The 57671-nt window shown below is 61.7% G+C and carries 45 protein-coding genes and 3 pseudogenes (1 of these 48 running past the window's edge); 14 read left to right on the forward strand and 34 right to left on the reverse strand.

All coding sequences use genetic code 11. From position 1 onward, the window contains the following. Positions 1–29 precede the first annotated feature (29 nt). The 21 genes from ACM6JM_RS04955 to ACM6JM_RS05055 are packed head-to-tail and all read right to left on the reverse strand — an operon-like array spanning position 30 to position 18480. Positions 30–470: a hypothetical protein gene (locus ACM6JM_RS04955; protein WP_011332090.1), complete on the reverse strand. Its 441-nt coding sequence runs from the start codon at positions 468–470 to the stop codon at positions 30–32. 20 nt (positions 471–490) lie between these two features. Continuing rightward, positions 491–1726, reverse strand: a complete 1236-nt coding sequence (locus tag ACM6JM_RS04960) for a beta-ketoacyl-ACP synthase (RefSeq protein WP_039766459.1) — start codon at positions 1724–1726, stop codon at positions 491–493. Next, the gene (fabG, locus tag ACM6JM_RS04965) at positions 1726–2454 is read right to left on the reverse strand and encodes a 3-oxoacyl-ACP reductase FabG (RefSeq protein ID WP_039766460.1); all 729 of its coding nucleotides are present in this window, start codon (positions 2452–2454) and stop codon (positions 1726–1728) included. Before fabG ends, ACM6JM_RS04960 begins: the two co-directional genes overlap by 1 nt. Then, positions 2447–2926, reverse strand: a complete 480-nt coding sequence (locus tag ACM6JM_RS04970; protein WP_039766461.1) for a hotdog family protein — start codon at positions 2924–2926, stop codon at positions 2447–2449. The genes fabG and ACM6JM_RS04970 overlap by 8 nt, the downstream gene beginning before the upstream one ends. Then, complete coding sequence (locus tag ACM6JM_RS04975) at positions 2923–4119, reverse strand: beta-ketoacyl-[acyl-carrier-protein] synthase family protein (RefSeq protein WP_085667693.1); 1197 nt, start codon at positions 4117–4119, stop codon at positions 2923–2925. Before ACM6JM_RS04975 ends, ACM6JM_RS04970 begins: the two co-directional genes overlap by 4 nt. Further along, entirely contained in the window at positions 4116–4598 is a 483-nt protein-coding gene (locus tag ACM6JM_RS04980) for a hypothetical protein (RefSeq protein WP_007952358.1), read from the reverse strand. The genes ACM6JM_RS04975 and ACM6JM_RS04980 overlap by 4 nt, the downstream gene beginning before the upstream one ends. Continuing rightward, the gene (locus ACM6JM_RS04985) at positions 4598–5323 is read right to left on the reverse strand and encodes a class I SAM-dependent methyltransferase (protein ID WP_074689582.1); all 726 of its coding nucleotides are present in this window, start codon (positions 5321–5323) and stop codon (positions 4598–4600) included. The genes ACM6JM_RS04980 and ACM6JM_RS04985 overlap by 1 nt, the downstream gene beginning before the upstream one ends. Next, positions 5320–6567, reverse strand: a complete 1248-nt coding sequence (locus ACM6JM_RS04990; protein WP_163973889.1) for an NAD(P)/FAD-dependent oxidoreductase — start codon at positions 6565–6567, stop codon at positions 5320–5322. The genes ACM6JM_RS04985 and ACM6JM_RS04990 overlap by 4 nt, the downstream gene beginning before the upstream one ends. Then, complete coding sequence (locus ACM6JM_RS04995; protein WP_085667696.1) at positions 6554–7714, reverse strand: sodium:proton antiporter; 1161 nt, start codon at positions 7712–7714, stop codon at positions 6554–6556. The genes ACM6JM_RS04990 and ACM6JM_RS04995 overlap by 14 nt, the downstream gene beginning before the upstream one ends. Next, a complete protein-coding gene (locus ACM6JM_RS05000; RefSeq protein WP_163973890.1) occupies positions 7711–10050 on the reverse strand; it encodes an MMPL family transporter in 2340 nt (779 codons plus the stop codon). Before ACM6JM_RS05000 ends, ACM6JM_RS04995 begins: the two co-directional genes overlap by 4 nt. Further along, positions 10034–10636 carry an outer membrane lipoprotein carrier protein LolA gene (locus ACM6JM_RS05005; protein WP_039766472.1) on the reverse strand — a complete coding sequence of 201 codons (603 nt, stop codon included), beginning with the start codon at positions 10634–10636 and terminating at the stop codon, positions 10034–10036. Before ACM6JM_RS05005 ends, ACM6JM_RS05000 begins: the two co-directional genes overlap by 17 nt. Next, positions 10633–11058, reverse strand: coding sequence for an acyl-CoA thioesterase (locus tag ACM6JM_RS05010; RefSeq protein ID WP_011332100.1), 426 nt, complete (start codon positions 11056–11058; stop codon positions 10633–10635). Before ACM6JM_RS05010 ends, ACM6JM_RS05005 begins: the two co-directional genes overlap by 4 nt. Next, positions 11051–12595, reverse strand: a complete 1545-nt coding sequence (locus tag ACM6JM_RS05015) for an HAL/PAL/TAL family ammonia-lyase (RefSeq protein WP_414881403.1) — start codon at positions 12593–12595, stop codon at positions 11051–11053. Before ACM6JM_RS05015 ends, ACM6JM_RS05010 begins: the two co-directional genes overlap by 8 nt. Beyond that, on the reverse strand, positions 12576–13523 hold the full coding sequence (locus tag ACM6JM_RS05020; RefSeq protein WP_085648033.1) for a glycosyl transferase: 948 nt from the start codon (positions 13521–13523) through the stop codon (positions 12576–12578). The genes ACM6JM_RS05015 and ACM6JM_RS05020 overlap by 20 nt, the downstream gene beginning before the upstream one ends. Beyond that, a complete protein-coding gene (locus tag ACM6JM_RS05025) occupies positions 13520–14254 on the reverse strand; it encodes a glycosyltransferase family 2 protein (RefSeq protein WP_039766475.1) in 735 nt (244 codons plus the stop codon). Before ACM6JM_RS05025 ends, ACM6JM_RS05020 begins: the two co-directional genes overlap by 4 nt. Next, positions 14247–15926: an AMP-binding protein gene (locus tag ACM6JM_RS05030; RefSeq protein WP_414881404.1), complete on the reverse strand. Its 1680-nt coding sequence runs from the start codon at positions 15924–15926 to the stop codon at positions 14247–14249. Before ACM6JM_RS05030 ends, ACM6JM_RS05025 begins: the two co-directional genes overlap by 8 nt. After that, positions 15923–16468 carry a membrane protein gene (locus ACM6JM_RS05035; RefSeq protein WP_011332105.1) on the reverse strand — a complete coding sequence of 182 codons (546 nt, stop codon included), beginning with the start codon at positions 16466–16468 and terminating at the stop codon, positions 15923–15925. Before ACM6JM_RS05035 ends, ACM6JM_RS05030 begins: the two co-directional genes overlap by 4 nt. Continuing rightward, complete coding sequence (locus tag ACM6JM_RS05040) at positions 16465–16719, reverse strand: acyl carrier protein (protein ID WP_007947135.1); 255 nt, start codon at positions 16717–16719, stop codon at positions 16465–16467. Before ACM6JM_RS05040 ends, ACM6JM_RS05035 begins: the two co-directional genes overlap by 4 nt. A gap of 9 nt (positions 16720–16728) precedes the next feature. Further along, positions 16729–16989, reverse strand: a complete 261-nt coding sequence (locus ACM6JM_RS05045; protein ID WP_064592948.1) for a phosphopantetheine-binding protein — start codon at positions 16987–16989, stop codon at positions 16729–16731. Further along, on the reverse strand, positions 16970–17779 hold the full coding sequence (locus ACM6JM_RS05050) for a lysophospholipid acyltransferase family protein (protein WP_414881405.1): 810 nt from the start codon (positions 17777–17779) through the stop codon (positions 16970–16972). Before ACM6JM_RS05050 ends, ACM6JM_RS05045 begins: the two co-directional genes overlap by 20 nt. After that, a complete protein-coding gene (locus ACM6JM_RS05055) occupies positions 17755–18480 on the reverse strand; it encodes a beta-ketoacyl synthase chain length factor (protein WP_039766485.1) in 726 nt (241 codons plus the stop codon). The genes ACM6JM_RS05050 and ACM6JM_RS05055 overlap by 25 nt, the downstream gene beginning before the upstream one ends. Positions 18481–18849: 369 nt before the next feature. Between ACM6JM_RS05055 and ACM6JM_RS05060 the strand changes: the two genes are divergently transcribed. After that, positions 18850–19620: a ParA family protein gene (locus ACM6JM_RS05060; RefSeq protein WP_007952339.1), complete on the forward strand. Its 771-nt coding sequence runs from the start codon at positions 18850–18852 to the stop codon at positions 19618–19620. Between the two features lie 7 nt (positions 19621–19627). Here ACM6JM_RS05060 and trxC read toward each other — a convergent pair whose 3' ends face one another. Further along, entirely contained in the window at positions 19628–20062 is a 435-nt protein-coding gene (gene trxC / locus ACM6JM_RS05065) for a thioredoxin TrxC (RefSeq protein ID WP_064592954.1), read from the reverse strand. 195 nt (positions 20063–20257) lie between these two features. Between trxC and ACM6JM_RS05070 the strand changes: the two are divergent. Beyond that, positions 20258–20554: pseudogene (locus ACM6JM_RS05070) on the forward strand (type II toxin-antitoxin system HigB family toxin). Then, complete coding sequence (locus ACM6JM_RS05075) at positions 20551–20952, forward strand: helix-turn-helix domain-containing protein (RefSeq protein ID WP_039766491.1); 402 nt, start codon at positions 20551–20553, stop codon at positions 20950–20952. Before ACM6JM_RS05070 ends, ACM6JM_RS05075 begins: the two are co-directional and overlap by 4 nt. Positions 20953–21084: 132 nt before the next feature. Here ACM6JM_RS05075 and selO read toward each other — a convergent pair whose 3' ends face one another. From selO to ACM6JM_RS05100, 5 genes and pseudogenes are all read right to left on the reverse strand, one after another. Next, a complete protein-coding gene (gene selO / locus ACM6JM_RS05080; protein ID WP_074689593.1) occupies positions 21085–22548 on the reverse strand; it encodes a protein adenylyltransferase SelO in 1464 nt (487 codons plus the stop codon). 48 nt (positions 22549–22596) lie between these two features. Continuing rightward, complete coding sequence (mscK, locus tag ACM6JM_RS05085; protein ID WP_039766495.1) at positions 22597–25950, reverse strand: mechanosensitive channel MscK; 3354 nt, start codon at positions 25948–25950, stop codon at positions 22597–22599. 34 nt (positions 25951–25984) lie between these two features. Next, the gene (locus tag ACM6JM_RS05090; protein ID WP_414881406.1) at positions 25985–27727 is read right to left on the reverse strand and encodes a potassium/proton antiporter; all 1743 of its coding nucleotides are present in this window, start codon (positions 27725–27727) and stop codon (positions 25985–25987) included. Between the two features lie 262 nt (positions 27728–27989). After that, positions 27990–28862, reverse strand: a complete 873-nt coding sequence (locus tag ACM6JM_RS05095; protein ID WP_371850982.1) for a methyl-accepting chemotaxis protein — start codon at positions 28860–28862, stop codon at positions 27990–27992. After that, positions 28845–29684, reverse strand: a pseudogene (locus ACM6JM_RS05100) (MCP four helix bundle domain-containing protein); the annotation flags it as partial. The pseudogene ACM6JM_RS05100 and the gene ACM6JM_RS05095, both read right to left, overlap by 18 nt. 210 nt (positions 29685–29894) lie before the next feature. Here ACM6JM_RS05100 and ACM6JM_RS05105 point away from each other — a divergent pair. The 3 genes from ACM6JM_RS05105 to ACM6JM_RS05115 all read left to right on the forward strand — a co-directional run bounded on the left by ACM6JM_RS05105 (position 29895) and on the right by ACM6JM_RS05115 (position 32461). Next, positions 29895–30125, forward strand: a complete 231-nt coding sequence (locus ACM6JM_RS05105; RefSeq protein ID WP_007952320.1) for a hypothetical protein — start codon at positions 29895–29897, stop codon at positions 30123–30125. Next, positions 30122–30424 (forward strand): cell division protein ZapA, encoded by a 303-nt coding sequence (locus tag ACM6JM_RS05110; protein ID WP_039766503.1) that lies wholly within the window; start codon positions 30122–30124, stop codon positions 30422–30424. Before ACM6JM_RS05105 ends, ACM6JM_RS05110 begins: the two co-directional genes overlap by 4 nt. 99 nt (positions 30425–30523) lie before the next feature. Next, positions 30524–32461 (forward strand): methyl-accepting chemotaxis protein, encoded by a 1938-nt coding sequence (locus ACM6JM_RS05115; RefSeq protein ID WP_414881407.1) that lies wholly within the window; start codon positions 30524–30526, stop codon positions 32459–32461. Positions 32462–32605: 144 nt separating this feature from the next. Here ACM6JM_RS05115 and ACM6JM_RS05120 read toward each other — a convergent pair whose 3' ends face one another. Both ACM6JM_RS05120 and putA read right to left on the reverse strand, forming a co-directional pair. Continuing rightward, positions 32606–34408 carry an acyl-CoA dehydrogenase gene (locus tag ACM6JM_RS05120; RefSeq protein WP_074689596.1) on the reverse strand — a complete coding sequence of 601 codons (1803 nt, stop codon included), beginning with the start codon at positions 34406–34408 and terminating at the stop codon, positions 32606–32608. A 284-nt stretch (positions 34409–34692) separates the two neighbouring features. Next, entirely contained in the window at positions 34693–38646 is a 3954-nt protein-coding gene (putA, locus tag ACM6JM_RS05125; RefSeq protein WP_039766511.1) for a trifunctional transcriptional regulator/proline dehydrogenase/L-glutamate gamma-semialdehyde dehydrogenase, read from the reverse strand. Positions 38647–39102: 456 nt separating this feature from the next. Between putA and putP the strand changes: the two genes are divergently transcribed. From putP to ACM6JM_RS05155, 6 genes and pseudogenes are all read left to right on the forward strand, one after another. Then, positions 39103–40587, forward strand: a complete 1485-nt coding sequence (gene putP, locus ACM6JM_RS05130) for a sodium/proline symporter PutP (protein ID WP_210709984.1) — start codon at positions 39103–39105, stop codon at positions 40585–40587. Between the two features lie 228 nt (positions 40588–40815). Continuing rightward, positions 40816–42822: pseudogene (locus ACM6JM_RS05135) on the forward strand (type VI secretion system tip protein VgrG); the annotation flags it as partial. A gap of 1052 nt (positions 42823–43874) precedes the next feature. After that, positions 43875–44264 carry a hypothetical protein gene (locus ACM6JM_RS05140; protein WP_074689598.1) on the forward strand — a complete coding sequence of 130 codons (390 nt, stop codon included), beginning with the start codon at positions 43875–43877 and terminating at the stop codon, positions 44262–44264. A 6-nt stretch (positions 44265–44270) separates the two neighbouring features. Further along, complete coding sequence (locus tag ACM6JM_RS05145) at positions 44271–45014, forward strand: DUF4123 domain-containing protein (RefSeq protein ID WP_371855304.1); 744 nt, start codon at positions 44271–44273, stop codon at positions 45012–45014. Between the two features lie 331 nt (positions 45015–45345). After that, positions 45346–45666 (forward strand): hypothetical protein, encoded by a 321-nt coding sequence (locus ACM6JM_RS05150; protein ID WP_074689599.1) that lies wholly within the window; start codon positions 45346–45348, stop codon positions 45664–45666. A gap of 239 nt (positions 45667–45905) precedes the next feature. Further along, positions 45906–46745 (forward strand): 23S rRNA (adenine(2030)-N(6))-methyltransferase RlmJ, encoded by an 840-nt coding sequence (locus ACM6JM_RS05155; RefSeq protein ID WP_074689600.1) that lies wholly within the window; start codon positions 45906–45908, stop codon positions 46743–46745. Between the two features lie 158 nt (positions 46746–46903). Here ACM6JM_RS05155 and msrA read toward each other — a convergent pair whose 3' ends face one another. The 5 genes from msrA to aceE all read right to left on the reverse strand — a co-directional run bounded on the left by msrA (position 46904) and on the right by aceE (position 56904). Further along, positions 46904–47569, reverse strand: a complete 666-nt coding sequence (gene msrA, locus ACM6JM_RS05160) for a peptide-methionine (S)-S-oxide reductase MsrA (RefSeq protein WP_414881408.1) — start codon at positions 47567–47569, stop codon at positions 46904–46906. Between the two features lie 105 nt (positions 47570–47674). Further along, the gene (locus ACM6JM_RS05165) at positions 47675–50371 is read right to left on the reverse strand and encodes a putative bifunctional diguanylate cyclase/phosphodiesterase (protein WP_039766525.1); all 2697 of its coding nucleotides are present in this window, start codon (positions 50369–50371) and stop codon (positions 47675–47677) included. Positions 50372–50609: 238 nt separating this feature from the next. After that, complete coding sequence (locus ACM6JM_RS05170) at positions 50610–52007, reverse strand: alkaline phosphatase D family protein (protein ID WP_074689602.1); 1398 nt, start codon at positions 52005–52007, stop codon at positions 50610–50612. A gap of 278 nt (positions 52008–52285) precedes the next feature. After that, positions 52286–54247, reverse strand: a complete 1962-nt coding sequence (aceF, locus tag ACM6JM_RS05175; protein WP_414881409.1) for a dihydrolipoyllysine-residue acetyltransferase — start codon at positions 54245–54247, stop codon at positions 52286–52288. Between the two features lie 11 nt (positions 54248–54258). Further along, positions 54259–56904 carry a pyruvate dehydrogenase (acetyl-transferring), homodimeric type gene (gene aceE, locus ACM6JM_RS05180; protein ID WP_103386568.1) on the reverse strand — a complete coding sequence of 882 codons (2646 nt, stop codon included), beginning with the start codon at positions 56902–56904 and terminating at the stop codon, positions 54259–54261. A gap of 262 nt (positions 56905–57166) precedes the next feature. On the opposite strand from aceE, the gene ACM6JM_RS05185 reads away from it, so the two are divergent. Both ACM6JM_RS05185 and glnE read left to right on the forward strand, forming a co-directional pair. Continuing rightward, positions 57167–57292: a hypothetical protein gene (locus ACM6JM_RS05185; protein WP_256574488.1), complete on the forward strand. Its 126-nt coding sequence runs from the start codon at positions 57167–57169 to the stop codon at positions 57290–57292. Next, positions 57289–57671, forward strand: the 5' end (the start) of a protein-coding gene (gene glnE / locus ACM6JM_RS05190) for a bifunctional [glutamate--ammonia ligase]-adenylyl-L-tyrosine phosphorylase/[glutamate--ammonia-ligase] adenylyltransferase (protein WP_414881410.1). 2557 nt of this gene lie beyond the right edge of the window; 383 of the gene's 2940 nt are visible here — the first part of the coding sequence; it begins with the start codon at positions 57289–57291; its stop codon lies beyond the right edge, outside the window. The genes ACM6JM_RS05185 and glnE overlap by 4 nt, the downstream gene beginning before the upstream one ends.

A 57671-nucleotide genomic window follows, 5' to 3' on the forward strand; every position in this document is an offset into this window, starting at 1 on the left:
GAAAGGCGCCCTTATGTCGTTTCCGGCCGTTACTGAACCGTCGCCAGATCGCCCTTCAACGCTACGCCGGCCATGATGGCGCCCGCGTGGCATTCGTAGGTTTTCGCATCCTTGCGCTCGTTGCTCTTGTAGAAGCTGACGATGTTGGTCACGGCGTTGGCGCCGGCGTTTTTTGCGGCCTGGTGCAGGCTGATGATCGCCGATTGCACGACCCACTCGCAGGCTTCCTGGTCGGTCTTGTTGAAGGCGTTGGTCTTCTTGTTGGTCACGGCGCCGGGGCTGACGACGGTGACTTTGCCGGCCGGGGCATTGCCCGCCAGATAGAACTTCACGCTGCCGTCGATCTTGCCGGTGCGGGTCGCTTCGGCGACGGCCTTGTCGAACGGCAGGTAGACCGCCGTGTCACGGGCCTGGCTGACGGCCGGCATGGCGCAGATGAGCAGGGTGGCAGCGAGTTTCTTGAAGTGCATGGAGGTCTCCTTGACCTGGATTAATTCGGTTGTGACCAGCGACGGAAAATCAGCGAGGTGTTGACCCCGCCGAAAGCGAAGTTGTTGTTCATCACGTATTCGTGGCTCATCTGGCGGAACTCGCCGCGCAGGTAGTCGAGCTTGCCGCAGTGCGGATCGACCTCGTCGAGGTTGAGCGTGTGCACATACAGGTCGCGGTTGAGCATCTCGATGCTGAACCACGACTCCAGCGCCCCGCAGGCGCCGAGGGTGTGGCCCAGGAAGCTCTTTTGCGAACTGATCGGCATGCGTTCACCGAACAAGCTGCTGGTGGCCAGGGTTTCGGCGACATCGCCCTGCTCGGTGGCGGTGCCGTGGCCGTTGACGTAGCCGATGACGTCCGGCGCAAGGCCTGCGTCTTCCAGCGCCAGTTCCATCGCCCGGCGCATGGTGACTTGTTCGGGGCGGGTGGTGTGCTGGCCGTCGGCGTTGCTGCCGAAACCGACGATCTCGGCGTGAATGTGCGCACCGCGAGCCAGGGCGTGTTCCAGCTCTTCGAGCACCAGCATGCCGCCGCCCTCGCCGATCACCAGACCGTCGCGGCCCTTGTCGTACGGGCGTGGCGAGGTGTGCGGTGCATCATTTTTCAGGCTGGTGGCGTACAGCGCGTCGAACACCATGGCTTCGGTCGGGCACAGCTCTTCGGCGCCGCCGGCGAGCATCAGCGGCAGGCGTCCGAACTTGATCGCCTCGTAGGCGTAACCGATGCCCTGGCTGCCGCTGGTGCAGGCGCTGGAGGTCGGGATCAAGCGGCCGGTGAGGCCGAAGAAGATGCTGATGTTCGCCGCCGTGGTGTGCGGCATCATCCGCACGTAGGAGTTGGCGTTGAGGCCTTCGGCCACCGAGTTGAGCAGCATGTTGCCGAACGCCTTGATCTCGTCGGTGCTGCCGGTGGACGAACCACAGGCCACGCCCATGCGCCCGTCCTTGATCGACTCGTCGCCGAGCAGGCCGGCATCGGCCAGCGCTTTTTCCGCCGCGCCGACAGCCAGGCGCGAGACCCGGCCCATGCTGCGCAATTGTTTGCGAGTCCAGTGCGCCGGCACCTGGAAATCATCGATGGGCCCGGCCAGACGGGTGTTGAGTTCGCTGAAGCGATCCCACTCGTCCATCCGGCGGATGCCGCTGCGGTTGGCGGCAAAATTGCCGGCGATGGTGTCCCAGTCGCTGCCCAGCGAGGTAATGCCGGCCATGCCGGTGACGACGACGCGCTTCATCAACACAAGCCTCCGTTGACCGCCAGCACCTGGCGGGTGATGTACGACGCTTCCGCCGACATCAGGAAATTCACCGCACCGGCCACCTCTTCAGGCGTGCCCATGCGTTGTGCGGGGATCATTTTCATCAGTTCTTCCACCGGCACGTTTTCATCCAGCATCGCCGTGTCGATCAGGCCCGGCGCGACGCAATTGACCGTGATCTTGCGCTTGGCCAGTTCGATCGCCAAGGCTTTCGCGGCGCCGATCACACCGGCCTTCGAGGCGCTGTAATTGACCTGGCCACGGTTGCCGATCAGCCCCGAAACCGAGGTAATGCAAACGATGCGACCCGCGGCGCGGCGGCGGATCATCGGCATCATCACCGGGTGCAGGACGTTGTAGAAACCGTCGAGGTTGGTACGCAGCACCACGTCCCAGTCGTCGTCGCTCAGAGCCGGAAAGGCGCCGTCGCGGGTCAGGCCGGCATTGAGCACCACGCCGTAGTAGGCGCCGTGGGCTTCGACATCGGCTTCGAGGATGGCTTTACAGGTTTCTCGGTCAGCCACGTCGAATTGCAGGATGCGCGCTTGGCGGCCCAGGGCCTGGATTTCAGCCTGCACCGCCTGCGCGTCGCTCAGACCACTGCGGCAATGCACGACGATGTCATGCCCGGCCTGAGCCAGACGCAGGGCGATGGCGCGGCCGATGCCACGGCTGGAGCCGGTGACCAGTATTGATTCAGTCATCGTTCGACTCCTTGTTGGTTTCGTCGCGGGTTTGTTCCAGATAGTCCGCCGCATGGGGCGGGCGGAACACGTTCAGCCGGGCGCTGGCCTCGATGCCGGGCGCGTTGATATGGCATTCGAATACGCCCATGCCGTTGTCGTCTTCCAGCGAGCGCAGGCCATGGATGGTCAGTTCGCTGCCAACCGGAAAGGCCGCGACATTGCATTCGAACTTGCGTGTGCCGAGCAGAAAGCCCAGCTCCACCGGGTTGCCTTTCTGCCGCGCATGGCAGCCGGCGAACGCGGCGACGCTTTGCGCCATCAGCTCGATGCCGACCCACGCCGGCAGGCTGCCGTCGGGCAGGCTGAACAGGCCGCCGGGGCGGACGGTGAGGGTGGTGTGGATCTGTTCGTCGTCAAAGCTCAGGATCCGGTCGATCAGGATCATGTCGCCAGCGTGGGGCAGCAGTTCGGCGAGCGGCCAGTGGCTCATGGGGCATCTCCGATAATCAGGCTGACGTTATTGCCACCGAAGGCAAACGAGTTGCTCATCAGGTAGCGGGGAGCAATGGACGCCAGGCGTTCGCTTGCGGTCACCCACTTCAGCGCTGGCAGGTCGGGATCTGGCTGGCCATCCCAGACGTGCGGCGGCAAGGCGTGGTCGGGGTTGTCGGCACTCAGGCTCAACCAGCAGAACGCCGCTTCCAGTGCGCCGGCGGCGCCGAGGGTGTGGCCGGTCATCGGTTTGGTCGAGGAACACGGTACGCCTTCGGGAAACAGCGCGGCGACGGCCAGACTTTCCATCGCGTCGTTGTGCTGGGTCGCGGTGCCGTGCAGGTTCAGGTAACTGATGTCGCCGGCTTGCAGATGGGCTTGGTCGAGCGCCTTCTGCATCGATTGCAGGGCGCCACGGCCGGTCGGTTCCGGTGCGGAAATGTGGTGCGCGTCGGAGCTGGCGCCGGCGCCGAGCAGGGCGATGCCCGGCCCAGCACCGCGCTGTTTGCTCATCACGAACAGCACCGCCGCTTCGCCGATGTTGATGCCGTTGCGGTTGGCGGAAAACGGATTGCAGCGCTCGTCCGACACCGCTTCCAGCGCACTGAAACCGTTGAGGGTCAGTTTGCACAGGCTGTCGACACCGCCGCACAGCACCGCGTCGCACAGGCCCAGATCGAGCAGGCGTCGGGCGCTCATCAGCGCGCGTGCGCTGGAGGTGCAGGCAGTGGAAATCACATAGGTCGGGCCGCTCAGTTGCAGCCAGTCGGCGAGGAAATTCGCCGGGGCGCCGAGTTCCTGTTGCCGGTAGTCGTAATCGGCCGGGAACTGTTGGTCGCGAATGTAGTGCGCAAGGCCTCGGCTGGCTTCGTCGATGCCCGAAGTGCTGGTGCCGAGCACCACGCCGATGCGCTCGCGGCCGTAAGTCTGGATGGAGTGCTCGATGTCGTCGCGAATCTGCAACGCGGCTTCCAGCAGCAGTTGGTTGTTGCGGCTGCGCTGGTCGGCCAATGCATCGGGAATCGGCGCCAGATCGCCGTGCACGGCGGCCACCGGCAGCTCGCGCTCCGGCACCCAGCCGGACTCGCGGCGCATGCCTGAACAGTCGCCGGCAAACAGGTTGCGTGCCACGGCTGGCTTGTCGCGCCCCAGGGCGCAGATCACGCCGAGGGCATTGAGGTAGGCGGTCATGACGTCGGTTCACCGAGTGGCGTTACGCGGTAGTGCGGGCCTTGTGGCAGGTTCAATTCGAAGCTCAAGGGTTGGGTGTAACGGATGTCCCAGCGCGCCGGCAGGGAACGTTGGCCGCCCTGTTGCTGCGCGTCGGGGTAGTTGCGCGACAGCTCGCCCGCCGGGGTCAGGGCGAACAGCAGCGCGGCGAACAGCTCCCGGGCTTCCGGGTTGGGCGGCAGCAGGCCGTCGGCCTGCCAGTGTCCGTCGATCAACTGCTGACGGGCCTGGGGAATGCCCAGCGGATCCATCATCGACCAGCGGATGCCGGGCCCTTCGCGCTGGATCACCAGCAACCAGTCTTGCTGTTGCCCGGCCAGGTGACGTTCGATATGCAATTGCATCGGCAGCGGCAGGCTCGGGTTGCCGGCCGGCAGCGGCGCCTGACTGGCGCAGGCACCGAGCAGCAAGACGCAGGCGAGCAGCAGAACACGCAACATCAGACAGCCTCGTTCAAGGGTTTGCGGGCCACCACGTTGACCAGGGTTTCTTCCCGCTGGCCGAATGGTTTTGGTTTGTGCAATCCAAAACGTTCGAGCAGACCGAAATCCTTCGACCGGCTCCACCACAGATACGGGTACGAAACGTTCTGTTCGCCGAACTCGAAACCCTGCTGGCGAATCATCTCCAGGTACTGCGCCGCGCTCTTTTGCACGTGCATCGGATGCCGGAACAGCCAGCGAATCACCCACGTATCAATGTAAGCCTCGGTGGACTCGGCGAACAGCAGATAACCACCGGGTTTGAGCACCCGATAGAACTCGGCGAGGGCTTTTTCCTGCTCCACCAGATGATGGAAGGTCTGGTGACAGAACAGCAGGTCGACGCTGGCGTCCGGCACATTGAGCGTCGCGCAGTCGCTGCCGATCAGCTCGACGTCGAAGCCCAGACGCGCCGCCTCGGCGGCGCTCAGTTCAAGGCTGTGCGGGTCGGCATCGACGCCGATCAGGCGCTGTGGCGCGAAGGTCTGGCGCAGGTGACCGAACGACTTGCCCTGACCACAGCCGGCATCCAGCAGCACCGGATTGGCCGGCAACGATTCGCTGAACAGTCCGCGCAGATCGTTGATTGCCACGCGCAGCACATGGTGCTGCCAGGTGTGGCTGCGCAGGAACCAGAAGCCGAAGCGGGTTTCCTCGACGTAGTTGTCGCTCAAGTAATTCAAGTGTCGTCCCTTGCACAGAGTTCGGAGATCGTCTTCAGCCGACGGCGCGCTTCACTGACGAACGGGTTGCGTTCGTCCCAGGCGTAACCGGCGAGGATCGAGCAGATCATGCGGCGGATTTCCGGGGAGCCTTGCTCGTGGAAAATCACGTCCTGAAAGGTGCCGGCGTACCAGCCTTCGACGTAGCAGCGGAACGTGTCGACCCCGCGTTTCAGCGGCTCGGCGAATTCCCGTTGCCAGTCCACCGTTTCGCCCTGCAACTGTCGATGCAGCACAGCGGCGGCCATGCTCGCCGAACGCATGGCGATGGTCACGCCCGAAGAGAAAACCGGGTCGAGAAATTCCGCCGCGTTACCCAGCAGCGCAAAACCCGGGCCGTGCAGGGTTTTGACGTTGGCCGCATAGCCGCCGAGAGTGCGCGCCGGGGTGTCCCACACGGCGTTGTTCAGCACCTTGGCCAGGCTCGGGGTTTCGGCGATGAAACCGCGCAGGCAGGCGTCGAGGTCGGCATCGCGACCTGCGAAATGTTCAGCGGCAGCCACCACGCCGACGGAGCAGCGACCGTTGCTGAACGGGATCGACCAGAACCAGATATCGCGGTGCTGCGGGTGGGTGGTGATGAGGATTTTTTCCCGGTCGAAACCGGGGTGATCGATGTGGTCTTCGACGTGGGTGAAGATGGCCTGGCGAACCGGGAAATTCGACGGCGCTTCGAGGTCGAGCAGGCGTGACAGCACGCGGCCGTAGCCACTGGCGTCGAGGACAAAATCGGCTTCGACGCGGTACTCGCTGCCGTCTTCGCGGCGCACATTCAGCTGTGGTCGCGGACGCTCGAAGTCGACGCTGACAATCGCGTCGCCGTAGCGGATTTCCGCGCCCTGCAACGCCGCCTGATCGGCCAGCAACTTGTCGAAGTCGGCGCGTTGCACCTGCAGAGTCGTGGGCTTGCCGGCGGTGAAGGTGTCGCCAAAATCGAAGGCGCTGTAGCGCTCGCCCCAGGCGAACGCCGCACCGTTCTTGCGTTGGAAACCGGCGGCATTCACCGCCTCGAGCATGCCGGCCTCTTCGACGAAATCCAGGCAATGGCAGAGCAGGCTTTCACCGATGGAGAACCTCGGGAAATGCTGACGCTCGATCACCAGCACGTCGTGCCCCTTGCGCTTGAGCAATGCGGCGGCGATGGCGCCGGAGGGGCCGGCGCCGATGATCACGACCTGACGGGATTCCATTTCAACGATTGGCACGTGAGCTCCTGGGTACGGCAATAGGGTTCAGTGACGCCCGGTGCAGGCCGATGAAGGCCGGCAACAGCGTCGCGATCAGACCCATCAGCATCAGCGCAAAGTACAGCGCCGGGCTGATGAGTTGTTGTTGCAACAGCAGGTTGAGAAAAACGATTTCGCTCAAGCCGCGAATATTCAGCAGCACGCTTTCGCGCCAGCGGCTGGCGCCTGCGAATGACGCGCCGGCCCAGCCGAGGCCGAGCCAGTTGCCCAGGATTTTGCTGGCGACCGGCAACAGCAGCAGCGCCGCCCATTGCACGGTACCGAGGCTGGCAAGGGCGCTGTGCACGTCGATCTGGACGATGCCGAAAGTCAGGATCAGCGGAATTGCGACCCACGTCTGCAAGCGGTTCATCCAGTGCGCCGGCAGCGGCAACACCAATGGCACCTTGAGCGCGGCCATGCACAGCAGATAACCGATGCCGAAAATCAGTGCGTTGAGTTTGTAGTGTTCGGCCAGCACCAACAGCGCAAAGAAGCCGAGGCTGTAGGTCAATGGACGGCGGATGCCGAACACCCGCAGCAGCACGGGTACGCAGGCCATCCCCAGCGGCAGCAACAGACTGCTCAGGTGCAGGCTGCCCTGAGCGAGGCCGAACAGGGTCCAGCAGGTCAGGTCGATCAGGATCGCGGTCTGCACCAGACGCCGAGTGGCGGCGGGCGGGTAGTCGATGTGACGCAGGTACAGATACAACACCGGGATCGCAGTGATGGCGAACACCAGACCGATCGCCAGCGAGTTGATCCACGGCTGCGTCGGCAACAGCCAGTACGCCGTCGCCAGACCGCAGGCGAACGGCACGGCGAAACTCGGCAGGGCGATCTTCACGCTCTGACGGTCCAGGCGCAGGTCGATCACGTCACTGAGGATGTGCCCCAGCAACAGGGCGAAGCTCAGGCTGTAGAGGTTTTTCAGCCAGCCCGGCGCGATCAGTTCGGCGCCGTTGAGTTGCCAGCCGGGTTCGATCCAGAAGTACATCAGCAGCGGCAGGCCGAAGCTGGCCAGCAGCAATTGACTGACGATCGGGATCAGCCCGAAATGCCGGCCGACCCGGGTGGCGACGAAGAACAGTGCCAGGGCCATCAGCCAGAAAATCATCACCATCATGCTGCAGGCTCCGTGACGGCAACCGCATGGGCCTGACGCCCGGCCCACGGCGCGAGCATGAAGCTGAACGCCAGACCGAGGCTCACCGACAGACCGAAGTTGCTCACCGCCGGGGTGCTCGACACCGCCAGCAGGCCGAACGACAGCCAGGTGGTGGCGGCCGCGAGCAAGGTGCCGAGCAGGCTGACGGCTGCGCCGCCGACCTGCTCGCGCATGAGGATCGCGTAGTCGACGCTGATCGCCGTCACCAGCAACAGGCCGAACAGGCTGAACAGGGTCAGCGGCTGACCGAGCCAGCCCAGGCTGGCGAGGCTGCACAGCGCAGCGAGCAGCGGCAGGGCGACGATCCGCAGCGCGCCGCCGAGACCGAACGGCAGCATCAGCACCAGCACGATCAATACGCAGGACGCGAGTTTCAGCTCAGCAGCGCTGATCTGGGTCTGGGCGAACACCTTGTTCAGATCGCCGAGCCGGTCCACCAGCATCACGCCGGGCAGATCCAGCGCCTGCACCCGCAACAGCGACGGATTGTTCAGGCCTTGCAGGCTGACCATCGCTGCCACGCCGTCCTCGGTCGGCCCGAGCCACAGCGTACGGTAGGGCTCGCCGAGCGGCCCGGCCAGTGCTGCATCGATGTCCTCGGCGGGCAGGGCCTGCAACTGTTGCAGCTCGGTTTGCAGCGCCGCCAGCGGCACGCCGACCTCCAGCAACGGCTGCCAGAACTGCGGCAACTTGCTCAGCGCCTCACGCACTTGTTGCTGCTGAGACGGCGGGCTGACCAGTTGATTGAGCGCCAGATAACCCTGCAACTTGTCGAGGTTGACCAGTTGATCCAGCCGCTCGCTCAGGGCTGCTTGCCGTTCCAGCAATTGCTGCTGATCGGCGGCGCGCACCAGGAAGAACTGGCTGGTCGGCTGATAGCCGGTAATCCGCGCGATGGTCTGCGCCTCATCGGTCAGACGTTGCGGCGCACCGACCCACTGGCGGATGTCGTTCCTGCTCTCCAGTTGCAGCAGGCCACCGACGCAGAAGGCGATCAGCAGGGCCAGCAATACCGGCGTTCTGACGTGTTCGAGCAGGTTTTCTCGCAACCGCACCAAGCGCTCGGCCAGTTGCAGGGGCCATTGCGCCGGGCGCAGTTCGACGTTTTTCAGCAGCGCCGGCAACAGGCACACCGCCGACAGGTAGGCGCCGAGCAAACCGGCGGCGGAGAACACGGCGATCTGGGTCAGGGCCGGGAAAGGTGTCCAGGCCAGTGCCAGGTAACCGATGGCGCTGGTGATCAGGCTCAGCGTCAGCCCGGACAGGGTCAGGCGCAACGCCGGCCAGCTGTGCCAGGGCTTGAGGCTCCAGCTCTTGGACAGGTAGTGCAGCGGGTAATCCACCGCCACGCCGATCAGACTGGAACCGAGCACCAGCGTCATCACGTGCATGTGCCCGAACAGCGCCACGCAGGCCACTGCACCGAACAGCATGCCCACCAGCACCGGAATGAACGCCAGCAGCACCCGCCAGCGGCGGAAGGCGAGCAGCAACAGCAACAGGATGCCGATGGTGGCGCCGCCGCCGACCCAGGTCATTTCCCGGGTCGCCTGCTGCTGGCCGTTGGCGGCGTACAGCAGGCCGCTGGCGGCCAGCAATTGCACGTCAGCGCGAGCCGCTTGCTCACGGCTGTGTTGCAGCAGGGCGGCGACTTGCAGCGGCTGATTCATGTCGAAGGCACTGCCGGTGGTGCGTGCGCGCAGCAGCACCCAGCTCTTGCCATCGGCGTCGGCGATCAAGGCGCCGCTGCCGATGTCCAGTTGCACCGCGCCATGTTGCGGCTGGCTGTTCTGGATGCGTCCGGTCAGGCCCAGCCAGTCGTCCTGGCTCGGCACCAGACTGAACCCGGTGAACGGGTCGAACAGCGCCTGTACCCGTTGCTGGATAAAGGCGTCGGGATGTTCGATCAGCAGTTGTCGGTCATCCGCCGAGAGCATCGCCAGCCGCCCTTGCAGCAGTTGCGTGCGCAGGGCCGGCAGATCGGCCTGCAGGTTCCACTGGACCTTTTCGAACAGCCCGCTGGCCTGCCATTGCTCGCCCAGGGTCTGGGCCATGGCGACGGCTTGCTGGCGATCGGCGTGGCCGACCAGCACCAGCATGTCGCGGTTGAGCGGTTCCTGCATGCGTTGTTCGGCGCGCAGTTCGAGGGCGTCCGGGTGGGTGCCGGGCACCAGTTCCATCAGGTTGGCCGACAGCGGCGCACCGTCGCGCCACTGCCAGGCGCCCAGTGCGACAACCGCCAGCAGCAGGATCAGGAACAGCCAGGGCAGCCTGCGTTCACTCGGCAAAGTCATGTTGCTCCGCGTCGCTCAGAGGTTGGCCGGCAGTGCTGTCCTGCATGCGCAGCACGGTGCTGTCACCCTGGGTTTCCAGCAGTTCGATGGTGTTCACCAACGCGCCGCCGCTGATGTTGATCTGATTGAACACCTGCTTGAGCAGCACCGAGCGCGGGGTCAGGGTCAGTTGCCATTGCTGCGCATCGCCGCTCAGGGCCAGTTCGAAATCCCGTTGCAGACCGCTGCTGTCGCCTTGCAGCACCGCCAGGAACAAGCGGTTCTGGTCGGCCCCGGCGCTCTTGTTCGGCAGCAGTTGCCAGCCGGTGGCATCACGCCGGGCGATACCCTTGGCGCTGATCCGGTAATCCTGTTGCAGCGGGGTTTTCAGCAGCCACAGCAAGCCGTGGTTTTTGGCAAGGACAAAACTGCCCTTGCTGATCAGCGGCTGGGGCAGGGCGCGCAGGTGTTTTTCCTGGATGAACCGGCCGTGGATCACGTCCGGCTTCGCCAGTTGCTCGCTCAACTGTTGCAGGTCGAAGGCGTCGGCCAGCGACGACAGCGTCAGCAGCGCCACGGCCCCAAGGGATTTCAACCACACATTCATCGCAGCATCCTTTCCACGGCATCGGTGAAGACTTTTGGCGAAGCCAGTTGCATCTCGCGGCTGCTCACTTCGACGGCGACCTGCACCGAGCTGGCGCGGGTCAGGCGTTCGCCTGTCTGGGCGTCGGTGATCAGGTAGTGGATCTTCAGGCGGTTTTCCCACTCCACCAGACTGGCGCGCACGTTCAGCCGTTGGCCGAACACCGCGCCGCGCACGTATCGCAGTTGCAGGTCGATCACCGGCCAGGCATAGCCCGAGTCGACCATCTGGTTGTAGTTGTGGCCGATCTTGTCGAGCAATGCGCAACGCGCCACTTCCAGGTATTTCACGTAATGGCCGTGCCAGACGACGTGCATGGTGTCGACGTCAAAGAACGGCACGAGGATTTCCGTATCGGCGTGAAGCACTCCGGCACTACGCATGCAGCCTCCAGTGTTGCTCGGCGATGCGTTGCAGGCACAGGCGCAATTCGCCTTCCAAGGCGCGGTCTTCGATCACCGGCGGGAAGTCCTGGGCCAGTTGTTCGTGCATGGTGGCCAGCGATGGCGGCAGCGGACGCGCGTCTGCATCGCGACCACGCAGCCACACGCCTTGATTGGCCGCGAGCAGCGTGGCGGCGGCGACCTGCTCGGTCAGCTCCAGCACGCGGATGGCGTCGCGGGCGGCGATGGTGCCCATGCTCACCTTGTCCTGGTTGTGGCACTCGGTGGAGCGCGAGAAGACGCTGGCCGGCATGGTGTTTTTCAACGCTTCGGCAGTCCAGGCACTGGCGCCGATCTGCACGGCCTTGAAGCCGTGGTTGAGCATCGCGCGGTCGGCGCTGGCGCCGGACAGGTTGCTCGGCAAACCGTGGTTGTAACGCTCGTCCACCAGCAGCGCGAGTTGTCGGTCGAGCAGGTCGGCGACGTTGGCCACGAGGTTTTTCAGGCTGTCCATGGCGAACGCGATATGTCCGCCGTAGAAGTGCCCGCCGTGCAACACGCGTTCTGCTTCGGCGTCGATGATCGGGTTGTCGTTGGCGCTGTTCAGCTCAGTCTCGATGAACGAACGCAACCAGTTCAGGCTGTCGGCCAACACGCCGAGCACGTGCGGTGCGCAGCGCAGCGAGTAGCGATCCTGCAAGCGGTGCAGCGGCGCGGTCGGTGCGTCGATCGCCAGATCCTTGCGCAGCCACGCGGCGACCTGCATTTGCCCCGGATGCGGCTTGGCGGCGAACAGGCGCTCGTCGAAGTGTTCCGGATTGCCTTGCAGCGCCACCACGTTCAGCGCGGTGATGCGGGTCGCCAGTTGCAGCAGGTAATCGGCGCGAGCGTAAGCCAGGCAGGCCAGACCGGTCATCACGGCGGTGCCGTTCATCAGCGCCAGCGCTTCTTTCGGACGCAGCACCAACGGTGTCCAGCCCAGTTCGCGGTGCACGTCGGCAGCCTGGCGGCGTTCGCCACGGAACATCACTTCACGCTCGCCGGACAGGGTCGCGGCGACGTAGGACAACGGCGTCAGATCGCCGCTGGCGCCCACCGAACCCTCTTCAGGGATCAGCGGCAGAATGTCGTGCTCGAGAAACGCGTGCAGGCGTTCCAGCAGTTCGATGCGCACCCCGGACACGCCGTGGCACAGCGACTGCAAACGCGCCGCCAGCACCGCGCGGGTGGCCTGGGCATCGAGCAGTTTGCCCAGCCCGCAGCCGTGGAACGTGTAGAGATGACGCGGCAGCGCCTCGACGTGATGCAGCGGCACCGCGACCACGCAGGAATCGCCGTAACCGGTGGTCACGCCATAGATCACGCCTTCTTTGTCCAGCAGCGAATCGAGGAACCGCGCGCCCTTGGCGATGCGTTCGCGATAAGGCGCGTCGCTCTGCAACTGCACGGGCGCCTGACGGTTGGCCAGGGCCAGCACGTCTTCGATGCGCAAAGGGCGTTCGCCGAAGGTGACCGGTTCAGGAGTTGGCGTTGTCATCGGTTTTCCAGAATGGGTAAAAGTTGAACCATTGGCACGGTGCTTCGAGGCAATAGTGACTCAGGCGTTGCGCATAGCGGGTGGCCCACTGATGAATGACCTGTTCGCGCTCGCGGCGTGACCACACCACGGCATCGGCGAAGGGTTCGAGGGTCAGGCGATAGTGGCCGTCGGGCTGTTTCAAGCACATCAGCAGGTTGACCGGGCATTTCAGCAGGCCGGCCAGCAGCCACGGCCCTTGCGGGAACGGCGCCGGGTGGCCGAGAAAGTCCACGGTCACGCTGCGCCCGCCATGCAGTGGCACGCGGTCGCCGGCAATCGCCAGCCACTCGCCGCGCTCCAGCCGTTCGTGCAGTTGCAGCATGATCACCGGGTCCAGCTCGCTGACCTGGATCAGTCGCAGGTTGGTCGCGCCGGCCTCGCCCAGCAGGCGATTGAATTGCTCGGCGTGCTTGGTGTGCACCAGCACGTTCATGGTGACCTTTTCGCCCAGCTCCGCCAGCGCCCGGCACACCTCGAGGTTGCCCAGATGTGCGCCGACCAGCAGTTGCCCGCGACAGCCGCGCAACTGATTGCGCAACAGCGCCGGGTCGATGATTTCGATCTGCTCGATCTTCAGCTTGCCGTTCCACACGTCGAGCTTGTCGAGCAGCGAATCGGCGAATGCCATGAACTGGCGGAATACCCGCCAGCGGGTCGGACGCAATTCGTGGCGACCGCTCCAGTCGGCGAGGCGCTGCTGATACTGCCAGGCACTGCGCCGGGCGGTGCGGCCGAACAGGAAAAAGTACAGGACGATGCCGTACAGCAACGGGCTCAGCAGGCGTCGGCCAAGGACCTTGGCGGCGAACGCGGTGAATTTCATCAGCAGGAAACTGCCGCGCTCTTCGCGGTCGGCCCAGTGCTTCTTGTCGGTCTCGACGGTCATGCGCGCCACCGTCGCCAGAGGATCACGGGCAAGCGCAGCAACATGCCGAAGAACAGGCGCGTGTGCATGCTCGAGATCAGCACGTTGTCGTGGAACAGGCGAAAGTGCGACACGCCGTCCAGCGGGTAATGCACGCTGGTCTGCAACCAGCGCATCGGCTGATTGCGCCAGGCCAGGCGCACCAGAATGTCCGAGTCGAAATCCATGCGCTTGCCGATCCGCGCCGAGTCGATCACGCCCAGCGTCGGTTCCAGCGGATACACCCGGAAGCCGCACATCGAGTCGCGGATCTGCAGCGACAGGGTGTTGATCCACACCATCACGTGGGTCAGATAACGCGCATACAAACGGCCCTTGGGCACGCTGGCGTCGTACAGCGGATAACCACAGACCAGTGACTCGGGGTGGGCGCGGGATTCTTCGATGAACCGCGCGACATCCTGCAGGTCATGCTGACCGTCGGCATCGACCTGCAAGGCATGGCTGAAGCCCAGCCGCGCCGCTTCACGCAGACCGGTCATCACCGCGCCGCCCTTGCCCTGATTGGCAGTGAGGCGCACCAGATAAACCCGCTCGCGCTCGGCCAGCGCGTCCAGCACCGCCGCGCAGGATTTGCTGCTGGCATCGTCCACCAGAATGCACGGCAGATCCTCGGCGAGCAGGGCGTCGACCACCGTGCCGATAGCGGTTTCGTGGTTGTAGACCGGGATCACGGCGCAAGGGTTATGCATCGCCAGCCCCCAGCAGAATCCGCCCGCTGGAGCAGGTGGCGGTTTCGTTGCGGTAGGCGAAATACAACTTGCCGCGTTCCGGATCGAAGCGCAGGTGCAACTGGACTTCATCGCCCGGGCGCACCAGTTGCTGGAACTTCAGCACTTCCATGCCGGCGAACGCGCCGGGCAGGTTCAGCAGTTGCCGACCCAGGTTCAGTGCCCATTCGACCTGTACCACGCCGGGCAGCACCGGGGCCTTGGGGAAGTGACCGCTGAAATAGGCCAGGTCCGGCGGAACGCTCAATTGCAGGTTCCATTCGCCCTCGGTTTCGGCCTGTTCCAGAATCTCCGGCGCTTTCGGCCGTGGTGCCAGCAGCAAGGCTTCGACGTCGGCCTGAGGCAACTTGCCCTGCGAGTTCAGCGGCAACTGTCGCAGCAGGCGCCAGCGGCGGGGCAGGGCCAGGGCTTCGCAGTGGTCGCCGAGATGACGGCGCAGGGTTTCGGTCAGGCTGCGCCGACCGTGTTCGCGCAGGGCAAACAGGCCCGATTCGCTGAGCACCAGCAGAGCGCCGAGGGACGCGCGATTTTCCTGCACCACGCCCAGACGCGCTTCGGCGACCCAGTCGTGGGCCACCAGCGCCTGTTCAAGCATCGGCAGGGAAATACGTTTTTCTTCGAGTTTGACGATCCGGTCGAGCCGCCCGAGCAATTCAAAGCGGCCATCGGCCTGAATGCGTGCCGCATCGGCGGTGTGTTCGACATGCCCGGCGGGCAGATAAGGCGAAGCGATCAGCAGGGCGCCGTCGCTGTCCTGGCTCAACTCGACACCGGCAAACGGCTGCCACAACGATTCACCCTGACGCCAGGCGATGCCGCCGGTTTCCGAGCTGCCGAGGATTTCTGTCGGCCATTGTCCCAGGCGCTGATGCAAACTTTGCGCGGCGTCTGCCGGCAGTGCGCCGCCGGACGAAAACACCCGGCGCACGGCGCTGAGCGCCAGCCAGTCGAGGTTGTCGCCCATGCGTTTGAGCAGCGCGGGACTGGCGACCCAGGCGAAGGCCGGGTGCTCGCGGCTGGCGCGTTGCAGGTCTTCCGGGAAAGCCAGTTGCTTGCGCAGGAACGGACGCCCGGCGCACAGCGGCCACAGCACGCGGAACAGCAAACCGTAAATGTGCTGGGTGGCGACGCTGCCAAGAATGCAGGCCTCACCGAGATCGGCGCCCCAGAGTTGCTCAAGGGCTTCGACTTCGTTGGCCAGTTGCCGCAGGGATTTGTCGATGCGCTTTGGTTCGCCGCTGGAGCCGGAGGTGCACAGACTCAGGCGGCACTGGTCGAGATCCAGTTCGGCGGCGGGCAGGGCCGGTTGCAGCAGATCGCTCAGGCGAGCGTCACCGGCCTGATCGGTCAGCCACAGATCGACGTCGTTCGACCAGCGCTGGCGGGTTTGCGCTTGCAGATCCGAAGGCAGCAATACGCTGACCCCGGCGCGCCAGGCACCGAGCAGGGCGATAGCCAGATCGGCGGCATCTTCAAGATGCACGGCCAGACGCTGCACGCCCTTGGCTTGCAGACCGGCGGCCAGGCCCAGGGCCTGTTCGCGCAGTTGTGCGTGATCGAGTGCCGGTGCGCTTGTTACAGCACGCGCCGGCAGGGCCTTGAGCAACAGCTGCTCAAGTTTTATCCAATTCATGGGCGACCTCTTACCCGTTGTCGTATCAGCCATTCAATGGCAAACATCAGGCCGATCAATCCGTAGGAGATCAGGCCGGTGTACAACATCCACCAGTTCAGCGGCGCCCACAGTGTCAGCAGGGCGGCGCACAAACCGTTGCAAAAGAAAAACACGCTCCAGGCCACGGTGACCTGGCGGGTGTAACGAATCGCCTTGGGCGGCAGTTGCGGTTCACGCAGGCGCGCCAGACGCTCGACCATCGGCGGGCCGTATTTCAGGCTCAGGCTGAACAGCACCAGCATGAAGCCGCTGATCAGCACCGGGTACCAGCGCAACAGCAAAGGGCTGTCGAACACTGCCAGCAGCAGGCAGAACACGATCGCCACGAAGGCCATCCACAGGCTGCCGGGCTTGCGTTCGCCGGTCAGCGCCCGGGCCAGCCACAGGCCGCCCAGCAGCAGGCCGAACTGCCATGGTGCGAAATGCTCCATGCCGAAATACACCGCAAAGGGGTAAAGCAGGCCTGCCAGCAGCAGGCCGAGGCCGATCAGTCGGCTCATGCGGCCGGTTGAACCAGACGGTAGACCGCCTCGACCACGTCGCTGACGGTGCGCACCGACTTGAACTCCTCGGCAGCGATTTTCTTGCCGGTCTGGCGCTTGATGTGATCGATCAGGTCGACGGCGTCGATGCTGTCGATTTCCAGATCCTGATACAGGTTGGATTCCAGGCTCACGCGGGCCGGGTCCAGTTCGAACAGCTCGACCAGGGCATCGCGCAGGGTATTGAAAATGTCGTCACGAGTTTGCATGGTCCGGTCTCAAGCTGCCTGTTTTGCCGTGACGAACGCCGCAAGGCTCGCCACGTTGGTGAAATGGTTGCGGGTGTCCTTGGCGTCGGCGTCGATCTTGATGCCGTACTTTTTCTGGATCGCCAGGCCGAGCTCCAGGGCGTCGACGGAGTCCAGGCCCAGGCCTTCACCGAACAGCGTCTGGTCGTCGCCGATGTCCTCTGGGCTGATGTCTTCGAGGCCCAGGGCGTCGATGATCAGCTCTTTTATGTCACGGTTTAGATCGCTCATCTTCGGCGAGCTCCTTGATAAATAATTGGTGCAAATAGTCGTTGAGCTTGCGCGAAGCCTGGGGCGGGGGGCCCTGCGCGGCGAAAGTCTGTGGGTCTATATCGGCCCCGACGTGAAAACTGAAGTGCACGCGGCGACTGGGAATGCGATACCAGGGCTCGGCCTTGGTCAGGGTGGTCGGATTGACCTTGATCACCACCGGGGTGAGGATTTTCGCACCGCGCAGCGCGATGGCCGCCGCGCCCCGATGAAAGGCCGGCGCCTGACCTGGCTGGGTGCGGGTGCCTTCGGGAAAAATGATCAGGGTCTGCCCGCTCTGCAACGCGCCAGCGGCGGCGTCGAGCATGTCCATGCTGCCGTCGTTGCTGATGTATTCGGTGCTGCGCAGCGGGCCGCGGGTGAAGGGGTTTTCCCACAGGCTTTTCTTCACCACGCAATTGGCCCCGCGCACCAGACCGATCAGGAATACCACGTCGATCAGCGACGGGTGGTTGGCGATGATCATCTGCCCCGGACGGCCGAGCCGTTCGGCGCCCTGGATGTCGTAGGTCAGCACGCCGGTACGGGCCATGAACCGGACGAAAAACCAGAACAGCCGACTGACGGTCTGGCGTGCCCGCTCGCGATGCGTAATGGCGTCGCCCGGCAGGCAACCGAGCAATGGAAATACCAGCAGGCGCAGGCACAGACCACCGAGCCCGAACAGGGCGAAGCTGGTGGCAGTGGCCAGCAGACGCCAGTAATAGGCGTCGCGGTTTTTTCCGATCACGGGTTGCGTTGCCAGGTCCATAGACGAGTCTTCCAGGCATGTTGGCAATGGGGTTGCTGACCGAGCAGGGTTCGCAGCAGATTCAGTGCGTGGGGCCACTGCGGTTTTGACCGTGCTTGCGGGGCGCTGTTCAGGGTCAGCCGCCAGTCGGTACCGGGGGTGAGCAACAGCCCGACCGCGTAGGGAAACGGTACGTCGTCGATCCACGTCGAATAGGCTTCGGGCGGTTGTTCCTCGGTGATCACCAGCAGCACGGCGGGGGCCCCTTCGTTCAACAACGTCGCCGCTTCGAGCATGCCGTGTTCGAGGCCGTCGCCGGCTGCGGCGAGCGCGGTCATTTCGCTGGTTTCGCCACGCATGATCGACCACAGGCCGATGATCGCGTTGTGCACCGACAGGCTGAACTGGGTGGGCGACAGCGGCTGTTCGTTGGCCAGATCGCTGAGGATTTCAAAGGTGCGCGGGGTTTCGCCGTGCCGGGAGACGAATACCAGCGGCAGATTTTCCCGACCGTCGGCCAGCGGCCAGCCGACACTGAACGCCATCCGCGCCAGACGGCTGAGACGACGGCGCTGCATGGCCGGCAGAAACGACACATCGGGTGCGGCATCGCTGCCTTCGAGCACGACCGGCTGTCGGCTCCAGGCTTGCCAGGCTTCCACACTGTCGAGCCCGGGAGCCCAGGCGCGCCATTGGGCGATGTTGAAGTTGATCACGGACATTTATCCCGCCCCTGCGGGCTGAGTTGACGCGGTTTCGCCAACGTCGCCGCTGAGCTGATTTAGCCTGAAATGGCATGGCGCGTGGCGCCGGGTGGCGCGCATTATCCCGGTGCGACGAGTGTGTAGCAAATGCTGGTTACGTTTTGAACGACGAAATGAACCGAATGGTACGCAGCAAGAGCTGTCACTTGGCCATTATCCAGATTGTCGGGTGGCTGTCTGTCAGGCGAATCCGCGATCAACGGGTCTCTTTCCGCCGTATTCATTGGGAGATTGGCGCCTGACTTTGTAGTCCGCGTCCATCGAGGTAGCGAACCGGCACCGGGCACCACTACACTCGGTCATTCTTTGATACACGGAGGTTTTGTCATGCGGCGCGTGGTGTTCAATCAGAAAGGTGGCGTGGGCAAATCCAGCATTGCCTGCAATCTGGCGGCGGTAAGCGCCAGCGAGGGTTATCGCACGCTGTTGGTCGACCTCGATGCCCAGGCCAATTCCACTCAGTATCTGACCGGGCTCACGGGTGATGACATTCCGATGGGCATTGCCGATTTCTTCAAGCAGACCCTGTCTTCCGGACCGTTCTCGAAAAAGAACCAGGCGGATATCTACGAAACGCCTTTCGACAACCTCCACATCATTACCGCCACTGCCGAACTGGCCGACCTGCAGCCCAAGCTCGAGGCCAAACACAAGATCAACAAGCTGCGAAAGCTGCTCGACGAGTTGTCGGAGGATTACGACCGGATCTATCTGGATACGCCGCCGGCGCTGAATTTCTATGCGGTCTCGGCACTGATTGCCGCCGATCGGGTACTGATTCCCTTTGACTGCGACAGCTTCTCGCGTCAGGCCCTCTACGGTCTGATCGCCGAGATCGACGAGTTGAAGGAAGACCACAACGAAGGCCTGGAAGTCGAAGGCATTGTGGTCAACCAGTTCCAGGCCCGGGCCAGCCTGCCGCAGCAAATCCTCGACGAACTGATCGCCGAGGGCCTGCCGGTACTGCCGGTCTACCTCGCCAGTTCAGTGCGCATGCGCGAATCGCATCAGGCCAACACGCCGCTGATCCACCTCGACCCACGGCACAAGCTGACGCAGCAGTTCGTCGAACTGCACAACCTGCTCGAAGACGCCTGAAACCTTGTCAGATGCCCTGGCTGCGCAGCCAGGCCATCAACTGCGGCAACGGGAAGGCCCCACTCTGACGGGCCACTTCCCGGCCGTTGCGGAACAGAATCAGGCTCGGAATCGAACGAATCCCCAACTGTGCCGATAATTGCTGATTGGCTTCGCTGTCCAGCTTGGCCAGCCGGCACTTGCCCGCCAACTGCGCAGCCGCCTGCTCGAACACCGGCGCAAATGACTTGCACGGCCCACACCAGTCCGCCCAAACGTCCACCAGCAACGGCAGATCACCCTTGATCTGACTGGCGTAATCGCCTTGCTTGAGCTCAAACGGCTTGTTCAACAGCACCTCGGACTTGCAGCGCCCGCATTTCGGGTGGTCGTTGAGGCGCTCGGCGGGGATGCGGTTGAGGCCGTTGCAGGAGGGGCAGGGGATGAGGAGTGGGTCGGTCATGATCGGGATCCAGTGGAAAGCTGATATCTCCTAGTTGGAGACGTTTGCTCATATTTTCAATCGTGCAGTGTTTGGCTGTGAGCCTAGGCTGAGATGGACCGGTCGAGACCCGTTGGTCTGCTCGGTGATATCGCAACTTGCGATAATTTTGATCTGTGATTAACTCCCCATAGCAGAATGCGATAAGGATGTTGCATGCATGTCATCACTGGAAAACGAATACGAGAAGCGAAGGCCAAATGGCCCAGCGCAGCTACAGCACTGGACCACTGATTTGAAGTGGCGAAAGGAAGCAAATCGCCAGATTTTGCGGCGCTGAAGGCCTTGTTTCCAGCTGTCGACAAAGTGGGTGACTTTCATGTTTTCGATATTGGCGGTAACAAGCTCAGGTTGATCGCCTATGTCAGATATCGACCTCAAAAGTTGTACATCAGACATGTGTTGGATCATCGCGAATATGACCGCGGTAAATGGAAGGAGGCTAAGGCATGAGTGTTCTGATCAAAAAAGCCGCTGAGCACTGGGAGTTCGTTTCGCCTTTGCTGCGCAAGCCGAAAAGCGAAGACGACTACGACAGGCTCGTTCAAGCCCTTGACGAGCTGCTCGAAATGACGGGCGATGATGAGTCTCATCCTTTAATGAGTCTGGTGGATATCATCGGTGACTGGATTGAAGAATGGGATCGCGTGCATCACCCGACGCCTAAACCGCCCGGTTTTGAAGTACTGGGGTATTTGATGCGTGAGCATGGTTTGACCCAGAGCGATTTGCCGGGTGTGGGCACTCAGTCTGTTGTTTCGGAAATCCTCAGTGGAAAGCGCCAGTTGAATCTGCGGCAGGTCCGCTGGCTGGCCGAGCACTTCAAGCTACCTGTGGACGTGTTTATCTGAAAGGAAACCAGTGTGTTCAGAGTCGTGGCATTTGCACTCTGAGCATGTCGCGCGGCTTTTTCAGGCGGCGCTGTCATCTAGCAGGTTGCCTGACGGGAGGGTGCACGGCTCCAAGACAGGAGACCGTGCGCTTCATGAGGAACAACTGATCTCCAAATGCTTGCCCCACTCCGGCGGCCGTTGCGCGTAACTCTCCATTCCAGACTGTTCCTCGAATGGATTGCTCAACACCGCATGCAATCTGCGCACTTCTGAATAGTCACCCTGCTCGGCAGCATCAATCGCCTTCTGCGCCAGATAGTTGCGCAGGATGTACAGCGGATTCACCGCATGCATGCGCGCACGGCGCTGTTCCTGATCGGCCGCGCCATCGCGTGCGACGCGGGCGACATAGCGCTCGCCCCAGGCATCGAAACCCTTGATATCGACGAAGTCATCGCGCAGGCGGGCGACGGCCTGTTCGGCTGACTCTTCGCCCAGGCGGCGGAAGAACAGCGTGTAATCGACGCCGCTGTTCTGCATCAGTTGCAGCAGTTGTTCCAACAGTTGCTGGTCGTCGTCCTCGGCGGTGGTGAAGCCGAAGCGGCGGCGCATCAGGTCGAGGTAATGGGCCTGGAACAGTGGCAGGTACAGGCCGAGGGTTTCGCGCAGGGCTTCAACGCTGATGAACGGCGTCAGGGCCTGGGCCAGGGCGCTGAGGTTCCATTGGCCGACCGGCACCTGATTGCTGAAGGAGTAGCGGCCCTGATCGTCGGAGTGGTTGCAGATGAAGTTCGCGTCGAAATCGTCGAGGAAGGCGAACGGGCCGAAGTCGAAGGTGATGCCGAGTATCGACATGTTGTCGGTGTTCATCACCCCGTGGCAGAAACCGTAGGCCTGCCACTTGGCGATCAGTTCGGCGTTGCGCTCGACGATTTCGCGGAACATCGCCAGATAAGGTTCCGGCTGTTCCAGACACTCGGGGTAGTGCATCGCCAACACGTGTTCGCCGAGTTGCTTCTGCTGTTCGGGGCGCTTGGTGTAATAGAAGTATTCGAAGTGGCCGAAACGGATGTGGCTCGGCGCCAGGCGCAGCACCATCGCGGCGCGCTCCTGTTTCTCACGCCAGACCGGGGTGTCGGAACCGATCACACAGGCGGCGCGTGAAGACGGGATGTTCAGCGCATGCAGCGCTTCGGAGGCGAGAAACTCGCGGATCGACGAACGCAGCACCGCGCGACCGTCGCCCATGCGCGAAAACGGTGTCTGCCCGGCGCCCTTCAGATGCAAGTCCCAGTGCTCGCCGGCTGCGTTGTAGACCTCGCCCAGCAACAGTCCGCGCCCATCGCCCAGTTGCGGGGTGTAGCCGCCGAACTGATGTCCGGAATAGACCATCGCCCGTGGCTCGGCATCGGCCCACAGCTTGTGGCCGCCGAACAGTTCGGCAAATTCCTGTGTGTCGGCCACCGCCGGGTCGAGATCCAGCAGCGCCAGGGCCGCAGGGCTGGCCACCACCAGCCGAGGATTGTCGATCGGTTCGGGCAGCACATGGGCCGAGAACGCATCGCCCAGGCGGGCGAAGCGGTTGTCGAAGGTCAGTTCGTCGAGGGCTTTCAAGGACCGGCTCCAGCAGAATGTCCGAGCATTCTGCTGGGATTAGCCGGGTTAGTCGAGTTTGGCCGGCGGCGGTTCCTGCAACGGTTTCTGGTCGTCGCTGACCGGCACGATGGTTTTGGTTTCCGGCTCGATCGGCACCATCTTGTATTCCTGGCCGTGCAGGTTCTTCAGGTAAACCTCCATCTGGCGGAACGAGATGTTGATGTGCTGCTTCTTGAACTCGCGGTTGATGAAGCGGTTGACCTCATCGAGCACCGGGTTGCGGTCGCCGAGATCACGCACATGCATGCGCAGTTCGTGGTCGAGGGTGCTTTCGCCGAAGTTGAGGAAGTACACATGCGGCTCGGGTTCCTTGAGCACGCGCGGGTTTTCCCGGGCGGCCTTGAGCAGCAGTTCCTTGACCAGATCCAGATCCGAACCGTAATCGACGCCCAGTTTCAGGGTCACCCGGGTGATGGTGTCGGTCAGCGACCAGTTGATCAGTTGCCCGGTAATGAACGTCTTGTTCGGGACAATGATGTCCTTGCGGTCGAAGTCGGTGATGGTCGTGGCGCGGATGCGGATCTTGCTCACCGTACCCGAGAGGTTGCCGATGGTGATGGTGTCGCCGATCCGCACCGGGCGTTCGAACAGAATCATGATGCCTGAGATGAAGTTCGCGAAGATCTCCTGCATGCCGAAACCGAGGCCCACCGACAGCGCGGCCACCAGCCATTGCAACTTGTCCCAGCTGACGCCGAGGGTCGACAGGGTCGAGACGAAACCGACCCCGGCGATCACGTACGACAGCAGCGTGGTCGTCGCGTAGGCACTGCCCTGGGCCAGATTGAGTTTCGACAGTACGAACACTTCAAGCAGGCCCGGCAAGTTGCGGGCGAGGGCAAAGGTGATGCCGATGATGATCAGCGCGCCGAGCATGTCGCCGATGCTGATCGGCACCATGCTCATATTGGCGCCGGTGCCGCTGGTGTATTCGTAGAGGGTGATGTTGTCGAGGTACGAAAACACCGTGATCAGGTCGGCCCAGACCCAGTACAGCGCGGCGATGAAACCGCCGAGCAGTGCGAGGCGGATCAGGCGCAGGGACTGTTCGTTGACCTTTTCGATGTCCAGGGTCGGTTCTTCGATCACCGCTTCGCCGTCGCCGGCTTCCTTGGCTGCCTGACGTTTGGCCAGGGCGCGCTGGTAAGCCAGACGACGTGCCGCGACCGCAAGGCCACGGACGAAGGTGGCTTCGATCACCAGCCAGAACATCAGCAGGTACAACGTGTTGATCAGGCGGTCGCTGAGCTTCAGCGCGGTGTAGTAGTAGCCGAAGCACACGGCGACGAACAGCGCGATGGGCAGCAGGGTGAACATCACGCCCACGGCCTTGCGGAACAGCGAGGCGTTTTCGTGGGTCGGGCTGCTGATCAGCAAGCGGCTGAGCAGCCACGCCATCAGCGCATAGCAGGTCAGCACCACCGGCATGCCCAGCACATCGTCGGCCAGTGCCGCCGGTTGCAGTTCGGCAACCGCCACCACCGCCACCAACGCCATGACCACCAGTCCGAGGCGACGCACCCAGCCTTGCAGGAATTCGACCTGCGGCTTCTCCCAGCGGAAGTGCAATTCGGCCACGCCACCCGGCGCGAGGATCCGATAGGCGGTGTAGAACACCAGCCACGCCTGGGCCATTTGCAGCAGCGCCGCGCCCATGTTCGCGTTCTGCCCGCGGGCGTCGATCTGCAACGCCAGCCCGCACAGGGCCAGGCCCAGCGCCACCGGCATCGCCAGCAGAATATTGATCAGGATCGCCTGCGGCGTGTGCCACTGGCTGTCACGCTTGAAGTGGCCGATGTCCTGGTGAACCTTGTTCAGGCGCGAATAGAGTTGCTTGCGCCGCCACAGCAGCGCGCCGATCAGCAGCGCCAGCGGCAGGAACAACAGCGGTCGCTGGGTCAGGCCGTCGGTCAGTTCGCTGAGGCTTGAGGCCAGCGGCAAGGTGTCGATCTGACGCTTCAGGCGCTCCGGCACGCCGCGCATCCATTCGGTGTCCAGCGGCTTGTTGCTCGGAATCCAGAACATCTGCTCGTCGAGGGTCGCGCGCAGGCTTTGCGCGGTGCTCAGCAGTTGCTTCTGGTTCAGTTGCAGGGTGATCGACTCGTTGAGCATCGCGCTCAGTTCGCGACTCAGTCGTTCCAGCAGATCGACGCGGGTGTTGGCCAGCTCCAGCAGACTTTTGCGCAGTTGTGGCGTGACTTGCTCCGGCGGCTGGGTGGACAGCAGGTTGTCGACGTACGTCGCCGGATTGCTCAGCTGTTCGCGCTGTTGGTTGATTTCGAACTGGTACAGGCGAATGTCGGCGATCTGGTCCGCCAGATCGCGGTCGACCTTGAGGCGCGGCAGCGCTTGCTTCTGCTTATAGAGAATCTTCGACAGCAGCAGGCTGCCCTTGAGCACGTTGATCTGCTCGTCGAGGGCCGAGTCGCTCTGGGTCACGCTGTCCAGTTGTTGCTTGGTCTGCAGGTTCTGCTGGGTCAGTTCGTTGAGACGGTCGGTGCTTTTGAGCAGGTAGTCGGAGAGCTTGAGGTTGGCCGCGCTTTCCGTGGCGAGCAGGGCGCTGCTGCCGGACTTTTGGGCCTCGATCGACTGCTGCGTCACGGTTTCCTGCGACAGGGTCAAGCGCTTCTGGTTGATCAGGGTTTGCAGTTCCTGGATCTCGCGGTCCAGACGGTCGGATTTTTCCGAAAGCAGGTCATGCTGACTGTTGCCCAGATCCTGCAACTGGTTGTTGCCGGCCAGTTCCTGACGGCGCAGCGGGATCAGCGCGTTCAAGGCGGCCAGTTCGGCGTTGAGCAGGTCGCGCTGCTCGGCGCTGACGGTTTTGCCGGCGTCCTTGCCGGTCTTGAGGATGTTATTGATCTGCTGGATGCGCGTCTGGCTGCTGGAAATCTCGGCCTGGGCACGCTCGGGACGGGTCTGGGCGGTGATGATCAGGCTATTGGCGTCGGCCAGGGCTTTTTGCAGATCGCTTTGCTGGGTCGAGCGCTCGGTGAGCATCTGCTCCAGCTGCTGGATGTTTTCCTTGGGGAAGCGCTGCGCCACCGGCACCACGGCGCTGGCCTTGAGGCGGGTCAGTTCGCGCGAATTCTCGATGGTCTGCTTCGGCGCAGTGGCCAGTTGCTGCTTGAGGTCGATCAGCTTCTGCTCGTAGTCACGCCGGTTGTTGAGCTGGTTCAGCGTGTTTTGCAGGACTGTCTGCAGGGCCTTCTTGTCGGCTTCGGGCAGTTTGCTGTCGGTGAGCTTGTCCAGGCTGGCCTGCACGGCGTCGCTGGACGGTGGTTCGGCGGCTTGCAGCGGGCCGACGGAAAGACTCAGGCCCAGCAGGGCCGCGAGGAAAAAGGAGCGCAGGGTAGGCATAGAGACCGGTCAAGCAAGTGAGAGTGGACGCAGTTTAGAGGAAGAGTCCGGGGCCCGGGCGACTTCCTTCGGGGAATCTGACGCCCACTTTGGCGATCTTGTTCCCGTCCATGACCGCAACCGTCCAGTGGGTGTTGTTCCATTCCACCTGGTCGCCAACGATCGGTGCACCGCCGACTTTCTGGGCAATGAAGTGGCCCAGGGTCATGTCCGGATCGATGCCTTCGGCGGGCAAGCCGTACAGGGCGGCAACCGCTTTGAGCTGGGCGTCTCCTTCGAGTACGAAGTCGCCGAAGAAGCGCAGATCGAGGCCGCGTTGCGGCGCCTGGCTGAACAGTTTTCCGAGGGCCGGAAGGTTGTGTTCATGGCCGATAACACACAGCAAATCATCGACTTCCAGCACCGTACTACCCGACGGATGGAGCAGTTGCTGACCGCGAAACAGCGCAGCGATACGGGTGCCTTCGGGCATTTTCAGTTCGCGCAGGGGCGAACCGATGCACCATTTTTCCGCGCCGAGTTTGTAAACGAACAGTTCCCACTCGCTGGTGACGTGCACTTCGAGCGCCGCGCGGGAGATCGGCGCCGGCTCTGGCGGCACCGTCACCTTGAGCAGCTTGGCGACCCACGGCAGGCTCGTGCCCTGCACCAGCAGCGACACCAGCACGATAAAGAAGGCGAGGTTGAAGTACAGCTGCGCATTCGGCAGCCCGGCCATCAGCGGGAACACCGCCAGAATGATCGGTACCGCGCCACGCAGGCCGACCCAGGAAATGAAGGCCTTTTCGCGGCCATGAAAGGCCTTGAACGGCAGCAGCCCGACCAGCACCGACAGCGGCCGTGCGAACAGGATCATCCACAGCGCCAGACCCAGCGCCGGCACGGCGATCGGCAGCAAATCATGCGGAGTGACCAGCAAACCCAGCACCAGGAACATGCCGATCTGCGCCAGCCACGCCATGCCGTCGAGCATGTGCAGGATGCCGTGGCGGCTGCGCACCGGGCGGTTGCCGATCACCAGACCGCACAGGTACACGGCGAGGAAGCCGCTGCCGTGCAGGGCGTTGGTCAGGGCGAACACCACCAGACCGCCGGCGATCACCAAGATTGGATACAGACCGGCCGCCAGATTGATCCGGTTGACCAGTTGCAGCATCAGCCAGCCACCGCCCAGGCCGATCACCCCACCGATGCCGAACTCGCGGATCAGGTGGGTCAACAGGCTCCAGTGCAGGCCGGTCTGGCCGCTGGCGAGCATGTCGATCAGGGTCACGGTGAGGAACACCGCCATCGGGTCGTTGCTGCCGGATTCGATTTCCAGGCTGGCGGTCACCCGTTCGTTCAGGCCCTTGCCACCGAGCAGCGAGAACACCGCCGCGGCGTCCGTGGAACCGACGATGGCGCCGATCAGCAGGCCTTGAATCAGATTGAGGTCGAACAGCCAGGCGGCGGCCATGCCGGTGAGGCCGGTGGTAATAAGGACGCCGACCGTCGCCAGCGACAAGGCCGGCCACAGGGCCACGCGGAAACTCGACACCCGGGTGCGCAAGCCACCGTCGAGCAGGATCACTGCCAGTGCGAGGTTGCCGACCAGATAGGCCGTCGGGTAGTTATCGAAAATGATGCCGCCGCCATCGACCCCGGCAGTCATGCCGACCGCGAGGATGATCACCAGAATCGGGATGCCGAGACGGGAAGACAGGGAGCTGACAAGAATACTTGCGCCTACCAGCAACGCGCCGATCAAGAACAGGCTGTTGATGGTCGTCGCATTCAAAGGCAGTACTCCAGAAGCGGAAAGACGGGCACAAACTGACCATGCAGTCTGCGTGCCAGCGATTCTAACCTGTTGAAATGTGATGCTGTCAAAAAGCTTTTGCACCAGAGGAGGCGATCGTTCCCACGCTCCGCGTGGGAACGCCTCAATGGACGCTCTGCGTCCGCTTTTGGGACGCGGAGCGTCCCGGGCTGCATTCCCACGCGGAGCGTGGGAACGATCAACCTCTCGATGTGAGAATGATCAAAAGGGGGCTTCTATCTCAGAGGCTAAACCGCCCAACCATATTGTTCAGATCCAGCGCCAGGCGCGACAGCTCGTTACTCGCCGCACTGGTCTGATTCGCTCCGGTCGCCGATTGCACCGACAGATCGCGGATGTTCACCAGATTGCGATCCACTTCCCGCGCCACTTGCGCCTGCTCTTCAGCGGCGCTGGCGATCACCAGGTTGCGCTCGTTGATTTCGACGATGGCCGTGTTGATGGTGTCCAGCGACAGACCGGCGCCACGGGCGATGTTCAGGGTCGACTCTGCACGCTCGGTGCTGTTGCGCATCGAATCCACGGCGTGTTCGGTGCCGCTCTGGATGCTGCCGATCATGCGCTCGATTTCGCTGGTCGATTGCTGAGTGCGGTGCGCCAGTGCACGGACTTCGTCAGCCACCACGGCAAAACCACGACCGGCTTCACCGGCACGGGCGGCTTCGATGGCGGCGTTGAGCGCGAGCAGGTTGGTCTGGTCAGCCAGGCCACGGATCACGTCCAGCACCTTGCCGATGTCGCGGGATTCGTTGGCCAGATCGCCGATCAGGGTGGCGGTGCTCTGCACGTCGGCGCTCATGCGTTCGATGGCGCTGACGGTTTCCTGCACCAGATCACGACCGTCGCCGGCGGAGGTGGTGGCGTTCTTCGAGGCTTCCGAGGTGCTGACCGCGTTGCGCGCGACTTCTTCCACGGCGCTGGTCATCTCGTTGACCGCGGTGGCAGCCTGTTCGATTTCGTTGTTCTGCTGGGTCAGCCCACGGGCGCTTTCGTCGGTGACGCTGTTCAGCTCTTCGGCGGCGGAGGCCAGTTGCGTGGCCGAGCCTGAAATCCGCTGCAGCGTGTCGCGCAGCTTCGACTGCATCTTGGCCATGGCCGCCAGCAGGCGTCCGGCTTCGTCGGTGCCATCCACGTGTATTGGCTGGGTCAGGTTGCCCTCGGCGATGGTTTCCGCTGCATCCAGCGCCTTGGCGATAGGCTTGGTGATGCTGCTGGTCAACAGCCAGGCGAACAGCAAGGTCAGGCCGGTGGCAATCACCAACAGGGTCACCACCAGATTGAACGACATCGAATACTGATCAGTGGCGCCCTGATTGGTCTCGGCGATCTGTTGGGTGTTGATCTCCAGCAAACGCGCGAGGGCGGTATTCACCGCTTCGGAGTTGGCGAGCAAATCGGTGTTGAGCATCTGTCGCAGTTCGTCGACCTGATTGTTGCGCGACAGGGTTTTCATGCGGTCTTCGAGTTGACGGTACTGCGCCAGCAACTGCACGTACTGATCGTAAGCGGCGCGTTCTTGCGGGCCATCGATCAGCGGCTCGTAGGCGCGTTGCGCGTCGGCGATCTGCCGGTTGCGCAAATCGAACAGTTCGATGGTTTTTTGCTGGACGTCTGGCTCTCGGTTGATCAGCAACCGATACGACAGCACGCGCAGGCGCAGGGTCAACTGGGTGAATTCGTCGAGGGCCTTGATCGAAGGCACGCTGGCGGTGGCGATGTCTTCGCCTGCTGCGCGGATCTTGCTCATCTGATTCAGGGCGAACACGCCGAGAATCAGCATCAGGCCGCCGATCAGGGCGAAACCGGTGAACGCCCGGGGGGCGATGTTCATATTGCGAAGGGACATGGAGGCGGATACCAGGGAAGGGCCGCATCCGTGCGGGCTGAGACTGCTGTTGGGTGACTTATCGGTCATACGACTAAAGTCTTGAGGCGGTGTGCGTATTTGTCGCACGGGGCGTCGGGCGACGAAGTGCAGGAACCAGATCGGCAGATCACAGTCTCTAACACTCGCAAGAACGGTCGGCCGCCAGGAAAATCAAGGCCTTGCGCCGGTTTAACCCTGGCGTCAACGATGACTTTTCTTTATCGTACGCGCCCTTTGAAAAAGCCCTGGAAGATCAAAATGTTGGAAGCATCCCTCAGCCAATTGGAACAGCTCGTCAGCGACCTGGTGCAACAGAACCAGACCCTGTCGGAAACCAACCAGACCCTGTCCACGGAACTGGCCCAGGCCAAGGATGAAAACGAAAGCCTGCAACTGAGCCTGATGGAACAGGAAGAAAAGCACGGCGCTACCGCCGCGCGCATCCAGGCCCTGGTTGATCGCGTCAACGCAGGTCCTGTCAGCGCATGAACCACGGCACAGCAGGGGTAAAAGTCATCTCCATCATGGGGGAGGACTATTCGATCAAGGCACCGGCCGGGGAAGAACAGACCCTGCTGGACGCTGCGTTGATGCTCAAGGCCGCACTGGCCGACACCAAGAAGAAATACCCGACCCTGATCGGCGACCGCCTGCTGGTGCTGGCGGCGATGAATCTGTGCTCGCAGCAGATTGAAATGAAGAAGCAGCACCAGCAGGAACTCGAGCGTTACCAAGAGCAAGTCAGCGCCACGGTCGAGACCATCGCCAAGACCATCAATCAGGGTTGATGGGTTGCGCACAACCAAAGAATAAGATTGTCGATTGCGCTGTATACAATCGGCACGGCTGTTGCAGTGTTTCAGCCTCTTATTCTTTGGGGGTGCTCCATGCAGTTCTGGCGTCGCAGTATTCAATGGCAGCTGATCCTCGGTATGGGCACCGCCCTGCTGGTCAGCATTCTGATCGTGGTTGGCATTTATACCCTGGTGGTCAACCGCCTCGCCCAGAGCTATCTGGTCGAACAGGCGCTGCCGTCGAGCATCGAAGCGACGCGCAACGACATCGAACGAATCCTCGTTCAACCCCTCACCGCTGCTAAAGACATCGCCAGTAACACCATGGTCCGCGACTGGCTGGCCAACGGTGAAGACTCCGGCAAAACGGCAGGCTTTGCGCAGTATCTGGAAGGCATCCGCGCCGAACACAAGGCGTTCACTGCGCTGATCATCGGTACTGAATCCAATCACTACATCACCGAAAAAGGCCTGGATCGCACCCTCAGTCGATCCAAGCCGGCCGATGCGTGGTTTTACTCTTTCCTCGACAGTAATCAGCAGCGAACCCTGAACATCGACAACGACGGGGCCACCGGAGAGCTGGCGCTGTTTATCGATTTGAAAGTGCAGCAGGCCGGCAAAGTGGTCGGTGTCGCGGGGCTCGGGCTGAGCATGAAAGAGCTGTCGGAGCTGATCCACAACTTCAGCTTCGGGGAGCGCGGCAAGGTCTATCTCGTGCGTTCCGACGGCTTGATCCAGGTCCATCCCGAGGCGCAGTTCAGCGGCAAGCGCACCTTGAGCGAGCAGATCGGCACCTCGGCAGCACAAGCAGTCATGGGCCATAAAGCGGCGAGCAACAGCAGCTTCCAGCGCGACGGCGAAGATTTCCTCGCCTTCAGCCTGCCTTTGCGCGACCTCGGCTGGACCCTGGTGGCCGAAGTGCCGCAGTCGCAGATCTACGCCGAAGCCCGCCGGGCGATGTGGATGAGCAGCGCCATCGGCCTGGTGGTGGCGCTGGTTTGCCTGGCGCTGGTGATCTGGCTGGCTCAGGGGTTGGTCCGACCGATTCGTCGGGTAACAGCTGCACTGGTAGCAATCGGTAGCGGTGGTGGAGATTTGACTCACCGGTTAGATTCCAGCCGTGCCGATGAACTGGGCGACCTCGCCCGGGGCTTCAACCGTTTCCTCGACAGCCAGCGCGGGATGATCGGCGAAGTGCTGACCACCAGCGAACGTCTGCGCATTGCCGTCGGCCAGGTGGCCAGGGTTGTGGATAACACCGCCGAACGCTCCGGTCGCCAGCAGGAAATGACCGACATGGTCGCCACTGCCGTCCACGAAATGGGCCTGACCGTGCAGGAGATCGCGCAGAACGCTGGCAACGCCGCGCTCGCCTCGCAAACCGCCCGCGATGAAGCGCTGCAGGCGCGGGAAGTGGTCGGCGGTTCGATTCGCCATATCGAAAGCATGTCCGATGAAATTGGCGTCGCGGCCGGCGCGGTGGGTGAGCTGGCGCACCAGGTGGCGTCGATCGATCAGGTGCTGGCGGTGATTCGCGGGGTGTCCGAGCAGACCAATCTGCTGGCGCTGAACGCGGCGATTGAAGCGGCGCGGGCCGGGGACATGGGGCGTGGTTTTGCAGTGGTGGCCGACGAGGTGCGGACATTGGCGCGCCGGACTCAGGCGTCTACCGACGAAATTCAGCAGATGATCGGCAGCCTCAAGCAGGGGGCGGAGAATGCGGTGTCGTCGATGCGCACCGGGCAGGCCGCGACGGGCACCGGAGTCGAATCGAGCCAGCGTACCGGGGCGTCTTTGACTGCGATTACCGGGCAGGTCGAGCGCATCAGCGACATGAACCATCAGGTGGCGACGGCGACTGAGGAACAGTCGGCGGTGACCGAGGAGATCAACCGCAACGTGCAGGGTATTTCCGATCTGGCCCGGGCGACGGCGGGGGAGGTCCGCGCCTGTCGTGAGGATTGTCAGATGTTGCAGCGGCTGGCGGATGATCTGGCGCGGCAGATGGGTGGGTTCAAGTTGAGCTGACTGATCGTTCCCTGTCGAGGCACCGATCGTTCCCATGCTCCGCGGGGGAATGCCTCCTGTGACGCTCTGCGTCACGATCTCAAAGGGACGCGGAGCGTCCCGGGCTGCATTCCCACGCAGAGCGTGGGAACGATCATTAAGAGGTCAGAACCACGCATCCTGCATTGCCAGACACGTATCATCCCGCGCCTCCAGCAACGCCAGTTCATGCTGGCACCCCGGCACTTCCCACGTCAGAAAATAACGCGCCGCCTGCAACTTGCCCTTATAGAAGTCGGCATCCGCCGCATTCCCTTTGGCCAACCCTTCCTCGGCGCGAATCGCCTGCTCCAGCCAGCGCCAGCCAATCACTGCATGCCCGAACACCTTCAGGTACAACGCCGAGTTCGCCAGACTGCTGTTGACCTTGCCCTGTGCCAGATCGGTCAGCAGACCGATGGTCACCGTCTGTAGGCGCGCCACCAGTTTCTCCAGCGGCTCACGCAGTGCGGTCAACGATTCGTACGCCACCGCGCGCTCGGCGGTGTCGGCAATCAGGCGAATCAGCTGCTTGAGCCCGGCACCACCGTTCTGCGCCAGTTTGCGTCCCAGCAAGTCCAGCGACTGAATGCCGTGGGTGCCTTCGTGGATCGGGTTCAAACGGTTGTCGCGGTAGTACTGCTCCACCGGGTATTCGCGGGTGTAACCGTGGCCGCCGAGAATCTGGATCGCCAGTTCGTTGGCCTTGAGGCAGAACTCGGAGGGCCAGGATTTGACGATCGGTGTCAGCAAATCCAGCAGTTCATGGGCCTGTTTGCGCTCGGTCTCGGTTTCCAGCGTGGTGGTGTCATCGAACAATCGCGCCGCATACAGGCCTAGATCGAACGCACCTTCGACGTAGGATTTCTGCGTCAGCAGCATGCGTCTGACATCGGCGTGCTGAATGATCGCCACCGGCGCCGTCGTCGGATCCTTGCTGTCAGGCACACGGCCTTGTGGCCGTTCGCGAGCGTATTCCAGCGAGTACAGATAACCGGCATAACCAAGCATCACCGCGCCCATGCCGACGCCAATCCGCGCCTCGTTCATCATCTGGAACATGTAGCTCAAACCGTGATGCGGCTTGCCCACCAGATAGCCGACGCACTCGCCGTTATCGCCGAAGTTCAGCGCCGTTGACGTGGTGCCGCGCCAGCCCATCTTGTGGAACAGCCCGGCCAGCAACACGTCATTACGTTTGCCCAGACTGCCGTCATCGTTGACCAGAAACTTCGGCACGATAAACAGCGAAATGCCTTTCACCCCGGCCGGTGCGTCCGGCAGTTTGGCCAGCACCATGTGCACGATGTTTTCCGAGAGCGGGTGATCGCCGCCGGAAATGAAGATCTTGTTGCCCTTGAGGCGATAAGTGCCGTCGGACGCAGGCTCGGCGCGGGTACGAATATCCGACAGCGACGAGCCGGCGTGGGGCTCGGTCAGGGCCATGGTGCCGAAGAAGCGGCCGTCGATCATCGGTTGCAGGAAGCGCTGTTTCTGCTCTTCGGTGCCGAAGCTTTCGATCAGGTTGGCCGCGCCCATGGTCAGGAACGGATAGGAAGTCGACGCCGCGTTGGCCGATTGAAAGTGGGCAAAGCAGGCCTGGGACAACAGTGTAGGAAGTTGCATGCCGCCAGCGTCGAAACTGCGCGCCGCGTTGAGGAATCCGGCCTCGAGGAAGGCATCCACCGCCGGTTTCACCTCGGGAATAAGAATCGCCTGACCGTTCTCGTAGCGCGGTTCGTTCTCGTCGCCCTTGCGGTTGTGCGGCGCGAAGTACTTCTCGGCAATGTTGCGTGCCGTGCCGATGGCGGCATCGAAGGTTTCGCGATTGTGCTCGGCAAACCGCTCGCGCCGGGTCAGGCCCTCGGCATCGAGGACTTCGTACAGCTCGAAAGCCAGATTGCGGGAACTGAGCAGCGTCTCGGACATGGCGGCCTACCTTTTTTTGGAATGGGCCGAGTCTAGGCGTGCGAATAAAGCCTGAACAGGAAGATTGATAACGGTGATGGAGAGGCCAAAAAAATGGGCGCCGGTGAGGGCGCCCATTTTTATGTTGCTGACGGAGTGTTGATCGTTCCCACGCTCTGCGTGGGAATGCAGCCCCGGATGCTCCGCGTCCCATCGGTGCCAGGCTTGAAATCGGCAGCGTGGCTGGAACGCGGAGCGTCCCTTGAGGCATTCCCACGCGGAGCGTGGGAACGATCTCGCGAGAGTCAGCCGATGGTCATCAGGCTGGCGTTACCGCCTGCTGCCGCGGTGTTGACGCTCAACGCGCGCTCGATCACCAGACGCTCCAGCGCAATGTTGGTCTCGCCCTGGGACAGACCCTGAACCCCAACGATGGCTCCGGCACGCTTGGCGATCTGCTGGCAGACCGCGCGCAACTGGTCGGAATGGCCGTGATGCAGAACCGCATCGAACACCACGTCGTCCTTGTTCCAGTCGGAAACCAGTTTGATCCGCGCCTGAATTTCCTTCGGCAGGCGTGCGAACAATGCCTTGCTGGTGTCGGATTCCGGCCAGACCGCCGAACCGCCTACAGCCAGTACCGCCGCGAGTTGGGTCAGCAGATCACCTTCGATGTCCGCCAGGCACAGCACGTGCTCGCGCGGCAGGATCGCGTAGCTGTTCTTCTCGCCGGTCGGGCCGGCCAGTACGCGGGTGATACCGCTTTGCGACTGCGCTGCGTACTGCACGCACAGAGTGCTCAGATCGGCGAACTTGTTGCTGTCGGCCCAGGCTTTCAGGGCGGTCAGCGGTTTGCTCATGGCGTCGCGCAGACGAACGTCCGGCGCCACGGCAGCATCACCGCGAGCGAAGGACTGTTCGATGGCATCGGTAGGACGCGTCGACAGCAGACGGTACAGGTACAGCGGGCCACCGGCTTTCGGGCCCGTACCCGACAAGCCTTCACCACCGAACGGCTGGACGCCGACCACCGCACCCACAATGTTGCGGTTGACGTAGACGTTACCGGCGTTGACGTTGTCGATCACCTTGGCGATGGTCTCGTCGATGCGGGTGTGCACGCCGAGGGTCAGGCCGTAACCGGAGGCGTTGATCTGGGCGATCAACTGGTCGATCTCTTTACGCTTGTAGCGCACCACGTGCAGCACCGGGCCGAAGATCTCGCGTTGCAGTTCGTCGAAGCTTTCCAGCTCGATCAGGGTCGGCATGACGAAGGTGCCGCGTTTGACTTCCTCCGTGTCGGCGATGGCCACCTGGTACACGTTGCGACCTTTGTCGCGCATGCCCTGGATGTGCTTCTCGATGCCGGCCTTGGCTTCGGCGTCGATCACCGGGCCGATGTCCACGGACAGACGCTCCGGGTTGCCGAGACGGCTTTCAGCCATCGCGCCTTTGAGCATTTCGATGACGCGATCGGCGGAATCTTCCTGCAAGCACAGGACGCGCAGGGCCGAGCAACGCTGACCGGCGCTGTCGAAGGCCGACGACACCACGTCAATCACCACCTGTTCGGTCAGTGCCGAAGAGTCGACGATCATCGCGTTCTGGCCACCGGTTTCGGCGATCAGCGGGATTGGACGGCCCTGGTTGTCGAGGCGACCGGCGATGTTGCGTTGCAGCAGACGGGCGACTTCAGTGGAGCCGGTGAACATCACGCCTTTGACGCGCTCATCGCCCACCAGACCGGCGCCGACGGTTTCACCGCGACCCGGCAGCAGTTGCAGCACGCCTTCCGGAATCCCGGCTTCGAGCAGCAGGCGCACGGCTTGTGCGGCGACCAGCGGAGTCTGTTCGGCCGGTTTGGCCAGCACCGGGTTACCGGCGGCCAGTGCGGCGGCAACCTGACCGCTGAAGATCGCCAGCGGGAAGTTCCACGGGCTGATGCACACCACCGGGCCCAGTGGGCGGTGGGCGTCGTTGCTGAAATCGTTGCGTGCCTGCACCGCGTAATAACGCAGGAAGTCGACCGCTTCGCGGACTTCGGCGATGGCGTTGGCGAAGGTCTTGCCGGCTTCGCGGGCCAGCAGGCCCATCAGCGGCTGGATCTCGCCTTCCATCAGGTCAGCGGCACGTTCCAGAATCGCGGCACGTTCGGCCGGCGGGGTGGCCTGCCAGATCGGTGCGGCGTTGAGGGCGCATTGAATGGCGTTGTCGACGTCTTCGACGGTGGCTTCCTGCACGTGACCGACCACGTCACGCAGATCGGACGGGTTCAGCACCGGTGCCGGCGCTTCGTTGCTGGAGGCGCAACCGAGCATCGGCGCGGCTTTCCAGTTGTTGTGCGCAGTGGCCAGTAGGGCGCAGGACAGTGAGGCCAGACGATGTTCGTTGGCCATGTCGATGCCGGCGGAGTTGGCGCGCTCGGAACCATACAGGTCACGCGGCAGCGGAATGCGCGGGTGCGGCAGGCCGAAACCACCTTCCACGGTTGCCATCTGCTCGATCTGCGCAACTGGATCGGCCACCAGTTCCTGAATCGAAATCGACTGGTCGGCGATGCGGTTGACGAACGAAGTGTTGGCGCCGTTTTCCAGCAGGCGACGTACGAGGTACGCCAGCAGGGTTTCGTGGGTGCCGACCGGAGCGTACACACGGCACGGACGGTTCAGCTTGCCTTCGGAAACTTTGCCTACAACCTGCTCGTACAACGGTTCGCCCATGCCGTGCAGGCATTGGAATTCGTACTGGCCCGGGTAATAGTTCTGACCGGCAATGTGATAAATCGCCGACAGGGTGTGGGCGTTGTGCGTAGCGAACTGCGGGTAGATGACTTCCGGCACCGACAGCAGTTTACGGGCGCAGGCGATGTAGGAAACGTCGGTGTACACCTTGCGGGTGTAGACCGGATAGCCTTCCAGGCCTTCGACCTGGGCACGCTTGATTTCGCTGTCCCAGTACGCGCCTTTCACCAGGCGGATCATCAGGCGATGACGGCTGCGGCGAGCGAGGTCGATCACGTAGTCGATCACGTACGGGCAGCGCTTCTGGTAAGCCTGGATCACGAAACCGATGCCGTTCCAGCCGGTCAGTTGCGGCTCGAAGCACAGGCGCTCGAGCAGATCCAGCGACAGCTCCAGGCGGTCAGCTTCTTCGGCGTCGATGTTCAGGCCGATGTCGTATTGCTTGGCCAGCAGTGTCAGCGACAGCAGGCGCGGGTACAGCTCGTCCATCACGCGCTCGTACTGGGCACGGCTATAACGCGGGTGCAGGGCCGACAGTTTGATCGAAATGCCCGGGCCTTCATAAATCCCACGGCCGTGGGACGCTTTGCCGATCGAGTGAATGGCTTGTTCGTACGAGGCCAGGTACTTCTGGGCGTCGTGTTCGGTCAGCGCCGCTTCACCAAGCATGTCGTAGGAATAACGGAAGCCCTTGGCTTCGAACTTGCTCGCATTGGCCAGGGCCTCGGCGATGGTTTCGCCGGTGACGAACTGCTCGCCCATCAGGCGCATGGCCATGTCGACGCCCTTGCGGATCATCGGCTCGCCGCTCTTGCCGATGATGCGGCTCAGGGACGAAGTCAGGCCGGCTTCGTTGTGGGTGGATACCAGTTTGCCGGTCAGCAGCAGGCCCCAGGTCGCAGCGTTGACGAACAGCGACGGGCTGTTGCCCAAGTGCGGCTGCCAGTTGCCGGTGCTGATCTTGTCGCGGATCAGCGCATCGCGAGTGCCTTTGTCCGGGATCCGCAGCAGCGCTTCGGCCAGGCACATCAGCGCCACGCCTTCCTGGGACGACAGGGAAAATTCCTGCAGCAGGCCTTGAACAATGCCTGCACGACCGCCGGCACTCTTCTGGTTACGCAGTTTTTCCGCGATGGTCGCGGCGAGTTTGTTGGTGGCTTCGGCCATCGGCGCCGGCAGGCGCGCCTGCTCGATCAGCATCGGCACCACTTCCGGCTCGGGGCGACGGTAAGCGGCGGTGATCGAGGCGCGCAGCACCGATTGCGGCAGGATGCTTTCAGCAAATTCGAGGAAGCATTGGTGAGCGTGATCGGTGTGGACTTCACCTGCGTCGTCGGTGTCCTTGGCGGACAAACCGTTCAGCTCGGTCAGGGTTGCACCACCCTCGAGTTTTTCCAGGTAATTGAAAATTGCCTGCTTGATCAACCAGTGCGGTGTGCGATCAATCGAGGTTGCGGCGGCCTTCAGGCGCTCGCGGGTCGGGTCGTCAAGTTTGACCCCAAGGGTGGTGGTAGCCATATTTTTATCCTCATAGGTGCCGCAGTTGCGCGACAACAGCTGGCGGCAAGATTAGCCGCGAGCCGAAACAGGTGCAACCGGGTGCAACCCTTTTTTGTCGGAATATTCTGCAGCTCGTCAGGAAATAATTTCTGGTACGAAAGTGCTGCTCTTGCTTGGTGCTTTTGCTTATAGAAAAGCGTTGTCACTGCGTTAAAAGGGAGCAAAAAGCCACTTCCGTAGGATAAATCCGACTGGGTGCAACTAATTCTCAAGAAACTGGTTGCACCTGTTTTGCTTTGTTGCATAGGATTCGCGCCCAAGGTGCAACCGGGGAAACCCGACGCACCGGCCAATGGCTTTCCTGGGGAAACATTGGTCATAAATGCGCGGCCGTGCGAATCGTCTGTCAGGCATCAGTCTGCAAACGGTGCAACCGCCGCCGCTACATAAAAACAAAGCCAGGGCACGTACGTAATGAGCGCAAGCAATCCAACCCTGATCACGTTCGTGATCTACATCGCAGCAATGGTGCTGATCGGCTTCATGGCCTATCGCTCCACCAACAACCTTTCTGACTACATTCTGGGTGGCCGCAGCCTGGGCAGCGTGGTAACGGCATTGTCCGCCGGCGCTTCCGACATGAGCGGCTGGTTGCTGATGGGCCTGCCGGGCGCCATCTACATGTCCGGCCTGTCCGAAAGCTGGATCGCCATCGGCCTGATCGTCGGTGCCTACCTGAACTGGCTGTTCGTCGCCGGCCGTCTGCGTGTTCAAACCGAGCACAACGGCGATGCGCTGACCCTGCCGGACTACTTCTCCAGCCGTTTCGAAGACAAAAGCGGTCTGCTGCGCATCATTTCGGCGGTGGTGATTCTGGTGTTCTTCACCATTTATTGCGCTTCCGGCATCGTGGCCGGTGCCCGCCTGTTCGAAAGCACCTTCGGTATGTCCTACGAGACCGCGTTGTGGGCCGGTGCTGCGGCGACGATTGCCTACACCTTCGTCGGCGGTTTCCTCGCGGTGAGCTGGACCGATACCGTACAAGCCACCCTGATGATCTTCGCCCTGCTGCTGACGCCGATCATCGTGCTGCTGGCTACCGGCGGCGTCGACACCACGTTCCTGGCCATCGAAGCACAGGACCCGAGCAACTTCGACATGCTCAAAGGCACCACTTTCATCGGCATCATCTCGCTGATGGGTTGGGGTCTGGGCTACTTCGGCCAGCCGCACATCCTGGCGCGCTTCATGGCTGCTGATTCGGTGAAATCGATCGCCAACGCCCGTCGCATCTCCATGACCTGGATGATCCTGTGCCTGGGCGGCACCGTGGCCGTGGGCTTCTTCGGTATCGCCTACTTCTCGGCGCACCCGGAAGTCGCGGGTCCAGTGACCGAGAACCACGAGCGTGTGTTCATCGAACTGGCGAAGCTTCTGTTCAACCCGTGGATCGCCGGTGTACTGCTGTCGGCCATTCTGGCTGCCGTGATGAGCACCCTGAGCTGCCAGTTGCTGGTGTGCTCGAGCGCCCTGACCGAAGACTTCTACAAGGCTTTCCTGCGCAAAAACGCTTCCCAGGTTGAGCTGGTCTGGGTCGGTCGTGCCATGGTGTTGCTGGTTGCACTGATCGCCATCGCGATGGCCGCCAACCCGGATAACCGTGTGCTGGGTCTGGTGTCCTACGCCTGGGCCGGTTTCGGTGCAGCGTTCGGTCCTGTGGTGCTGATCTCGGTGATCTGGAAGAAGATGACCCGTGACGGCGCTCTGGCCGGCATCCTGGTCGGCGCGATCACCGTGATCGTGTGGAAGCATTTCGAGCTGCTGGGTCTGTACGAAATCATCCCGGGCTTCATCTTCGCAAGCCTGGCGATCTACTTCGTCAGCCTGATGGGCCAGCCGAGCGCCGGCATGGTTCAGCGCTTTGAAGCGGCCGAGAAGGACTTCCATTTGAACAAGTGATGGGAATGAGCTGAGGCTCACAAGAAAACGGCCCGCTTCCTGCCAGGAAGCGGGCCGTTTTTTATTGCCTGCGATTTTTCCGAAGGAAAAGTCTGTAGTCGAATGCGCCGATTCTTGAAGGGGAGATCGAAGTTTCAAGTAGGGAAAATCTGATTTTTCAGTCACCCAACCTGCATCCCTTGCCCCTCATGCAGAATCGCCCGCCCTCAATCTGCAGAGAGACATCGGATGTTCGCGCCTGCCAATCAACCGCGTTTCACGTTGACCGTCGAAGGCGCCCAGTTTGACCTCAAAGTCCTTGAGTTCACGGGCAAGGAAGCCATCAGCCAACCCTTCCGCTTCGATCTGGAGCTGGTCAGTGAACGGCCGGATCTGGATCTGGAAAACCTGCTGCACTGTCAGGCTTTTCTGAGTTTTGATGAAGACGGTTCCGGTATCCACGGTCAGATCTATCGGGTTGGGCAGGGGGATTCCGGCAAGCGTCTGACCCGCTATCACGTCAGTCTTGTTCCGCGTCTGGCCTATCTGGGTCACCGGATCAATCAGCGGATCTTCCAGCACCAAAGCGTGCCGCAGATCGTGACGCAGATCCTCAAGGATCACGCGATCCTGCGCGATGCCTTCGAATTTCGCCTCGGCAGCGATTACCCGCCCCGAGAATACTGTGTGCAGTACGCCGAGAGCGATCTGGCGTTCATCCAGCGCCTGTGTGCCGAAGTGGGCATTCATTTCCATTTTCAGCACAGCCCGGACGGGCATTTGTTGGTGTTCGGCGACGATCAAACGGTGTTCCCGCGTCTGGCCGAGCCGACGCTGTACCTGCCGGGCAGCGGCATGGCTGCGGCGGCACCGGCGATCAAGCGCTTCACCGTTCGGGTGGAAACCCGCACCAGCGTGGTCACCCGACGTGACTACGACTTCAGCAAACCTCGGCTGGCGCTGCAAAGTCGCGCCGAAAGCGAACAGCGCCCGGTGCTGGAGGATTACCACTTTCCCGGCCAGTTCACCGAGCGCGAAACCGGCAAGCAACTGGCCCAGCGCACCCTTGAGCGGCATGTCGCCGACTATCGTCAGGCCGAGGGCCGCAGCGATCAATCCGCTCTCGTCAGTGGACATTTCCTGCAACTGACCGAGCATCCGCGTCAGGATCTGAATGACCTCTGGCTGCTGACTGCGATCGAGCACCGTGGCCGACAGCCGCAAGTGCTGGAGGAATCGGTCACCAGCGACGGTGATGAATTCCAGGGTTACCGTAATACCTTTCTCGCCACGCCGTGGGACGTGTTCTTCCGCCCGCCGATGGGCCCGGAAAAACCACGGATGCTCGGCTATCAACCGGCCGTGGTCACCGGCCCGAAAGACAGTGAAATCCATTGCGACGAGTATGGCCGGGTCAAGGTGCAACTGGCCTGGGATCGCGACGGTGAGCTCAATGAGCATTCCAGCTGCTGGCTGCGGGTCGCCAGCGGCTGGGCCCACGACCGTTATGGCAGCGTGCTGATACCGCGGGTCGGCATGGAAGTGCTGGTGGGGTTCATCGATTCCGATGCCGACAAACCGCTGGTCATGGGTTGCCTGCCGAACGCAGCGACGCCGGTGCCGCTGGATCTGCCGGCCGACAAGACCCGCAGTATTTTCCGCAGTCAGAGCAGTCCCGGCGGCGGGGGCTACAACGAATTACGCATCGAGGATCGCAAAGGCGCCGAGGAAATCTACCTGCGGGCCCAGCGAAACTGGACGCAGCATGTGTTGAATGATCAACAGGTGCAGGTGGATAACCAGCGCAGCGTTGTCGTCACCGGCCTCGCCAAACACGAGCTGAAAGCCGATGAGCAGCGCATCACCCACGGCCAGCGCCAGACCGAGGTGAGGCAGGACGACCACCTTACGGTGGCCGGCGACCGGCACATCCGCGTGAGCAATCAGGCGATCAACGCCAGTGCTCAATTCCACGTCAGCGCCGGCCAGCAAGTGGTGATCGACGGCGGGGCGAGCGCGACGATTCAGGCGGGCGGGCAGTGGATCAACATCGGCCCCGGCGGGATCTTCAGCAGCGTGCCGATCGTTGTGGGTGGTGCGCCGATGGCGGCGATGAGTGCGGCGCCGACGGTGCCGGGGTTGCCGGAAAAACTGGCGGCAGCCCCGGCTGCGATTCTGACTGCCGCGCAAATCATGAGCCTTAAAGGTGATGCGCCGTTCTGCGAAGAATGCGAGCGCTGCAAGGACGGTGTGTGCCCAACTCCGACTCTGCCCCCGAGTAGCTTGACCGACTCCCCAAAGCCCTCGGCCCGGCCGACGCCTTCCGGCGTTGAGCCGGGCTTTCATATTGTTGAACAGGGAATGTCTCGGGCAGCGCTTGAATCAACGTTGTTCCCGCAGCCGGATCCTGCCGTGCTGGATAAATTCCGCAGTCTTAATCCACAACTCACGCAATACGCAAAACCCGGTCAACTTATTGTCCTGAGTGATCCACGTAATACGCAGTGCACGCGCGAAGAAGCGTTGTTGATGGAGGCGGCGCAGAAGGTTGATGCGGCGCTGACGCCAATGAGTGATGCGGAGGCTGAGTTTATGGTTCGACATCACGGTGAGATTCAGTCGTTTTTATCTCAGGGTTCGACGGCCGTGGGGATCGGCTCGGCGATGTTCAGTAATCATCTGGACAATCTTGGCAAGACGCTGGCAGAGCTGGAGATACTGCATAAGCAAACCTTTGATAAACACGGAAAGCTTCAGGGCGCTGATTTCTTTTCCAAGCGCAAAAAGTTGATGGCGCAGCTGGATGGCAGTCTTAGCCCGCTAGTGCGTAAAACGGCTGGTTTGCCCGATCATCCAAACCTGAAAAAAACGTTGGGTATTTCCAGCCGGAGTCTCGTTCACCATTGGAGCAAGGCTGGTATTGCGGGTGAGATTCCCGGATACGCAACGCATATTCAAGGCGTAAGTAAGGCCAGCAAGGTGATCAAGTTAGGTGGTTGGGTTGGGGTTGGTCTGGGGGCGACGGCTTCGGGGTTAAAGGTCAGGGAGACTTGCCGGCTAGGTACGGAGGAAGCTTGCAGGAAAGTGAAGTTCACCGAGACGGCGAAATTTGCCGGTGCATTTGGGGGAAGCCTCGGTGGTGGTATCGCGGGCTCTCTTGTATGCGTTGGCATTGGCCTGGGTACTGCAGGAACAGGTGGGGTGCTTTGCTCATTGGTTCTGGTCGGGGCTGGAACTTTTGGAGGGGGAGTGGGTGGCGAGATTTTGGGTGAAAAGGTTGGTGAGGTCATTTATGAGGGAGTCGGCACATGACGAAGGCTGATGAAATCTGGTTCGTTTTGACTTTTGGCGGAGTGTTCTTTGGTCTTGCTTTCATATCTGTTGTCGGTCAGGTCTATCTGGCTCTATTCAGAAAGGAGGCGATTTTTCGTTTTCTCAGTAATTCGCAAGGCGTGTCAGTGCGTAAGCCTCTGAGTGGTGGGGTTTTGGGTGCTTATTTCATGTTGGCGTGCATAGGCTCGTACCTGCTCCTGCCATCCCGGGCAATCAAGGGGGGGGCTTTGGATGGGAGTGACTTACTGAATTTTCCGAAGGGTTTGTTGCGTTTGATTCGCTTTGTGTATTTATCGGCATTTGGAAGTTTCGTAGTGATGGTTGTTTTTTTATTGGTTACGAACTTTATGGGGTGGATTGAATGAAATTGAATGACTGGCAGTTATAGGTTTATGAGAGACGATTCTGTTAGAAATTGGCTTCAAACCCACCCCCTTGACAGTGCTGAACAACTCTTCGCCATCTTCTGCAATGCGAGCATCGCCGAGCCGTTCAAAGTTTGGCAACGCTCGAAGTTTGCGTCGGCACCTAGCCCTGTTTGGGCGGATACGATCTATACCGAGTGGGATGCGGTGATGCCCTACGTGGGAATCGTCGACGCGGGCAGTGAGTTTCTGGATTGGGTGGCGACCACGGAGTCTCGCGACTGGGGTTGGCTGGCGGTTTCTTCGGCGGGGCTTGAGGCGGTGGTCGAGCACTTTCGCAGTTTGACCCAGGTGCTGATGCCGGACGGGAAAGCGGTGTTCTTCCGCTTTTGGGATGGGCGGTTTTTGTTGCCGATCCTTGAGTCGTCCGAGGTGGATGCCGGGCAATTGCTGCCGGTTCTCACGCGAGGCTTGATCAACGGTCAGGCCGTCGAGATCGGGGGCAGGGCGCGGGTCTCGGGTCGGGAGTTTCCCTGGTGGTCGGTGCCGGAAAAGCTGCTGGCGCAATTCGGTAGTGATGCCCGAATCAACAATGCCTTGCAGTGGTTGAGCGAGGAACAACCGGCGTTGTTCGAGGCGCTTCCCGCCGATGTCTTGCGCTGCAAGGTTGTCAGGTTTTTTGCGGTTTCAGCGTCGGACGAATCGTCGGCTTCGGCATTGCTGGACTACTTGCGGGACGAGTCAGAGTGAAATTTCCGGGCAAAGGCTTCGGACGTTTCCTGCGAGTTGCGGCGGTTTGCGTGAACTGGTGGGCGAGGTGGTGCGGGGATAGTCTTTGGTTGTCTCCGCAAGTGTGGAGACAGGGCGTAGGAGCCCTGATTTCAGAGCAGTGCATAAGCGTCGTTGCCCGATTTGCGGCAGTCTTCGCTCGACCGTAAGATCTTTTGCGGCGGTTATGCGCGGGCACGCTTCGGCGTGGCTGAGTGCTCTGGTCTCAGTCCTCCTACCCCGCGCATGGCTGCCACCCAATCCTGTAGGAGGGAAACGGTGTGCGCCTCTTTCACTACCAGAGGATTAAACAATGAGCACGCTTCATCCAGATCCACCCTACGAACCCTTCATTCCTCACCCCGACAACCGCCTCATGGCGCTGACCAGCAACTGTAACGACATGCCCACCCTGTTCATCGACACCCACGCCCCGCTCGACATCCTGATGGACGCCGCCAACTACCGCATCCGCGCCGTGATTCAGGTCTTGGAAAACATGTGCATGCGCGGCTCGGTCGAGTGCGACTCAGTCATCCTGAGCGACTTCGCCCAGCTCTGCGTGATTCCGCTGCGTGACGGCTGTGATGTCTTGGATGTGATTGGCAAACGCCTACACGCCATACCGTCCTGACTCGATCGTTCCCACGTCGAGGCGTCAAACCGTCTACGTGGGAATGCCTCCAGGGATGCACCGCGTTCCAGGCGTCCACCGCAATTGTGGCTGATACCCCATGGACGCGGAGCGTCACGGGCTGCATTCCCACGCAGAGCGTGGGAACGATCATTAGTGCAGCGGCACGCCACTCAGCTGCGAGCCCCTGACTTGCCGCCCGGTAAAAGGTAAACTTCACGGCCCTCGCAGGAGCAGCCATGAATTATCGTCACGCCTTCCATGCCGGCAATCACGCCGATGTGTTCAAACACCTGACCTTGACCCGCCTCATCGCCCTGATGTCGCGCAAGGAGCAGCCGTTTGCCTATCTCGACAGCCACGCCGGCATCGGTCTGTATGACCTGCAGGGCGATCAGGCCAACCGTACCGGCGAGTACCTGGAAGGCATCGCGCGGTTGTGGGATCAGCCGGATCTGCCGGCGCTGACTGCCGACTACATGAAAGTGCTGCACGAGATGAACCCGGATGGCCAGTTGCGTTATTACCCGGGCTCGCCGGAGCTGGCGCGGCGTCTGACTCGTTCCCAGGATCGGGTGATGCTCAACGAGAAGCACCCCGAAGACGGCGTGCTGCTCAAGGACAACATGGCCGGTGATCGTCGGGTCAAAGTGCATCTGGGCGAGGGCTGGCATGTCGCCCGGGCGATGTTGCCGGTGCAGGAGAAACGCGCGGTGATGCTGATTGATCCGCCGTTCGAACAGCTCGATGAAATGCAGCGTTGTGCGGCGTCGATGAAAGAGGCCATCGGCCGGATGCGCCAGACCGTCGCGGCGATCTGGTATCCGGTGAAGGATCAGCGCGCACTGCGTCGTTTCTATCAGGATCTGGCCGGCACCGGTGCGCCGAAGCTGCTGCGGGTCGAGTTGCTGGTGCATCCACTGGATACGCCGAACAGCCTGAACGGCTCCGGACTGGCGATTGCCAATCCGCCGTGGGGGCTGGAGGAAGAATTGCGTGAGCTGCTGCCGTGGCTGTCCAGGAAACTTGGGCAGACCCAGGGTGGGTGGCAGATGGACTGGTTGATCGCCGAAAGCTGATCAACCGTCAATGATCGTTCCCACGTCGAGGCGTCGAACCGTCCGCGTGGGAATGCCTCAATGGACGCTCTGCGTCCGCTATTGGGACGCGGAGCGTCCCGGGCTGCATTCCCACGCGGAGCGTGGGAACGATCAGTGGCCGCGATCAGTCGAGGTGGTCAGTTACCCGCCAGACTCGGTGGCATGCAAACGCCCGTGCCGCCAATCCCGCAGTAGCCTTCCGGATTTTTCGCCAGATACTGCTGGTGATAGGCCTCGGCGAAGTAAACGGTCGGCGCCTGTTCAATCTCGGTGCTGATTTCACCCAGACCCGCCTTCGACAATTCCGCCTGATAAACAGCCTTGCTCTTCAACGCCGCATCCAGTTGCTCCGGATGGGTCGCGTAGATCACCGAACGGTACTGGGTGCCGATGTCATTGCCCTGGCGCATGCCCTGCGTCGGGTTGTGCAATTCCCAGAACATCGCCAGCAGCTCTTCGTAGCTGACCTTGGCCTTGTCGAACACCACCAGCACCACTTCAGCATGGCCGGTCAGGCCCGAGCAGACTTCTTCGTAGGTCGGGTTCGGCGTGTAACCGCCGGCGTAACCGACCACGGTGCTGACCACGCCTTCGCGCTGCCAGAAGCGGCGTTCGGCACCCCAGAAGCAGCCCAGCCCGAAGATTGCGAAGTCGACGTCCTGAAAGAACGGGCCCAGCAACGGCGTCTCGGTGAAAACAAAGTGTTTTTCAGGCAGGGTCATCGGGGTTTCGCGGCCAGGCAGAGCTTGTTCTTTAGTCGGTAGCACGTTTTTGTTCACCAGAATTTCCGAGCGCAGAACCATGATCGTTCCTCTCAGTCAGGATGGGATGTCTATAAGCTGACCCACAGTGTGCCCAATGATGCCCGGTTAATCACCAGGCAAAATGTGCGGATAGTGTCCTGTGGGTTACAGAGAGAGCGGACCGCGCGGGTAGCGCTTGAGCGCCTGGATCAGCTCGCCGCCCGGAATCGGCCGGTCGAACAGGTAGCCCTGGCCGACGTCGCAGCGGTGCCGACGCAGGAACGCCAGCTGCTCGGCGGTCTCTATGCCTTCGGCCACGACCTTGAGTTTCAGGTTGTGGGCCATCGCGATTACGGCGGAAGTGATTTCCATGTCGTCCTGGTTGTCCGGGATTTCATGGATGAAGCTGCGATCGATCTTGATGATGTCGATCGGGAATTTTTTCAGGTAGCTGAGCGACGAGTAACCGGTGCCGAAGTCGTCCATGGCCAGGGTCAGGCCCAGGCGCTTGAGCTGGTCGAGCTGCAAGTGGGTGTCTTCGGTGGCTTCCAGCAGCAGGCCTTCGGTCAGTTCCAGTTCCAGCAGATTGGCCGGCAGCGCTTCTTCCTTGAGGATGTTGGCGATCGAGGCCACCAGATCCGGGTCGGAAAACTGCTTGGGCGACAGGTTGATCGCCACCTGCAGATTGCCCATGCCGGCGGCGGTCAGCGCTTTGCTCATGCGGCAGGCCTGGCGGGCGATCCACTTGCCGATCGGGATGATCAGGCCAGTTTCCTCGGCGACGCTGATGAACTGATCCGGGCGGATCATGCCGCGCTCCGGATGATTCCAGCGCAGCAGCGCCTCCATGCCCAGCAATCGGCCGCTGCGCAGGCACAGCTTCGGCTGGTAGAACACGTCCAGCTCGTTCTGGGTCAGGGCGCGGCGCAGGTTGTTCTCAACGAACAGTTTGTAACTGGCCTCGGCGTTCAGCGCTTCGGTGAACACCTGCACCTGGTGTTTGCCGTTGGCCTTGGCCTTGTGCAGAGCGAGGCCGGCGTTGCGCATCAGGGTCTGCGGGTCGCGGCCGTGCAGCGGCGCGCAGGCCAGGCCCACGGAGCCGGTGACGCTGATGAGCTGGTTGTCGACGAACATCGGTTTATCCAGCGTCGCCAGCAATTGGTTGGCGATCTGCTGCCCGGTGGCAAGGTCAGTGTCGTCGAGCAACACCGCGAATTCGTTACTGGCGAACCGCGCCAGACTGCCGCTCGGGCTCAGGCTGTTGCGCAGGCGCCGGGCCAGGCTGATCAACAGTTTGTCGCCGGTCTGGTGGCCGAGGCTATCGTTGATCCGCTTGAAGTTGTCGATGTCCACCAGCAGCAGGCTGATCGGGGTATCGCTATCCCGGGCGAAGCGTTCATCCAGATTGCGGATAAATGCAGGCCGGTTACCGAGGTTGGTCAGGTTGTCGGTATACGCCAGGCGCTCGATGCGCTGCTGCGCCAGCTTGGTCTGGGTGATGTCTTCGTAGATGCCGATGTAATGCGTCAGCTCACGGTTGTCGCCGTAGACCTTGGAGATCGACAGTTGGCCCCAGTAGGGTTCGAGGTTCTTGCGGCGGCTCTTGAATTCGCCTTGCCAGCTGTTGCTCTTGGCCAGCGCCGACGGCGCGTCGAACAGCAGCTCGCTTAAGTTTTCCAGGGCTGGCAACTCCGACAGGCGCTGGCCGTGGACTTCCTCGGTGGTGTACTGGGTGATCGCGGTGAAGCTCGGGTTGACGTACTCGACCACGCCGTCGCAGTTGACCAGCAAGAAGGCGTTGGCACTCTGCTCGACCGCGCGCTGGAACAGGTGCAGGGCGCTGGTGGCGGTGCGGCGGTTGTGGTTGTTGATGACCTGGGCGAACTGGTCGGCCAGCTCGCCGGCAAAGGCGATTTCGTCGGACTGCCAGGCGCGGGTGACGCCGGTCTGCTCCAGGCACAACACGCCGACCACCTGGCCGTCGACGCGGATGCTGGCGTCGAGCATGGCGTTGACGTCGCGCGGGCGAAGGGCTTCGGCCATTTCCCGGGTACGCGGGTCGCGCATCGCGTTGTGCGCGTCGATGGCACGGCTGCCGTGCAGGGCTTCCATGTAATCGGGGAAGCCGCTGACGTCGATCACCTCCGGCAGGATGTATTCCTGGGTGGCGCGGTGGTAGGCCGAAATCGGCACCAGCTTCTGGCCTTCGAGGTTCCACAGGCTGGCACAGTCGATTTCGTAGATATCGCAGGCGCAGCGGGTGATCAGCTCGGCAGCTTCCTGCAGGGAGTTCTGGCTGCTGTAGCGCTGGCGGGCCAGCAACAGGATCAGGTCCTGCTGGGCGCGCACCCGCTCCAGATGCTGCAGTTGTTCCTGCTGGGCACGCTGATTGAGCTCAAGGGCGATTTGCAGGCGTGAATTCTGGGTTTCAAGGTCGACGGACGGCAGCGAAGGTGCTTCGTCGAACACGTTGTCGACCGCCAGCAGGTAACCGCGCAGCAAGTGGCGGTTGTGCTGTCTGTAGGCTTCACCGAGTTCGAGAATGCTCAGCGCACCGGCGGCGGTGTGCAGGGTGTAGCGCACCAGATAATGCGGGCTGTGACCGAGTTGTTGCTGGATCGCGTCGTGCAGTTGATAACGCGCTTCGGGTTCCATCAGGCTGGCATAGGGCGAGCCGACCAGAGCGCAGAGTTCGACGGCGGGCTGGCCGAACTGGCGTTCACAGTTGGGATCGAGAAACAACATGGCCCAACTGGCTTCATTCAAGCGCTCGAAACGCAGCATGCCGAGCCGCGAGGGCACAGGCAACTGCGTCACTACCTCGGCCACCATACGGCTGGCGGCATCGGGTTGGCTCTTCATGAAGGGAACTCGCTTGGAAATTTGCTGAACGCGCCGGGCTCGCGCCCTCTTTACTGTTGCCTGCGGCAAGGTTGCATCATTGCGGCACTGACTGACAAGAGACATGAAGGCCAAGTGCTATAAGAATATGTCGGCTGCAGTGAACATTTCTCCAGCACCCGCCGGAAACTAATGCTACCAAGCGTGAAAATGGCCGTTCCAGAGCCTTCCGGCATCCGGAACGTTCGTACCGCTGGATTTATCGCAACGGAATATCGATGGATTGCAGGTGCCTGCCATCCCGATCGTGATAGTTGACCTGGATTCGCCCGGCTTCAACCACCATGTGCGCGAAGTTGTCCTGGCTGACGACCTCGCTGGTCAGTTCGTGCCGGTATTCGCCTGACTCGGTTTGCGCCAGCGCCTGGTCGAGCGTGAAGGTCGCGGCGGTGGCGTAGGGCAGCAGTTTGCTGTTGCTCAGCGGCGAAGACACGACGGTGTGCACCTCGAAGTCCGGGTCTTCGCTGTGTGTCAGGCGACTGGTCAGCGAGCCATGCACATCGCCGGAAATGAACACGACGTTCCTGATCCGATGCTGGCGGATGGTTTCCAGCAGGCGCAGACGCTGTTCGGGGAAGCCCGCCCAGGCATCATCGCCGTTCATTTTGCGATCGGGGTAGAACATGACGCTGGTGACCACGAACTTGACCCGCGCCGGGCTATTGATCAACCACTTGCACAGCGCCTGTTCCTGTTCTTCATCGAGGATGCGCCGGTTGTCATTCGACAAGTTGCGGCGAGTTCGACTGTCCGTCACAAACCATTCAATATCGCCATCGGTGAATTGATACCAATAGTGCTTCAGTGTCGTGCGATCAATTGTTCCGCTGGTTGTTGTTGAACAGATCGGACTGTGACTCGCTTGATAAATATCGTAAGTCGCCATTGCATTGCGATAGAGAGTTTCATCGGACTCGTTGGCGTTCATCGGCCAGTTATCTTCTATTTCATGATCATCAAGAATCATGTAAGTCGAAGTCTCCGACATCAGTCGTCGAATATTAGGCAGGGAAAACGCCGCGCGATACTTTTCAATGAATTCGTCATAGTCGCGATCCGGGGCGAACAGATTCAAGTCGTCGGCGTAGATCTGATCGCCACACATCATGATTGCGCTGATTGCCGGTTGTGCACCCTCGATCAACTGGCTGATGGACGCGAAGATCCGGTCGCCCAGATGCGGGAGCACCGGGACGCCGGCGGTCATGCGCAGGTAACGGCAGGAGCCGAGGATGTAAGCGCGCGGCTGCAAAGGCTGGCTGCTGCGGGTGCGCAGGCGGTAAATCTCCCGTGGCCATTGCAGCGGCAACTCCGCCACGCTGTGGATGGTGTGGACGGGACTCATCGGGCTGAACCAGCCGGTCTGGTATTCGTATTCGGTGTCTGCCTTCAGATGATCGATTACGAATACTTCCGTCATGTCGCGGGTTGAATCAAGTTTGACAAACTGGGCGGGTTGCCATTGTTTCGAATCCAGTGGCCGGTAACGAATGCCGGCAAATACGGACGCATTATGTTGCAGTCCGCCACGAATAAATATCCGCGCCTGATTAGTTGATGTGTGGCCAATGATCGGGCCGACAGTAGGTTTAAGCATGTTCGAATCCATTCGAATAAGTGTTGGTAATTAATAAAGTTTCCCGGTTTTTTGGTGTAACTTCAGTGCGCCAAGGTTAGTTGCCTGGTGCTAAAAAATATCAATATAAAGTGGACTCGAGTCGTGGCCTATATCAGCGCAAGTTGTGGGAAAAGTTCGGGCGACAGTTATTTCAGGCAAAAAAAAGCCCCGCCAAACTGACGGGGTTGAGGTACGAGCGTGTGGCGCTCGAAAACGTGGAACGCGGTCGGCCCTCCGTTGCCGGAGGGCCGAGCGCTTTACAGCAGGATGGTGCGGATGTCCGCCAGCAGGTCGCTCAGACGCTTGGTGAAGCGTGCAGCAGCGGCGCCGTTGATCACACGGTGATCGTAGGACAGCGACAGTGGCAGCATCAGTTTCGGCTGGAAGGCTTTGCCGTCCCAGACTGGCTGGATGGTTGCCTTGGAAACACCGAGGATCGCCACTTCCGGCGCGTTGACGATCGGCGTGAAGCCGGTGCCGCCAATGTGACCGAGGCTGGAAATGGTGAAGCAGGCGCCTTGCATCTCGTCCGACGAAAGCTTCTTGGTCCGGGCTTTTTCAGCCAGGGAAGCAGCCTCGGCGGCCAGTTGCAGCAGGCTCTTCTGGTCGACGTTCTTGATGACCGGTACGAGCAGGCCATCCGGGGTGTCGACGGCGAAGCCGATGTTCACGTATTTCTTGCGGATGATCGCCTTGCCGCTTGGTGCCAGCGAGCTATTGAAGTCCGGCAGTTCCTTGAGCAGGTGCGCGCAGGACTTGAGCAGCAGCGGCAGGATGGTCAGCTTGACGCCGGCCTTCTCTGCGACAGCTTTCTGTGCGGTGCGGAACGCTTCCAGCTCGGTGATATCCGCCGAGTCGAATTGCGTCACGTGCGGCACGTTCAGCCAGCTGCGGTGCAGGTTGGCAGCGCCGACCTGCATCAGGCGGGTCATTGGCACTTCTTCGATTTCGCCGAAACGGCTGAAGTCGACGACCGGAATCGGCGGGATGCCCGCGCCACCGGTTGCGCCAGCAGCTGCGGCCGGTGCTTCCTTGGCCTTCTGCATCATGGCTTTGACGTAGGTCTGCACGTCTTCTTTCAGGATGCGACCGTGCGGACCGCTGGCGCCGACAGCGCTCAGCTCGACGCCGAACTCGCGAGCCAGTTGACGCACGGCAGGGCCGGCGTGAACTTTCGCACCAGGCTTGGCTGGAGCAGCAACCGGAGCGGCAGCAGCAGGTGCAGCGGCAGCCGGAGCAGCGGCTGGCGCCGGAGCACTCGGAGCAGCCGCGGCAGCTGGAGCCGGGGCAGCAGCCGGGGCGGCGCCTTTGACTTTCAGCTTGAGGATCAGATCGCCGGTGCCGACTTCGTCGTCCAGCTTGATGGAAACGCTTTCCACCACGCCAGCGGCAGGCGACGGGATTTCCATGCTCGCCTTGTCGGATTCCAGGGTGATCAGCGACTGGTCGGCTTCAACGCTGTCGCCAGCCTTGACCAGCACTTCGATGATCTTGGCCTTGCCGGCCGAACCGATGTCCGGAACGTGGATGTCCTGAACGCTGTCGGCAACCGGGGCAGCTGGCGCGGCGGCCGGTGCTGGTGCGGCCGCAGCGGCCGGAGCAGCAGCCTGGGCCGGAGCGGCAGCAGCAGGGGCGGCAGCACCCGCCACTTCCAGATCCAGGATCAGGTCGCCGGTGCCGACTTCGTCGTTCAACTTGACGCTGATGGCCTTGACCACGCCAGCGGCAGGCGACGGGATTTCCATGCTCGCCTTGTCGGATTCCAGGGTGATCAGCGACTGATCAGCCTCGACGGTGTCGCCGACCTTGACCTGGATCTCGATGATCTGGGCCTTGCCCGACGAACCGATGTCCGGCACGTGTACTTGCTGAACCGAAGCGGCAGCAGGGGCAGCAGCTGGAGCAGCCGGTGCAGGAGCGGCAGCCGGTGCAGCTTCAGCCTTGGCGGCAGGAGCAGCAGCCGGAGCAGGGGCCGCTTGCGCGGCGCCTTCGACTTCCAGCTCCAGCAGTTCGTCGCCTTCTTTCAGGCGATCGCCCAGCTTCACTTTCAGGCTCTTGATGACGCCGGCTTTCGGGGCCGGCACTTCCATGCTGGCCTTGTCCGATTCCAGGGTCAGGATGCTCTGGTCGGCTTCGATACGGTCGCCGACCTTCACAAACAGTTCGATTACTTCACCTTCACCGCTGCCGATGTCAGGTACGCGAATGAGTTCGCTCACAGAGTTTCTCCTCAGCAGTCCAGTGGGTTGCGTTTTTCCGGGTCGATGCCGAACTTGGTAATGGCCTCGGCCACGACTTTAGGTTCGATATCACCACGGTCAGCCAGTGCTTCCAGGGCTGCCAACACCACGAAATGACGGTCGACTTCGAAGAAATGACGCAGTTTCTTGCGGCTGTCGCTGCGGCCGAAACCGTCGGTGCCCAGGACTTTGAATTCCTTGGACGGTACCCACTGACGGATCTGCTCGGCGAACAGCTTCATGTAGTCGGTCGATGCGATGACCGGACCCTTACGGCCGCTCAGGCATTCTTCGACGTAGCTGCGCTGAGGCTTCTGGCCAGGTTTCAGACGGTTGCTGCGTTCTACGGCCAGGCCGTCGCGACGCAGTTCGTTGAAGCTGGTGACGCTCCACACATCGGCGCCGATGTTGAACTCTTCACGCAGGATCTTCGCCGCTTCACGGACTTCACGCAGGATGGTGCCGGAGCCCATCAGCTGTACGTGGTGCGCCGCATCGCGGGTGTCTTCTTCGAGCAGGTACATGCCTTTCTTGATGCCTTCTTCGGCACCGGCCGGCATGGCTGGCTGCTGGTAGGACTCGTTCATCACGGTGATGTAATAGAAGATGTCCTGTTGCTCTTCGGTCATCTTCTTCATGCCGTCCTGAATGATCACCGCCAGCTCGTAGCCGTAGGTCGGATCGTAGGTGCGGCAGTTCGGGATGGTGGCAGCCAGCAGGTGGCTGTGACCGTCTTCGTGCTGCAGGCCTTCACCGTTCAGGGTGGTACGGCCGGCGGTGCCGCCGATCAGGAAGCCACGGGTACGGCTGTCGCCAGCGGCCCATGCCAGGTCGCCGATACGCTGGAAGCCGAACATCGAGTAGAAGATGTAGAACGGCAGCATTGGCTGGTTGTGGCTGGAGTACGAAGTACCGGCGGCGATGAAGGAGCTCATGGCGCCTGCTTCGTTGATGCCTTCTTCAAGGATCTGACCTTTCTGGTCTTCCTTGTAGAACATCACCTGGTCTTTATCGACTGGCTCGTAGAGCTGGCCGACGGACGAGTAGATGCCCAACTGACGGAACATGCCTTCCATACCGAAGGTACGGGCTTCGTCCGGGATGATCGGAACGATGCGCGGGCCGATTTCCTTGTCCTTGACCAGTTGCGCGAGGATTCGCACGAACGCCATGGTGGTGGAAATTTCACGGTCGCCGGAACCATCGAGGATTGCCTTGAGGGTGTCCAGATCCGGAGTCGGTACGCTGAAGCTCTGGGCGCGACGCTGAGGCACGAAACCGCCCAGTGCGGCACGACGCTCGGCCAGGTAACGGGCTTCGGCGCTGTTTGGCTCCGGCTTGAAGAACGGCAGGTTTTCCAGCTCTTCGTCTTTCACCGGGATGTCGAAGCGGTCGCGGAACAGCTTCAGGCTGTCGACGTCGACTTTCTTGGTGTTGTGCGCGGTGTTCTTCGCTTCGCCCGCACCGGTACCGTAACCCTTGATGGTCTTGGCCAGGATGACGGTCGGTTGTTCTTTGTGGTTGACCGCTTCGTGGTACGCCGCGTAGACCTTGTACGGGTCGTGGCCGCCACGGTTGAGTTTCCAGATCTCGTCGTCGGACAGATCAGCAACCATCGCCTTGAGTTCTGGCGTGTTGAAGAAGTGTTCACGCACGAACGCGCCGTCTTTGGCTTTGTAGTTCTGGTACTCGCCGTCGATGACTTCGTCCATGCGACGTTGCAGGATGCCGTCGACGTCTTTGGCCAGCAGTGGGTCCCAGAAACGGCCCCAGATGACTTTGGTCACGTTCCACTGAGCACCGCGGAACACGCCTTCGAGTTCCTGGATGATCTTGCCGTTGCCGCGAACCGGGCCGTCGAGGCGTTGCAGGTTGCAGTTGATGACGAAGATCAGGTTGTCCAGCTTCTCGCGGCCGGCCAGGGAGATCGCGCCCAGGGATTCCGGCTCGTCGCACTCGCCGTCGCCCAGGAAGCACCAGACTTTCTGTTTGCCCGGCTGGATGAAGCCGCGGTGTTCCAGGTACTTCATGAAGCGTGCCTGGTAGATCGCCTGGATCGGGCCCAGACCCATGGATACGGTCGGGAACTGCCAGAAGTCAGGCATCAGCCAAGGGTGCGGGTAGGACGACAGGCCCTGACCGTCGACTTCCTGGCGGAAGTTGTTCATCTGGTCTTCGGTGATGCGGCCTTCCATGAATGCGCGGGCGTAGACGCCTGGCGAGGTGTGGCCCTGGAAGTAGATCAGGTCGCCGCCGTGTTCGTCGGTCGGGGCCTGGAAGAAGTAGTTGAAGCCGATGTCGTACAGGGTCGCACTGGAAGCGAAGCTGGAGATGTGACCACCCAGGTCAGAATCTTTCAGGTTCGTACGCATTACCATGGCCATCGCGTTCCAGCGTACCAGCGAGCGAATGCGGCGTTCCATGAACAGGTCGCCAGGCATGCGTGCTTCGTGGGTAACGGGGATCGTGTTGCGGTAAGGCGTGGTGATGGCGTAAGGGAGCTGCGAACCGCTGCGGGTTGCCAGTTCACCCATACGGGTCATCAGATAGTGAGCACGGTCTTCGCCTTCTTTGTCGAGAACCGATTCCAGGGCGTCCAGCCATTCCTGGGTTTCGACGGGATCGAGGTCTTGCATGGCTTGCTCCAGGGCGGAAAGGCTTCCAGAATCGGTTGCCTGAGTTTGCGACTGGCCTTGTGGGCAGACGATTTAAAATTCTTGGATTGCCGACAGGTTGTTCCGGCGGCGTGTAGTTTTACTACAAATCATCCGGCATTTCAGCCTTTCGAATGTATAGACGAGTAGTAAAACTACAGATGAAAGGCTTGTGGCCTCCGACTGCGTTGTGAGAATAATCGTTAAGGTTGGTCTTTAGCCATCCGAAAAAGGTGAAAGTTTGATGCTGGCTGCCAAAGAAAAAGAAATTTCAGCTATTTCTCACTTTTGTTCGACAGTCCTTCGCGTAGCGGTTTTTCATTCATCACTACAAGCGGCCATTTACACGCCGATCAAGGATAGACCATGACCCTGCCCGCGCTTGCCGAACTGCCCGCCATTCTCCTGCCGTTGGTCAGCCGATCGGAGCAGTCGTTCCGTGCGGCCGTCGCACAACTGGAAGACGATCACGGCTTCTCTTCCTGGACGCCGGAACGCTGGGCGCAGTTCGCCCGCGTCAGCGCCGCCAGCGATTTCGTCATTGAACAGAGCGTTCGTGACCCTTTGATGTTGTTGTCGCTGGTGCAGTCCGGCGAACTCGACCGGGCATTCGCTCCCGGTGAGTTGTGCGGGCAGATGGCGGCTGCGGTCGCCACCGCGCAGACCGAAGACGAATTGGGCCGCGTCCTGCGCCGTCAGCGCACCCGGCATCAGGTGCGGATCATCTGGCGCGACCTCAACCGTCAGGC

Origin of the sequence: Pseudomonas sp. IT-P2 (assembly GCF_949767575.1) — a bacterium.
Taxonomy (GTDB): Bacteria; Pseudomonadota; Gammaproteobacteria; order Pseudomonadales; family Pseudomonadaceae; genus Aquipseudomonas; species Aquipseudomonas pharyngis.

What these genes read in the sequence shown, in the direction of transcription:
- ACM6JM_RS05165 (WP_039766525.1), bottom strand. Translation starts at nt 50,371, where the DNA reads ATGAAGAGCCAACCCGATGCCGCCAGCCGTATGGTGGCCGAGGTAGTG.
- ACM6JM_RS05110 (WP_039766503.1), top strand. Translation starts at nt 30,122, where the DNA reads ATGAACCACGGCACAGCAGGGGTAAAAGTCATCTCCATCATGGGGGAG.
- ACM6JM_RS05030 (WP_414881404.1), bottom strand. Translation starts at nt 15,926, where the DNA reads ATGAATTGGATAAAACTTGAGCAGCTGTTGCTCAAGGCCCTGCCGGCG.
- putP (WP_210709984.1), top strand. Translation starts at nt 39,103, where the DNA reads ATGAGCGCAAGCAATCCAACCCTGATCACGTTCGTGATCTACATCGCA.
- ACM6JM_RS05010 (WP_011332100.1), bottom strand. Translation starts at nt 11,058, where the DNA reads ATGCGTAGTGCCGGAGTGCTTCACGCCGATACGGAAATCCTCGTGCCG.
- ACM6JM_RS05025 (WP_039766475.1), bottom strand. Translation starts at nt 14,254, where the DNA reads ATGCATAACCCTTGCGCCGTGATCCCGGTCTACAACCACGAAACCGCT.
- ACM6JM_RS05155 (WP_074689600.1), top strand. Translation starts at nt 45,906, where the DNA reads ATGAATTATCGTCACGCCTTCCATGCCGGCAATCACGCCGATGTGTTC.
- ACM6JM_RS04955 (WP_011332090.1), bottom strand. Translation starts at nt 470, where the DNA reads ATGCACTTCAAGAAACTCGCTGCCACCCTGCTCATCTGCGCCATGCCG.
- ACM6JM_RS05075 (WP_039766491.1), top strand. Translation starts at nt 20,551, where the DNA reads ATGAGTGTTCTGATCAAAAAAGCCGCTGAGCACTGGGAGTTCGTTTCG.
- ACM6JM_RS05015 (WP_414881403.1), bottom strand. Translation starts at nt 12,595, where the DNA reads ATGACAACGCCAACTCCTGAACCGGTCACCTTCGGCGAACGCCCTTTG.
- ACM6JM_RS05050 (WP_414881405.1), bottom strand. Translation starts at nt 17,779, where the DNA reads ATGGACCTGGCAACGCAACCCGTGATCGGAAAAAACCGCGACGCCTAT.
- ACM6JM_RS05145 (WP_371855304.1), top strand. Translation starts at nt 44,271, where the DNA reads ATGACTGGCAGTTATAGGTTTATGAGAGACGATTCTGTTAGAAATTGG.
- ACM6JM_RS04960 (WP_039766459.1), bottom strand. Translation starts at nt 1,726, where the DNA reads ATGAAGCGCGTCGTCGTCACCGGCATGGCCGGCATTACCTCGCTGGGC.
- ACM6JM_RS05170 (WP_074689602.1), bottom strand. Translation starts at nt 52,007, where the DNA reads ATGCTTAAACCTACTGTCGGCCCGATCATTGGCCACACATCAACTAAT.
- ACM6JM_RS05045 (WP_064592948.1), bottom strand. Translation starts at nt 16,989, where the DNA reads ATGAGCGATCTAAACCGTGACATAAAAGAGCTGATCATCGACGCCCTG.
- ACM6JM_RS05095 (WP_371850982.1), bottom strand. Translation starts at nt 28,862, where the DNA reads ATGGCCAAGATGCAGTCGAAGCTGCGCGACACGCTGCAGCGGATTTCA.
- ACM6JM_RS05120 (WP_074689596.1), bottom strand. Translation starts at nt 34,408, where the DNA reads ATGTCCGAGACGCTGCTCAGTTCCCGCAATCTGGCTTTCGAGCTGTAC.
- ACM6JM_RS05040 (WP_007947135.1), bottom strand. Translation starts at nt 16,719, where the DNA reads ATGCAAACTCGTGACGACATTTTCAATACCCTGCGCGATGCCCTGGTC.
- ACM6JM_RS04970 (WP_039766461.1), bottom strand. Translation starts at nt 2,926, where the DNA reads ATGAGCCACTGGCCGCTCGCCGAACTGCTGCCCCACGCTGGCGACATG.
- ACM6JM_RS05055 (WP_039766485.1), bottom strand. Translation starts at nt 18,480, where the DNA reads ATGTCCGTGATCAACTTCAACATCGCCCAATGGCGCGCCTGGGCTCCC.
- ACM6JM_RS05140 (WP_074689598.1), top strand. Translation starts at nt 43,875, where the DNA reads ATGACGAAGGCTGATGAAATCTGGTTCGTTTTGACTTTTGGCGGAGTG.
- msrA (WP_414881408.1), bottom strand. Translation starts at nt 47,569, where the DNA reads ATGGTTCTGCGCTCGGAAATTCTGGTGAACAAAAACGTGCTACCGACT.
- trxC (WP_064592954.1), bottom strand. Translation starts at nt 20,062, where the DNA reads ATGACCGACCCACTCCTCATCCCCTGCCCCTCCTGCAACGGCCTCAAC.
- fabG (WP_039766460.1), bottom strand. Translation starts at nt 2,454, where the DNA reads ATGACTGAATCAATACTGGTCACCGGCTCCAGCCGTGGCATCGGCCGC.
- ACM6JM_RS05115 (WP_414881407.1), top strand. Translation starts at nt 30,524, where the DNA reads ATGCAGTTCTGGCGTCGCAGTATTCAATGGCAGCTGATCCTCGGTATG.
- ACM6JM_RS05185 (WP_256574488.1), top strand. Translation starts at nt 57,167, where the DNA reads ATGCTGGCTGCCAAAGAAAAAGAAATTTCAGCTATTTCTCACTTTTGT.
- ACM6JM_RS04980 (WP_007952358.1), bottom strand. Translation starts at nt 4,598, where the DNA reads ATGTTGCGTGTTCTGCTGCTCGCCTGCGTCTTGCTGCTCGGTGCCTGC.
- ACM6JM_RS04995 (WP_085667696.1), bottom strand. Translation starts at nt 7,714, where the DNA reads ATGATGGTGATGATTTTCTGGCTGATGGCCCTGGCACTGTTCTTCGTC.
- ACM6JM_RS05005 (WP_039766472.1), bottom strand. Translation starts at nt 10,636, where the DNA reads ATGAATGTGTGGTTGAAATCCCTTGGGGCCGTGGCGCTGCTGACGCTG.
- aceE (WP_103386568.1), bottom strand. Translation starts at nt 56,904, where the DNA reads ATGCAAGACCTCGATCCCGTCGAAACCCAGGAATGGCTGGACGCCCTG.
- ACM6JM_RS05000 (WP_163973890.1), bottom strand. Translation starts at nt 10,050, where the DNA reads ATGACTTTGCCGAGTGAACGCAGGCTGCCCTGGCTGTTCCTGATCCTG.
- ACM6JM_RS05060 (WP_007952339.1), top strand. Translation starts at nt 18,850, where the DNA reads ATGCGGCGCGTGGTGTTCAATCAGAAAGGTGGCGTGGGCAAATCCAGC.
- ACM6JM_RS04975 (WP_085667693.1), bottom strand. Translation starts at nt 4,119, where the DNA reads ATGACCGCCTACCTCAATGCCCTCGGCGTGATCTGCGCCCTGGGGCGC.
- ACM6JM_RS05035 (WP_011332105.1), bottom strand. Translation starts at nt 16,468, where the DNA reads ATGAGCCGACTGATCGGCCTCGGCCTGCTGCTGGCAGGCCTGCTTTAC.
- ACM6JM_RS05020 (WP_085648033.1), bottom strand. Translation starts at nt 13,523, where the DNA reads ATGACCGTCGAGACCGACAAGAAGCACTGGGCCGACCGCGAAGAGCGC.
- mscK (WP_039766495.1), bottom strand. Translation starts at nt 25,950, where the DNA reads ATGCCTACCCTGCGCTCCTTTTTCCTCGCGGCCCTGCTGGGCCTGAGT.
- ACM6JM_RS05105 (WP_007952320.1), top strand. Translation starts at nt 29,895, where the DNA reads ATGTTGGAAGCATCCCTCAGCCAATTGGAACAGCTCGTCAGCGACCTG.
- ACM6JM_RS05150 (WP_074689599.1), top strand. Translation starts at nt 45,346, where the DNA reads ATGAGCACGCTTCATCCAGATCCACCCTACGAACCCTTCATTCCTCAC.
- putA (WP_039766511.1), bottom strand. Translation starts at nt 38,646, where the DNA reads ATGGCTACCACCACCCTTGGGGTCAAACTTGACGACCCGACCCGCGAG.